Source organism: Streptomyces sp. NPDC050085 (assembly GCF_044460595.1).
Lineage (GTDB): Bacteria > Actinomycetota > Actinomycetes > Streptomycetales > Streptomycetaceae > Streptomyces.
The window spans coordinates 56,194-111,869 of record NZ_JBITJZ010000003.1 but is presented as its reverse complement, the minus strand read 5'-3'; the positions used below and the strand labels follow the sequence as shown (position 1 = coordinate 111,869).

The window sequence follows — 55,676 nt, the reverse complement described above, 5'->3', positions numbered from 1 at the left end:
CGGTCGGCGTGTACAGCTCGCCCTGGACCGTGCCGTCGGCGAGGAAGAGGACCCGGTCCGCGTAGGACGCGGCGACCGGGTCGTGCGTCACCATGATCACCGTCTGGCCGCGGTCGACCATCGCGCGCAGCAGCGTAAGCACTTCGCGGCTCGTCGTGGAGTCGAGGGCGCCGGTCGGCTCGTCGCCGAACAGCACCTCCGGCTTGGTGACCAGGGCGCGGGCGAGCGCCACGCGCTGCTGCTGGCCGCCCGACATCTCGCTGGGCCGGTGTCCGGCCCGCTCGCGCAGGCCCACCTTCTCCAGGACCTCGAGGACCTCGGCCCGCTTGGGGCGGCGGCCCGCGAGCCGCAGCGGCAGACCGACGTTCTGCTCCGCGGTCAGCGCGGGCAGCAGGTTGAAGGCCTGGAAGACGAAGCCGATGCGCTGCCGTCGCAGCAGCGTCAGCTTCTTCTCGCTCAGCCGGGTCAGATCGGTCTCCCCGAGGAAGACCTGACCCGAGGTCGGCCGGTCGAGCCCCGCGGTGCACTGCAGCAGGGTCGACTTGCCGGAGCCCGACGGGCCCATGACGGCGGTGAAGGTGCCCCGGGGGATGTCGAGGCCGACCTGGTCGAGGGCGGTGACTGCACTGTCGCCTGACCCGTAGGACCGGGTCACGGAGCGGAGCCGGACGGCTGCTTGATTCATGGTGTCCACTCAATCGGGCCCGCCCGACGGTGACATCGCAGCGGGACGGAGTCTTGTAGGTGGAGGTAGCTCCACCTTCCTGTGCACGATGGCTGCACCCGGCACCGAAAAGCAGGAGCGTCGGGCGGCAGGAACCTGCACCGGCAACGTCCTGCCCGCGCACCACCCGCCCGGGGCGCGGGAACCGACGGATCATGACGAGGACGGGGTCCGCCAGGGGCCGTGCCACGACAGGGTGAGGGTGGATTCGCATGGGCGTCGCAGGAACCGGGAGCGTCGCAGGAACCGGGAGCGCCACCGGCGCAGGTGTCAGGAGCCGCTGGTTCCGGCGCTACCCCACCGCGGACGGGGCCGTCCGCCTGCGGCTCGTCGGGTTTCCGCACGCGGGCGGCACCGCGACCCTCTTCCACGGCTGGGCGGCCCGGCTGCCGCGCGGCGTCGAACTGCTCGCCACCCAGTACCCGGGCCGCCAGGAGCGGCTCGCCGAACCCTGCGCCGAGTCCATGGACGAGCTGGCCGACCGCATCACCGACGCCCTCGAAGACGTCCTCGCACCCGAACCCGGCGTCCCCCTCGCCCTGTTCGGGCACAGCCTCGGCTCCGCCGTCGCCTACGAGGTGGCGCGCCGCCTCGACGAGCGGCACGGCATCGTCCCCGAGCGGGTCGTCGTCTCCGGGCGCGGCGCCCCCCACACCGAACGCGGCGGCACGCTGCACCTCCTCGACGACGACCGCCTGATCGCCTCCGCCCGGGGCCTGGGCGACCTGGGCTCCGCCGTCTACGACGATCCCGACCTGCGCCCGCTCCTGCTGCCCTCGCTGCGCGGCGACTTCCGCCTCATCGAGTCCTACCGGCCCACCGAACCGGCCCCGCTGCGCGCCCCGATCACCGCGGTCGGCGGCGCCGGCGACCCGGGCTGCTCCCTCGCCGACCTGCTGTCCTGGCGGCCGCTGACCACGTCCTCGTACGAGCACCAGGTCTTTCCCGGCGACCACTTCTACCTCGTACCGAAGGAGGCGGAACTCCTGACGTACCTCAACGCGCGGTGGTGAGCCCCGCGTTGGCCTGGGCGTTCCTGCTCCTGCGGTACGAGAGCAGCATCGGCAGGGAGCTGGTCAGCAGCAGTGCGGCGGACGCCGCGGCGAGCACGCCCGAGCCGCCCCACTTCTGCCAGGAGCCGCCCGCGAGAAGGCCGACCGCCACGCAACTGGGCGCCCACAGCAGGCTGCCGAGCAGCGACAGGGCGAGGTAGCGGGCCCAGGGCACGCCCGCCGCGCCGCACATCACGGGCACGAGCGTGCGCAGCGCCGCGTTGAACCGGCCGAGCAGCACGGCCCGTGCGCTGTACGTGCCGACGGTGTGCAGCGCCGCACGGTAGCTGCGCGAACCGGTCACCCGGGCCGGCAGGTTCGCGGCGAGCCGGGGCCCCCACCGCCGCCCCACCAGATGACCGACCACATTGCCCGCGAGCGCGCCGAGCACCGCCATCGCGATGGCCGCGGGCACCGAAAGGGCACCGTGGTGCGCGAGCACCCCGCTCGCCATCAGCGCGGTCTGCGAAGGGAGCAGCATGCCGAGCAGCGGCAGCGCGGGCTCCGCCATGGGAAGCAGGAAGACGATCAGCAGCGTCAGCCACGCGGGCACAGCCGCCAACTGTTCCTGGATCCAGGCCATTTCGGTCCCCTCGCCGTGCCGTAGCCCCGAGACCCGGGGCCTCCACAGCACATCGCGCGGGGGCGGGCGCGCACATCGCAGCTGGGACCAGTTCCCGCCGACAGTCAGCGCCCACCCCGATGGTGGACCTAGCTGGGTGGTCCGGGCCGGAAAGGTCTCATAACGTGCGGCCCATGCACTCCCCGACGATCTGGACCCGGCTGCACCTGCGCCGCTACGTGCTCAGCGGCTGGCCCTGGCGCGCGGCCCTGTACCTGCTCAGCAGCGTCCCGCTGGGCCTCGCCACCCTGCTCACCCTGGTGCTGCTCGCCGTCGCGGGCGGCGTGCTGACCGTGGTCGTCGTCGGCCTCCCGCTGCTCCTCGTGCTCGTCCTCACCGGGGTGCCGCTGGCCTCCCTCGAACGCCGCAGGCTGCTCCTGATCGACAGCGAGCCGCTCGCCGATCCGCACCGCGACCCCGACCGCACCGGGCTCACGGCCTGGCTGCGGACGCGGCTGCAGGAGCGCGCCACCTGGCGCGAGCTCGGCTACGCGGTGCTCTTCGGCTTCCTGCTGTGGCCCCTGGAAGCGCTCGTCGTGGGCTCGGTCCTCCTCGTCTGCGGCGGGCTGCTCGCGACGCCCGTGATGATGGCGGCCGACGGCGAGGAGGCCCGCGTCCTCAAGATGTGGATCGTGGACAGCTGGCCCGGAGCCCTCGGCGCGGCCCTCGCCGGAGCACTGCTGCTGCCCGTCTTCGCGTATCCGCTCGGTGCGATCGCCGCGGGCCGGGCCGCCCTGACCCGCTTCCTGCTGGCCTCGCCGACCGGCGAACTCAACTCCCGCATCAAGGAGTTGGGCCGCTCGCGCGTCCGCCTCGTGGACGCCTTCGAGGCCGAGCGGCGCCGGATCGAGCGGGATCTGCACGACGGGGCGCAGCAGCGGCTCGTCGCCCTGTCCATGACGCTCGGCCTGGCCCGGCTCGACGCGCCCGACGGGCCGCTCGCCCCGCTGCTCGCCAAGGCGCAGGACGAGGCGGCCACCGCCCTCGTCGAGATCAGGGAGCTCATCCGCGGCATCCACCCCCAAGTCCTCACCGACCGGGGCCTGGTGGCGGCCGTCGAGGACCTCGCGGACCGGTCGGCGGTCCCCGTGGACGTGGACCTCGAGCTGCCCCAGCGGCCCCCGGAGGCGATCGAGACGGCCGTGTACTTCGCCGTCAGCGAGGCCCTGGCCAACGTCGCCAAGCACAGCGGCGCGAGCCGCGCCGCCGTGCGCGGCCGCCTGGAGAAGGGGCAGTTGGTGGTGGAGGTCGAGGACGACGGCCACGGCGGCGCGGACACCGGCCGCGGCACGGGCCTGCAGGGTGTCACCGATCGTGTCTCGGTCCTGGACGGCCGCCTGCTAGTGTCCAGTCCGCCCGGCGGGCCCACCGTGTTCCGTCTGCAAGTCCCCTGCTCAACCGCCTGATCTCACCGCCTGATCGAGGAACTGGAACTGATGCTGCGCATCGTGCTGGCCGAGGACAGCGTTCTGCTGCGCGAAGGACTCGTCGGCCTCATGGAGCGTTTCGGCCACCAGGTGGTGGCCGCCGTCGGCACCGCGGACGAACTCACCGAGGCCGTCACCGCGCACACCCCCGACATCGTCGTGACCGACGTACGGATGCCGCCCGGCTTCTCCGACGAGGGACTGCGCGCCGCCATCGAGCTGCGCCGCCGCCGACCCGGGCTGCCGATCCTGGTGCTCAGCCAGTACGTCCAGCGGACCTACGCAGAGGACCTGCTCGACTCGTCCGACGGCACCGGCGTCGGCTATCTCCTGAAGGAACGCATCGGCCACGTCGAGGAGTTCATCGACGGCCTGCACCGGGTCGCCGAGGGCGGCACCGTCGTCGACCCCGAGGTGGTGCGCCAGTTGATCAGGCACCGCCGCGACCCGCTGGCCCGGCTCACGGCGCGCGAGCAGGAGGTGCTCGCGCTGATGGCGGAGGGCAAGTCGAACGCGTCGATCGCCGCGGCCATGGTGGTGAGCGAGGGCACGGTCAGCAAGCACTTCGGCTCCATCCTCACCAAGCTCGACCTGTCCCTCGACGACACGACCAACCGGCGCGTCCTCGCGGTCCTGGCTTATCTGCGGGGCTGAACCAACCGGCGTACTACGCGGTCAGCCAGCCGCGTTGGGCCGCGAGTGCGCCCAGCTGGAAGCGGCTGCGGGCGCCCAGCTTGGTCATCAGCTCGGCGGTGATCCGCCGGCTCGTGCGCACCGAGACCCCGAGCTTGCGGGCGATCACCTCGTCGGTGAGGCCGCCCGCCAGCAGGCCGAGCACCGCACTCTCCTCGTCGCTCAACTCCCGTGTCCCGCCCGGCGTCCGCTCCTGGCCGAACCGGGACGCCTGCCGCCACACCTGCTCGAACAGCGCCCGCAGCGCGGCCACCGGGCCCGGGCTCGACAGCAGGAACGCACCCCGGTCCGGCTGGTCCGGGTCCAGCGGCACCAGCGCCTTGCTCCGGTCCCAGATCAGCATCCTGAGCGGCAGCTGCGGCGCGGTCCTGACCTGCCCGCCCTGCTCGCTCAGCCACTGCGCGTACTCGGTGGTCGGCCGGTCGTTGCGGATGCTGTGCGCGTAGACGCACCGCACGTGCACGGACCGCTCCAGGAGCATCCGGTCGAGCGGCCGTGCCGCGTGCAGCCGGTCGGCGGGCTGCGCACCGCCGGGCAGCAGGGCCTCGGCCTCCTGGCGGCACTCCTGGCTGACCTTTTCGATGCAGGCCTGAATCGCGTCGGGGCCACTGGCGAGCTGCACCGATTCGATTTCTGCGCCACGGGCCGCTCCCCGGTATTCGGAGATGAGCTTTTCTGCCGCCGATTTACTCTCGGAGAGGGACAGCTGGAGTCGGAGCAATTCCCGCTCCTGGGACTGGACGAGTGATCTGAGGCCGAGTTCCGGATCGACCGCCCGGGTGCCGCCGCTGCGCTCCTGCGACGACTGCACGAGGGCCAGGCCCGTGAGCTCGTCGAGGGCGCCCGCGGCCCGGTCGAGCTCCCATCCGAGCTGCTCCGCCATGTCCTGCGCGCTCGCGCCCGGCTGCCTCAGCAGAGCACGGTAGGCGCGTTCCGCATCCACCCCGACGCCAATCTCCTTGAGCACGCTCGACCCCTCCTCGCTCGACTTCGAAGTGAGCATAGGACGCGGCTGTATCGACTCATTTTTCCCGGCCGGAGACGGAAAAAATCGAAGAGAAATAGCGGCGACAATTCGCTGGGGTACGGTTTGGTCCAGCTGAAGGGATCAGCGACGGAGGGGATTAGGGAACATGCAGAAGAAGACGGGTTTCGTCGTGTCGGTGCTCGGTGCGGTCGCGGTCAACATCGCGCTCCTGAGCGGCACGGCGGGCGCCGACGACCTGCCCTGGACGGGGCCGGACCCGGACGCCGCCGCGACGAGCGTGACGTCCCTGGTGAGCGAGACGCTGGCGACCCTCGGCGCCGACGACGACCTGCCCTGGACCAAGTAGCCCGGGCGGTACGGAAGTTCGGGCGGCCCGGCGTCAACGGGTGGCCAGGAGGTGCTCGAGCGGCACCGGCCGGCCCTCGGCGACGGCGCCGCCCGCCACCTCGATGAGCCGGGCGGTGCGCTCCTGCCACGAGGACGCCGACAGCAGGGTGAAGGCCTCATGGGCCCGCCGCAGCCGGTCCACCGCCGCGGGCTCGCCCCGCAGGGCCTCGGAGCAGGCCCGGTCGGTCTCGATCCGGGCCTGCAGGAACCGGTCGCCGACGTCCTTGGCGGCGGTGAACGCCTCGCGCAGCGTGGACTCGGAGGCCCCCGGCTGCCCCTGGCGCCACTGGGCCTCACCGAGGGCGCGCAGCGCGTACGCCTCGCCGAGCCGGTCGCCCTGGGCGCGGGTGAGCTCGATGACCTCGTGGCAGGTCCCGACCACCTCGCGCAGATCGCCGATCCGCAAGTACGCCTCGGCGAGCCGGTAGACGTTCTGCGCCCGGCTGCGCACCGAGCCGGTCTCGGCGCTCGCCGTGATGGCCTGGCGGGTCAGCGCGATCCCGGTGTCGTTGTTGCCGCGCTCCAGCTCGATCTGCGCCAGCAGGCCGAGCGCGTGCGCGGCGCTGACCGGGTCGTCGGTCGCCCGGAAGCGGGTGAGCGCGGCCCGGCAGTGCTCGGCCGCGCCGTCGAGGTCGCCGCGGAAGCGGGCGCACAGGGCGAGGTTGCGCAGCACCACGGCCCGCTCGTGCGGGTCGTCCGAGAGGTCGAGCAGTTCCATCGCGGAGGTCAGCAGGCCGTCGGCGTCCTGGTAGCGGCGCTGGTAGATGGCGAGTGAGCCGAGCGAGCGCAGCATGACGGTGGCGCCGAGGGTGTCGCCGGCGATCCTGGCGCTCTCCAGGGCGGTGTGCGAGGCCTGCTGCCAGTCCTCCTGGTAGTTGCGCATCTCGAAGAGCGGCACGGTGCGCGCGGTCAGCTCCCAGGCGTGGGCGGCCGCGCCGCGTCGCGCCGCGGCGGCCACCATGCTGAGGATGGCGTCGCGCTCGGACTCGAACCACTCCAGCGGATCGGCGAGCAGCTCCGCCACCGCGTCCTCCGGCAGATCATGGCCGAGCAGGGCCCGGTGGCGGGGCAAGTGCCCGGCACCGTAAAGGAGTTGATGTGCGCGGTCGGCGAGCGAGAGCAGGGTGCCGTACGTGCGCTCCAGGGCGTCCGCGCGCACCTGGTCGCCGTCCTCCTCGTGCGCGCGCTCCCGGGCGAACAGGCGCAGCAGCTCGTGGAAGCGGAACCGGGCGGGCGAGTGCGTCCGCGCCATGCCGACCTCCAACAGCTGGGCGTCCACCAGCTGTTCGAGCAGGTCCTCGGCCTTGGTGAGGTCCACGTCCAGCACGGCGGCGCCCGCCCACGCGGCGAAACCCGCCACCGGGAGCAGCGCGAGCCGCCGGAACAGCGCGGCCGCCTCGGGCGACAACTCCCGGTAGCTGAGCCAGAATCCGGCCCGCACGCCGCCGTCGGACGAGCTGAGCACGTCGAGCCGGCCCGCCCCGTCCTCCAGGCGCGCGGCCAGCCGGTGCAGCGACCGGTAGGGCCGCGGCGTGAGCCGGCCCGCCGCGATGCGCAGGGCCAGCGGCAGATGTCCGCACAGCTCCGCGAGGCGCGCCGCGGCCTCGGGCTCGGCGGCGACCCGGTCCCGCCCGATCACGGTGGCGAGCATCCGGTCGGCCTCGTGCGCCGTCATCACGTTCAGCTGGATCTGAACGGCCCCGTAATCGCTGATCAGTTCGTCCAGCGGATCCCGGCTGGTGATCAGTACGAGGCACTGGCCGCGCCCCGGCAGCAGCGGCTGTATCTGCGGGAACGAGCGCACGTCGTCCAGGACGATGAGCAGCTTCCGGTTCTTCAGCAGGGAGCGGTACAGCGCGGAGCGCTCCTGGAGCCCGGCCGGTATCTGCGCACTGGACACTCCGAGCCCGCGCAGTGCCTGGTCGAGGACGGACAGGGACGACAGCGGCCGGTTGGACTCGTGATAGCCGTGTACGTCGATGAAGAGCTGCCCGTCGGGGAAGCGGTCGGCGATGCGGTTCGCCCAGTGCACGACCAGGGCGCTCTTGCCGATGCCGCTCACCCCGGTGACGACGGCCACGGCGAGTGCGGAGCCGTCGGCGCTGCGGGACAGCAGCGCGTCGAGCGCCTCGGTCTCCGGCTCGCGCCCGGTGAACGTGGACAGCGCGAGCGGCAGTTGGGCGGGCGCCCCGCCGCCGGGCCCGGACTGCGGCGCGGCGGGCGCGACGAGTGCGGCGGGTGCGACAGGGGCCGGGGTCGGTGTCGGTGTCGGTCCCGGAGGTGGCGCGACCTCGGACTCGGTGAACGCCTCGGAGTCGTCGGCGCCCTGCAGGATCCGGCGGTGCATCTCCTGGAGCACGGGCCCCGGTTCGATGCCGAGCTCGTCGACGAGCGCCCGGCGTCCCTCGCGGTAGACCTGGAGCGCCTCGGCCCGCCGGCCGGCCAGGTGGTGGGCCTGCATCAGGTGCGCCCTGGCCTGCTCGCGCAGCGGGTTCTCCTTGACCAGCGCCGTGAGTTCCGCGCCGACCTTGTGGTGGTGGCCGAGCCCGAGCTGGAGCGCTGCGTACTCCTCGCACACATCGAGGCGGAATTCGGCCAGCTGGCCGGAAACATCATCGATGTGCGCGCCGGAGAGCCCGTCGAGTGCGGGCCCCCGCCACAGGGCGAGAGCGTGCTCGAACAACGCGGCGGCCTCCTCGGCCTGTTCGCTGTGAGCCGCCACCATTCGGGCTCTCGCCACCGACTGGTTCAGGTCCTTCAGGTCGATATAGCAGTGCGCGGAGTGAAGGATGTACCCAGGATGGCTGGTTTCGATCAATTCGGCGACCGAAGAGGTCTCTGCGGCCACGGAGGCCTCGCGGAAGATTCTTCGCAACGACGTAATGCAGATAGCGATTTGGTTCCGCGCGGTGGCCGGCGGGTCCCCCTGCCATACCGCCTCGGTGAGGCTGTCCACGGAGACGACCCGGTCGCTGGAGAGCAACAACGTGGCCAGAACCGACCGTTGACGTGCGCTGCTGATCCGGATCGGCCGGTCGGCGACGGCCGCCTCAAGAGGTCCGAGCAGTCTGAAGCAAACCCTGTCGCTCACAGTGAATTCACATCCCCGTCGGCCGTGCGATGCCTTCCCGCCCCGTTGTCCCCCAACGCGAAAGGACGCCTCGTATGTCTGCGGCCGAGGCGACTTCTCGCATTGCGGAAATGAAAGAACCGCACCTCTAATGATCATCAAAGGGTGCGCAAAGTCAACCGCGTTCACGGACTGCTGATGATCCACCCGCCCCTTTGCTCCTCAATTTGCTGTATTGGTCAACGACTTACCCGGTCGCGTGCTCGACTACGGTGGGAGCGCCGACGGGAGGGGTTGCGCGTGATCGGGGTCGAGGCGTCCAAGGCCGAGGAGTTCGAGGAGCTGCGGCCGCTGCTGTTCTCGATCGCCTACCGGATCCTGGGCAGTGTGGGCGAGGCCGAGGACGCGGTGCAGGAGACCTGGCTGCGCTACGACGCGGTGGCGACCCGCCCCGAGTCGGCCAAGGCGTACCTGTCGACCGCCGTGACCCGGATCTCGATCGACGTGCTGCGCTCCGCGCGGGTGCGGCGCGAGGCGTACACCGGGCCCTGGTTCCCCGAGCCGCTGCTGAGCGATCCGTACCAGGACCCTGAGCGGGCGGCGGAGCTCGCGGACTCCGTGTCGACGGCGGCGCTGCTGCTGCTCGAGCGGCTCAGCCCGCTGGAGCGCGCGGTGTTCGTGCTGCGGGAGGTGTTCGCGTTCGGGTTCGACGACGTGGCCGCGGCGGTCGGACGTTCGCAGGACTCGTGCCGCCAACTGCTCGTACGGGCGCGCCGGCACATGGCGGAGGGGCGGGCGCGGTACGACGCGGACCGGCAGGAACGGCAGAAGCTCGCGGACCGGTTCTTCGACGCGCTCAGGGACGGCGACGTGGGCGGCCTGCGCGAACTCCTCGCCGCCGACGTCCAGTTCGCCGGGGACGGCGGCGGCAAGGCCCCGGCCCTGGCCAGGACCCTGGTCGGCGCGGACGGCGTGGCCAAGATCCTCGGCACCGTCTTCCCCCAGATGTCCCGGATCGACATGTCGCTCGAGCCGTGCGAGCTCAACGGCGAGCCCGGCGCGATCGTCCGCGACCGGCAGGGCCGGGTGCTGCACACCATGAGCCTCGACGTCGCCGACGGCCGCATCCGGGCCGTCCGCATCGTCGTCAACCCCGACAAGCTCGGCCACCTCGGCCCGGTCGGCGACGCCTGGGCCACCGACCGCGAGCTGAAGGAGCTCCGCAGGGCAGCCCACGCGGACGGGGCCTGAGCGCCCGGGCATTCCCGGGCGCTGAGCCGAACGGCCGCCGCGGGGGTGTGGCGCGGGACGAGCGGTGGGATTGCTTGCCCATGCCCATGCCCATGCCGAAGCCGATGCCCCTGCCTCGTCGCGTACTCCCTCTGCTCCTCCTGGTCACCCTGCTGACCACCGGGTTCGCCGCGCCGCCCTGCCCCGACCCGGCCGCGGTCGCCCGCGCGAAGGAGCTGGCCACGCCCGGCATGAGCGGCGCCAACGACTGGGGCTGCCGGCCGTCGCGGCGCCATCCGCGCCCGGTGGTCCTCGTGCACGGCACGTTCGCGAACGGGACCGTGTGGGCGGACGCCGTGCCCCGGTTCACGCGGGCCGGGTACTGCGTCTTCGTCCTCGACTACGGAAAGACCGGCGCACCCGGCATGTACGGGATGGGGCCGATCGCCGACTCCGCGAAGGAACTCGCCGCGTTCGTCGACGGGGTGCGGGCCGCCACCGGCGCCGGACGCGTCGACATCGTGGGGCACTCGCAGGGCGGCATGATGCCCCGCCAGTACATGAGGTTCGAGGGCGGGGCACGCCGCGTGCACACCCTGGTGGGACTCGCCCCGTCCAACCGCGGCACCACCCTCGACCTGCGCGACGCCCTCGCCGACGAGCGGCCCGAACTGGCCGCGGCCGAGCAGACCCTGTTCGCCTTCGCCCCCTGCCAGGCCTGCACCGAACAGCTCGCCGGTTCGGACTTCCTCACGAAGCTCAACGCGGGCGGCCCGACCCTGCCCGGCGTCACCTACGCCGTCGCCGCCACCAAGTACGACTTCGTCGTGACGCCGTACAAGTCCCAGTTCCTGCCCGGGAGTTCACCCCGGGTCCACAACCAGCTCGTCCAGGACGCCTGCCTCTTCGACTTCGCCCTGCACAGCACCATCCAGAACGACCCGGTGGCGCTGCGCTTCGCCCTGAACGCGCTCGACCCCGCGCACGCCGAACCCTTGAGCTGTTCCGCGTGAAACATTTCCGGGGCCCCACCGCATCTAACAGGTGTAGGTGACGGCGGACGGAGGGGGAGAGCGCCGGGATGAGACGGTCGCTTGAAGGGGCGTTCCGGGAGTTCGCGGAGGCCAGGACGGGCCAGCTGTACCGGTCCGCGTGCCTGTTGACCAGCGGCGACACCCATCTCGCCGAGGATCTGGTGCAGGACACGCTCGGCCGGATGTACGTCGTGTGGGGGCGGCCCGCGGTGCGCCGCGGCAACCCCGCGGCATACGCGCAGACCGTACTGGTCCGCGCGTTCCTGGGCCACCAGCGCCGCCGCTCGGCGGGCGAACGGCCCTCGGACGCGATTCCGGAGGCGGCCGCCGCCGGGAGCGGGGACGCCTCGCTGCGCGTGACGCTCCTGGACGCGCTGCGCCGGCTGCCGCCGAAGGACCGGGCGGTCGTGGTGCTGCGCTACTGGGAGGACCGGTCGATCGAGGAGACCGCGGACGCCCTGCACGTCAGCTCGGCCGCCGTGCGCACCCGCAGCACCCGGGCCCTGGCCCGGCTGCGCGAGCAACTCGGCGGCAGCATCGGCGAGTTCGCCGCGCATTGACCAAGACAACGACAGGGGAGTGGTCGACGTGTCCGCAGCGGACGACGGTCGTGAGGGGTTCGAGGACGGGCTCGGGGTGGCGCTGCGCCGCACCGGGGAGGGTTTCACCGCCGAAGGAGGGCAGCTGGTCGACGTCGGAGTGCAGCGCGGCCGCCGCCGGCTGCGGCGCAGGCGGGCTGGTGCCGTCACCGGCAGCGTGGCGGCGCTCGCGATCGTCGGGCTCGGCGCGTCGTACGCCGCAGGCGCCTTCGGCTCGGACGCCAAGACCCTGAGCGGGGTCGCGGCGAAGCCGAGCGCGTCGCAGAGCAAGACACCGGGGGAGAAGGGGAAGCCGGGCAAGAAGGGCGCCCACGGCACCGGTCCCCAGCTCAGCAAGGAGAAGGTCATCGCCGTACTCGAAGGGCTGCTGCCCAAGGGGACGGTCAGCGAGGCGGACGGGCGGGGCACCGCCGACCAGCTCGGCCCGTCCGCGCGCCTCGTGTTCGACGACGGTCACGGCAAGAGCGCGATCGGCGTCAGCGTCGGCGCGGTCGACCCGGACGGCAGTGACGCCTCGGACCGCCTGCAGTGCCCCGACAAGCGGTTCATCCCGTACGACTCGTGCACCATGGACAGGCAGCCCGACGGCTCCGCGCTGCTGCTGATGCGCGGCTACGAATACCCGGACAAGCGCGTCGAGACCAAGCTGTGGCACGCCTTCCTGATGACGCCCGAGGGCTACACCGTCGACGCGAGCGAGTGGAACGCGGCGGCGGAGAAGGACGCCCCGATCTCCAGGCCCGAACCGGCCCTGAGCATCGCTCAGTTGAAGACCCTCGTCACGTCGGACAAGTGGCGGCCCGTGATGGAGGCGATCGGTGAGGCGGCGCCCGAGCCGCTCGCGCAGCCGCCGGCGCAGGGCACCGACGCGGAGTCGATCCAGAAGAAGCTCACGGCACTGCTGCCCGGCCGGGTGCACGTCACCGCCAAGGGCGGGCAGGACGCCGGATACGCGTACCTGGTCGTCGACGACGGCAAGGGCGAGACGCTCGTCCAGATCAACGTGCAGTCCGGCATGGGAGACGTCCGCAAGGACCTGTTCGGGCACGGCGCGCAGAAGCTGCCGGACGGCACGCTGGTGGTCACGCGCCAGGGGCCGGGCGACGACAAGGGCGGCGCGGGCATCGTGATGTGGACCGCGGACACGCTGCGCGAGGACGGGTTCCGGGTCGTGGTGTCCGCGTTCAACTCGGGCTCGCAGTCGACGGACGCCACCCGCTCGCAACCGGCCCTGACCATGGACGAGTTGAAGAAGATCGCCCTGTCGCAGACGTGGCAGCAGGGCTGACGCGAGCCGCTCACTTGGCGTCGGCGTAACACTCCACCGTCGCCACCGAGAACGGGAACCGCACCGGCGTCTCACCGAACGCGAGGCGCCCCGCGAGCAACGAGGCCTCCCGAATGGCCTCGGTGACGCGGGGCGCCTCGCTCTCGGGACAGTGCACGATCACCTCGTCGTGCTGGAAGAACACCAACTCGGCCGTCATCGCGGCCAGTTCGCGGCGGAGCGCGGCCAGCATCAGCAGGGCCCAGTCGGCGGCGCTGCCCTGGACCACGAAGTTCCGGGTGAAGCGGCCCCGGGCGCGGGAGTCCGAGGACGCGTACCCGTACACCGCGCCGCCGCCCGGTTCGTCCTGGGGCAGGCCCGCCTCCTCCGTGTCGGCGGCGCCCACCGCGGGCGGGCACGTCCGCCCGAGCCAGGTGCGCACCAGGCGCCCCTCCTCACCGGCCCGCGCCGCCTCGTCGACGTACGCGACCGCGGCCGGGAAGCGGCGGCGCAACAGCGCCAGGTTCTTCAGGCCGTCGCCGGAGGTCTGCCCGTATATGGCGCCGAGCACGGCGATCTTCGCCTGGTCGCGGTCGCCGGAGAAGGCCCGGTCCGACACCGACTGGTACAAATCACCGCTCTGCCCCGCGACCTCCATGAACGCCGGGTCGCGGGAGATCGCGGCCAGCACCCGCGGCTCCATCTGCGCGGCGTCCGCGACGACGAGCCGCCGGCCCGGGTCGGCGACCACGGCCCGCCGGATGACCTTCGGGATCTGCAGCGCACCGCCCCCGTTCGTCGTCCAGCGCCCGGTCACCGTGCCGCCCGGCAGGTACTCGGGTCTGAACCGCCCCTCCCGCACCCAGTCCTGCAGCCAGGACCAGCCGTGCGCGGTATAGATCCGGTACAGCTTCTTGTACGCGATCAGCGGCTTCACGGCGGGATGGTCGAGCGACTCGATCTCCCAGCGCCGGGTCGACGTCACCTTGATCCCGGCCCCGGCGAACGCCTTCACCACGTCCGCGGGCAGGTCGGGCCGCACGCGCCGCCCGAACGCCTCCGACACGTCATCGGCCAGCTCGGCGAGCCGCCGCGGCTCCCCGCCACCCCCGTACCGCTCGCCCAGCAGCTCGTGCAGCACGTCACGGTGCACGTCGGCCCGCCACGGCAGCCCCGCCGCGTGCATCTCTGCGGCGACCAGCATCCCCGCCGACTCCGCGGCGGTGAGCAGGTGCATCCGCTCGGGCAGCCCCGTCGCCCCATGTCTGCGCTGCTGATCCGCATAGACCTCGACGAGATCGGCCAGGGTGACGTCCACGGGCGGGCGCGGCTCGAACAGCGGGGACTGGGAGCCGGGTGCGGCGACGCGCGGCGGCGGGTCGGGCGGGACGAGCGTGTGTCTGAGGCGGGCCAGGGCCGCGGCCGCCGAGCGGGGTTCGCCGTGCCGCCCCTCGTGCCCGAGCAGCAGGTTCTCCGCCGCCTCGATGTCGTAACAGCGCTCGACCCGCACCCCCGCCGCGCGCAGCCGCGGGTACACCGCATGCGTTTCGCGCCACACCCAGCGGGTCACCTCGGGCCGGGAGCGGACCGCCTCGACGAGATCGGGCTCCCGGACGACCGGCCCCGCGGGCAGCCCGTCGCCGCCCAGCGGCACGACGTCGGCGCCGCCGGACTCGGTGGGGGCGAGCGCCCAGCGTCCGGTCACACGGCCGAGTGTCACACCCGCCACTGACAACGCCGGGGAACCGGCTCAGCGCGGCAGCGCCTCCACATAGGCCGAGACAGCCGCCCGCGGAGCCCGCCCCAACAGCTCCCGCAGCGCACCCCGCTCCGCGTCGCCGATTCCCGAGCCGTCCATGAACCCGCCCGCGATCGCCGAGTACGTCCCCACGAGCATCGGCACCTGGAACGGCAGTGCGCCGGACCCCGCGAGCCGCGCACGGGCCCCGGCGAGCGTCCCCGGCACATAGCGGGCACCGGCGGCCTCGGCCAACTCGCCGCCGCCCAGAGCCACTTCACCCACCAGCTCGTACGTCTTCCCCGTATGCGCCTGCGGATCGAGCGCCACCCGCACCGCCACCTCCGCGAGATCATCACGGGCCACCGCCGCAAGGCGCCCCGTCCCGAGCGGCGCGGTGATGGTGCCATCGGCGTCGGGCGCGGCGAGGAAGGAGAGCAGCTCGGCGTAGAGCCCGTTGCGCAGCACGGTCCAGCCGAGACCGGACTCCCGCAGCCGCCGCTCGGTCCACCGGTGGGCGAGGGCGTACGGCAGATGGTCCCCGTCGCCCGAAAGGCTCGTGTAAACAACATGCCGCACGCCGCTCTTCTCGGCCGCGTCGATCGCCGCCCCGTGCCGGGCGACGACCTCGTCGTCCTCGCCGTACCCGGCGGAGATCAGCAGCAGGGTGTCGACCCCGGCGAACCCCGCCGCCAGCGTCGCCGGCTCGTCGAAGTCGATCCGCCGTCGCCCGGCCCCGGCCGCACGCGTGCCGAGCACCACGTCGTCGCGGCCCTCGAGCCGCCCCGCGATCAGCTTGCCCAGTTCGCCGGAAGCGCCCGTGACCAGCAGCATGGAAGATCCCCCTCGGAATGCGTCGGTGTGCCTGCTGAGACCATCGTGGGGGCGCGGGCGGCTGCGCGTAAGCAGGCACTTTGATGTCGGTCGGGCACATCGCGGTAACCATCCCCCGCTCAGAGGTCCGTCGCCCCCGGACAACGGCGGCGGAGTTCGCTGAGGACGCCCTCTGGCCAGGCGTCGAAGTCGTACTCCAAGACGTACGAAGCAGAGTCCAGCACCATCTCGTTGACCTCCACGACGTCACCGTTCTCCTCGAACGCGACGCGGCAGACCAGGATCACCGGTGTACCGACGGCGAGCGGGAGTTCGGCGAGGCGGGCGTAGATACCACCGGGCCCGGAGTCGGAGTGCGTGACAGCGGTGCCTGCCACGAGGGCGGACGGCAGGTACGACGTGGAGAACAGCACAGGCTTGCCGTCGAGGACGAAGCGGCGTCTGCGGACGCAGACCGTCGTCCGGGTGCGGCATCCATGGGCACGGAGACCTGATCCGGAGCGGGCTCCTCGCCCACCGTCACTCGGTCGACCACCAGATCGCGTTCGTCTCCGAGGTCCGCAGACCACACCGAACGCCCTGCACCCCACCGCTCGTGGGCAAGACGCTGGACGCCACGACGTCGGATCGGCCTGAAGGCGCGTACGAAGACGCCCGCCCCTTTGCGGGCCTCCGTGAGCCCCTCACTCTGCAGGACCGACAACGCCTGGCGGACGGTCATGCGCGCCACGCCATGGGTGGCCATCAGCTCGTTCTCGCCCGGCAGCCGGTCCCCTGGCACTCGGCGCCCGTGAGCGGGACCGGCTTCACTGCACCGGGTGCGGGGCCGTGTGGCAAGCTGACCATGCCGGAGCGATCAACGTCCTGCGCAGAGCGAGTGACCCCGACATCACCCTGGACACCCCGCACTGGCGGGTGAAGCAGATCCTGCGGGAACGTACCGATCGCCGACGGTCCGGACTGCCGGACTGCCGGACCAGGACTTCAGCACTCGGTGGTCGTGCCGGTGCGGAGAGCGAAACATCCCGCCAAGCCCCCTGGCGGGCAAAGGCAAGGAAGCAGGCACATCGATGTCAGTCGGGCACACAGAGGTAACCACCCGGGCGACGACCACCCCCGAACCCGTGGTCACCTGCGAGGACCACGACGACTGCGGGATCCGTGACGTCCTGGACCGGCTCGGTGACAAGTGGTCGGTGCTGGTCGTCGTCGAACTCGCCTCGGGCGTACGGCGGTTCAGGGAGCTGCAGCGCGCCGTGACCGACATCTCGCAGCGCATGCTGACGCTGACGGTGCGCCGCCTGGAGCGGGACGGGCTGGTCACGCGCACCGTGTACGCGACGGTCCCGCCGCAGGTCGAGTACGAGCTGACCGAGATGGGCCACAGCCTCACCCACCTCATCAAGGGCCTCGCCGACTGGTCCCGCGACCACAAGCCCGCCATCACCGCGGCCCGCGCCGCCTGGGACGCGCAGTGAGCGACAGCACCGTCGAGCGCGCCTTCGCCGCCGCCCTGTACGAGACCGCGGACACCCGGAACATCGACCTGGGCGCCTCCCTGCTCGCCGCCGACCCGTCCGCCGACGCCGAACTCGACGCCAGGGGGCGGGAGTTCGTGCGCCGGGCGTGGGAGCGCGGCTGGCAGCCCGCCGATCTGCTCCGCATGGTCGTACGGGAGGACGGCCTCGACGACGCCCATCTGCGCCTCGCCGCCCGCCTCGTCCGTGCGGAGACCGCCCGCTACGACGGGCTCCCGCCGCGCTGGCCGGCCCAGCTCGCCGAAGCGCCGGACGGCGACGGACCGGCCCGCACGGACCGCTTCTCCGCCGCCACCGTCGCCCTGGAGCTGTACCGGTTGCTGCTCCGCCTCCCCGCGATCGAGCCGGTCGGCCCGGTGCCGGGGGAGACGGTCACCGCCCCGGTCGCCGGCGAGCCGCGCACGCTCGCCCGGATCCGCGCCCTGCTCGCCAAGGCGGAGGCGACCGGGTACCCGCCGGAGGCCGAGGCGCTCACCGCCAAGGCGCAGGAGCTGATGGCCCGCCACTCGGTCGACGAGGCGGTGCTGGCCTCCCGTACGCACGCGAAGGACACCCCGGGCGCGTGCCGGATCGGCGTGGACGCCCCGTACGAGACGGCGAAGGCGGTGCTGCTCGACGCGGTGGCGACCGCGAACCGCTGCCGGGCGGTGTGGAACAGCGCGTTCGGCTTCTCGACCGTCGTCGGCTTCGAGGCGGACCTGGAGGTCGTGGAGCTGCTGTACACGTCCTTGCTGGTGCAGGCCGACTCCGCGATGACGCGGGCCGAGGCGGAGCAGCGGGCGGGCGGCAGGAAGCGCACGAAGTCGTTCCGGCAGTCGTTCCTGGCCGCGTACGCCCATCGGATCGGTACGCGCCTCGGGGAGGTCGCCGGTCAAGTGGTCGGTGGGGAGGGCGAGTTGCTGCCGGTGCTCGCCGCGCGGGACGTGGCCGTGGCGGGCCGCGCCGAGGAGATGTTCCCCGAGACGGTGACGACCCGGATGAGGGGCGTCACCGACGGGGCGGGCTGGGACGAGGGTGCGTCCGCGGCGGACCGGGCCCGACTCGGTGACGCGTCTGCCGGGCAGGGGCCGCGCGGCCGTCTGCGACCCGGTGGGGGCTGATCGCGCAGCAGGGCGTGCATCTCAGGGGCGCGGGGAACTGCGCGACCAGCCACGACGGCGCAGCAGCCGCGACGAAAGAGAAGCCCCTACGGCGAGAAGGCGGGCCCCGTCACACGCGACCCGCGGCCCTCTCGATCCGGTCCAGCAGACGGTGGTGCCGCGCCGCGTGCGCAAAGTCCGGCACCACGGACGTGTCCTCGGCCAGGTCCCGCCGGATCTGCGCATAGGTCGCACCCACGTTGTACGCCACCGTGCCCCGCAGCGCGGCGAGCGCCGGGTCGAAGTACCGCTCGGGAACGGTGAGTTCGGCGAGCGCGGTGTCGGATCCGCGGGCCCCGGCGAGGGCGTACTCGCCCATCTGCAGGTGCCCGTGGTCGCCGGTGACGACGAGGTCACCGTCGGTGCCGTTGATCTCCCAGCGGAAGTTGGTGCCGCGCGAGGTGCCGCCCCGGTAGTGCACGGAGGCCACCGCCCCGGAGGAGAGCACCCCGCCGATCGCCAGCTGGTCGGCGACGTCGGGCCGGTGGACCGTGCCGGTGCTGGGGTCGAGGAGCTCCCGGCGGCGGGTGGCGGTGACCGCGCTGACCTCGTCGAAGTCGCCGAGCACCGAGATCAGCCCGTCCAGGGCGTGCCCGAACGGGATGGTGAGCATGTTCGCTCCGGAGGTGCGGTCCAGCAGATAGGCGCCGCCTTCGGGGAACTCGGCTCCCCAGCCGCGCCCCGACCCCACCAGGGTGGTGGAGAGCACCTCGCCGACGTACCCGTCCGCGACCAGGTCGCGCAGATGGCGCACCAGTGGGGCGGAGCGCGCCTGCAGCCCGGCGAAGGTGCGCAGCCGGCGTGCGGCGGCGAAGGAGGCCAGCTCCTCGGCCTCGGCGGGCCCGGTGCCGAGCGGCCACTCGGACAGCACCGTCTTCCCGGCGGCCAGGGCGGAGCGGATGATCTCCCGGTGGTCCGGCACCTTGACGGTGACGACGACCAGGTCGACGTCGTCCGCGGCGGCCAGTTCGGCGGCGCTCCCGTACGCCTGGTCGACCCCGTGCTTCTCGGCGGCGGCCTTGGCGGAATCGGCGCTGCTGGCGGACAGGGCCCGCACCTCGAAGCCGTCGAGCAGCCGCAGCGCGGGCAGATGGCCGATGGAGGCCCAGCCGCGCCGGGCGGAGAGGCCGACGATGCCGACGCCGATGGGGGGCTGCGGGGATGACGGCATGGCGTACTCCTTCGTAGAACGGGACGGGGAGGGCGAGCTAGACTGTTCGACGAACAGCGAACACCGGGAGTGTACGCACAACGTCGAACACTCGGCAAGATCGAAAAGAGCAGGAGGGGCATTCATGGCCACAGAGGCGGACACGGCGGCGACGAGCCACCGGCCGATGCCGGCCCACATCCACCCCGCGGACGTGTCCCTGGAGACCGCGCTGCTCGCCCTCGCCGACCCGGTGCGCCGCACCCTCGTACGGGACCTGGCGGGGTCCCCCGACTTCTCGCGCACCTGCGGCACCTTCGACGTGCCGGTCACCAAGGCGACGCTGAGCAGGCACTTCTCCGTGCTGCGCGAGTCGGGCCTGCTGGAGCAGCGGGACTCGGGAGCGAAGCGGTTCAACCGGCTGCGGCGCGCGGAGTTCGACGAGCGCTTCCCGGGGCTCCTCGACCTGGTGCTCCGCGAGTGCGCGGCGGGCCGACCGAAATCGGATGCCTGATCGCTCTTGGGGTTAATGCCCGTATTCTGGCGAGGTGAGCTGGTTCCGGGCGCTGAAGGACACCACCCGCTCGGGCCTGAAGGTCGAGCGGAAGCGCCTGGAACCCCTGATCGCCCTGCGCGGGGCCGCGGGCCTCGCGATCGTCGTGTCGATCAGCCTCACCCTGTTCGGTCCCGCGGTGGCGGCGGGCTCCGCGTTCGGCGCGTACCAGGCGGCCATCGCCACGTTCCAGCGCAGCTGGCGCCCGCGCCCCGAGCTCGCCCTGGCCTCCGGCGCGAGCCTCGGCGTCTCGACGTTCATCGGCTACCTCACCGGCTCGCACCTCTTCCTGTTCCTGCCGCTGCTCGCGCTGTGGACCTTCCTGGCGGGCCTGGCCTGGGCCGCGGGCCCGACGATCGGCATCATCGCCTCGTCGAACGTCGCGATGATGCTCGTCACGATCACCCTGCCGACCACGATCCTCGAGGCCGCGGGCCACGCCGCGATGATGGCCTTCGGCGGCGTGGTCCAGGCGGCCCTGGTGATCCTCTTTCCCGTACGCCGATGGGGAGCCCAGCGCGACGCGCTCGCCGACGCGCTCGCCGCCGAGGCCGACTACGCGCGCCGCCTGCGGCACGACCCGGTCGCCCCGTTCGACCCGCAGCCGCTGATGCTGGCCCGCAGCGCCGCCGCGCTCACCCCGCGCCAGGCCCGCACGCGCCCCGCCCAACTGCACGGCGCCCGCGGCCTCGCCGAGCGCATCCGGCCCGTCCTCGCCTCCCTCGCCGACCCGGCCGTCGGCGTCCCCGAGGACGGGCCCGAGCGCGCCCGGGTCCGCGAACTGCTCGCCGCCGCCGGCTCGATCCTGGACGCCGCGGCCCGGGCGATCCGCCACGGCACCCCGGTCGACATCCCCGCGGGCGCGATCGCGGCGTTCCGCACCCCGGACACGGGCGCGATCCTCTCGGGGCCGCCCCACCGGGCGGCGACGCGGCTCGGCTCCCTGCTGCGGGACGTGGTCGAGACGGCGGGCGGCGTCGAGCCCGCGCACACCGGCCCCCTCGCCCCGCTGTACGCCACCGCCGACTGGGCCCACGGCCTGCGCCACCGGTCCCGGCCCGGCACGGGCGGCCAGTCGGGTCTCCAGCGCCCGAGCCTGCTGCGCCTCCTCCCGGTCGTCGTCAGAGCCGTCCGCAAAGAGGCCCGCCCCGGCTCCCCGGTCCTGCGCCACGCCACCCGCGTCTGCGCGGTCGCCGTATCGGGCTACCTCATCGGCAACGCCCTCCCGCTCGGCCACGGTTACTGGGCCCCGATGTCGGCCGTCATGGTGATGCGCCCCGACTTCTCCCAGACGTACTCCCGTGCCGTCGCCCGGTTCGGCGGCACCCTCGTCGGCGTCGTCCTCGCCACCGCAGTCGTCCAACTCGCCAACCCCGGAACGGAGTTGTCCGCCGCCCTCGCCGTCCTGTGCGCGGGCCTGATGTACCTGCTGATGCGCACGGGCCAGCTCGCCGCCCAGGCCTGCGTCGCCTCGTACGTCGTCTTCCTGCTCGGCATGGGCGGCCAGACCTGGGACCAGACGGTGCCCGAGCGCGTCGTACTGACCCTCGTCGGCGGCCTGCTCGCCATGCTGTCCTACGCGCTCTACCCGGCCTGGGAGACCCCGCGCCTGCGCACGAAGCTGGCCGACTGGCTCGTCGCGCTCGGCGAGTACGCGACCGCGGTCGTCGGCCACTACGCCCGGCCCGCGGGCCCCGCCTGCCCCGACGTCCGCGCGGCCCTGCTCAGGGCGCGGGACGCGCACATCGCCTGGGAGGAGGCCGCGGCCCGCGCGAAGACCGAGCCCGTACGCCACCGGGGCCTGTCCCGCGCCGCCGCCGACGACGCCGCGCACGCCCTGCACCGCCTGGGCCGCGTGGCGATGCTGATGGAGGCCCATCTGCCCGAGCGCGACGCCACCCCGGTCCCCGCCGCGGCCGCCCTCGCCGACGCCCTGCGCTCCGCGACCCGCGACGGCGCCAGGGCCGTGCGCGAACGCCGGGTCCCCGACTGGAAGCCGGTCCGCGAGGCGCTGGACGCCTGGGACGGCGAGGGCGTGCCCGACCGGGTGGTGCGCCGGGGCGCGGGCATGCTCCTGGACACGCTCGGGGAACTCTCGGACGCGCTCGACACCGACGAACCGCCGATGACGGTGAAGTCACCGGAAAAGGCGGATGGGCCGCGCCCCTCGTAGGAGCGCGGCCCATCGGCGTACGGACGGCCCGTCGGCGTATGCCCGTCGGCGTACGGCGGAGGATCAGCCGGTCGGCAGCCCCGACGGCAGCCCGGTCGGCAGCCCCGTCGGCAGGTTCCCGTCCTTCGACTTGGTGAAGGTGTCCGTGGTCCCGGCGTCCCAGGAGACCTTCATCGTCGTGCCGTCGTTGGACTCGACCGCGCCCATGGTGCGGTCGTTGTTCCCGTCCGCGCACGTGAGGGTCAGCATCGGCTTCCCGGTGTCGGCCAGGGTCCCGGTGCACAGGTGCCCGGCCGAGCTCAGCGACGCCTGCTTGCCGCCGATGACGAGCACGACCGGCTGCCCGGACGTGGTCGCGCTCCAGATGCCCTCGGTGTCCTTGACGGACCCGGCCGAGCCGGAGTCGCCGGACCCCGAGGACGCGGACCCGTCGGGCGCCTGGGACGAGCCGGACGACCCGCTGTCGGACGCCTTGTCCTTGCCGCCGTCGTCGCTGCTGCAGCCGCTCACGGCGAGCGCCGCCACGACGGCAGCGGCCCCCGCGATGGCCCGAATGTTCCTGATGCGCACAACATCCCCCTACGTCACTGCTGTTGCTGCTGAATCGCCGCAGCAAGTTACCAGCCGTCACCGGCAGGACCTGTGGACACCCGGCGCGAATCCGGCGTGCGCTTGCTCACGTTCGGAAGGCCCGTCGCCCTATTGAAAACGACAGCCATTTTCATATAATGGCTGCATCGACTTCCGAGAGGAGCGCTGACCGTCATGAAGAACGGAATCCACCCCGCGTACGCCCCCGTCGTCTTCCGGGACCGGGCCGCGAACCACGCCTTCCTCACCCGCTCGACCCTGCCGGCCGGGCGGACCACCGAGACGATCGAGTGGGAGGACGGGCGCACGTACCCCGTCTTCGACGTGGAGATCTCGAACGTGAGCCACCCCTTCTACACCGGCAACCAGCGGGTCCTGGACACCGCGGGCCGGGTGGAGCGCTTCGAGCGCCGCTACGGGAGGCGGTCGCAGGCGTGAGCCGAACCCCCGTCATGATCGACGGCGGCCCGCACGCGGATGCGCGTGCGGGCCGCCGTCGACGAACGGGTCGAAAGTTGAAAGGGGACGCGCCCTAGAACGGGAACCGCGACCTGCCGTGCTGCACGGAGATCCACTTCTGCGTGGTGAAGGCCTCCACCGTCGCCTCCCCGTTCAGGCGGCCGATCCCCGAGCGCTTCTCGCCGCCGAAGGCGACCAGCGGCTCGTCGTGCACGGTGCCGTCGTTGACGTGGATCATGCCCGTGTCGATCTGCTGGGCGAACGCCACGCCCCGCTCCACGTCGCCCGTGTGCACGGCCCCGCTCAGCCCGTACGGGGTGTCGTTGGCGATCCGCACGCCCTCCTCGTCCCCGTCGAACGGGATGAGCAGGGCGACGGGCCCGAAGATCTCCTGGCGCAGCACGGGCGAGTCGGCGGGCAGCCCGGTCAGCACGACCGGCTCGACCAGGTTCCCCTCGACGCCGCCGCGTACGAGCGCGGTCGCGCCCTCGGCGATCGCCTGCTCCACGACGCCCGAAATGGCGTCCGCCTGCGCCGAGTTGATGACCGGGCCGATGACGGTCTCCGGGTCGCGCGGGTCGCCCGACTTCAGGGTCTTCACCTTGGCGACGAACTTCTCCGTGAACTCCTTCTCGACCTTGCGGTCGACGAGGATCCGGTTCGCGGCCATGCAGACCTGGCCCTGGTGGACGTAGCGGCTGAAGACGGCCGCGTCGACCGCGTAGTCGATGTCGGCGTCGTCGAGCACGGTCAGCGCGCTGTTGCCGCCGAGTTCGAGCACGGCCTGCTTGAACTGCGAGGCGCACACCGTCGCGACGTGCTGCCCGACCTTGTCGGAGCCGGTGAAGGAGATGACCTTCGGCACGGGGTGCGTCAGGAGCGCGTCACCGATCTCGGCGATGTCCGTGATGACGACGTTCAGCAGACCGGCCGGCAGGCCCGCGTCCTCGAAGATCTTCGCGACCAGGGAGCCACCGCAGATCGGTGTGTTCTGGTGCGGCTTGAGCACGACGCCGTTGCCCAACGCCAGTGCCGGGGCAACGGACTTGAGGGAGAGCAGGAACGGGAAGTTGAAGGGGGAGATGACGCCCACGACACCGACCGGCACCCGGTAGACCCGGTTCTCCTTGCCGTCCACGGGGGAGGGGATGACCCGGCCCTGCGGGCGAAGGGCCAGCTGGATCGACTCGCGCAGGAACTCCTTGGCCAGGTGCAGCTCGAAGCCCGCCTTGACGCGCGTGCCGCCGAGCTCGTCGATGATCGCCTCGGCTATCTCGCCCTCGCGCTCCTCGATGAGGCGCAGGGCCCGCTCGAAGACGAGGCGCCGGGTGTACGCGTTGGTCGCCGCCCACTCCTTCTGCGCGCGCTCGGCGGCCCGGTACGCCTCGTCGACCTCGTCGGCCGAGGCGACGGTGATGGAGGCGAGCTTCTCCCCGTTGTACGGGTTGAAGTCGATGATGTCCCAAGAGCCGCGCCCGGAGCGCCACGTGCCGTCGATGTACTGCCGGTCCAGTTCCGTGAAGTACGCGTGCGAGGACTGTGACGTCATGGGGAGATCCCTTGCTGAAGCGCCGGACACCTGATGAGACGTCATCGTACGACCGATCCCGGTCAGTTGAGACACGAGATCGATCAACTGCCGTTGTATCTACGCGAATTCGCTCAGGATCCGCCGCAGCAGCACCAGACTCTCCTGCGGCGAGGGGCATTCGTCCTGCAGTTGCGCCATCGCCTTCTCGTACTGGGTGACGTCCTCGCGCTTGTCGAGATACAGGGCACTGGTGAGCTGTTCCAGGAACACGACGTCGGAAAGGTCCGACTCGGGGAACGAGAGCAGCGTGAACGTGCCGGACTCGCCGGAGTGCCAGCCGTGGCTGAACGGCATGACCTGCAGCGTCAGATGGGGCAGCTCGGCCACCTCGATCAGATGCTCCAGCTGCCCGCGCATCACCTCGCGCGAGCCGTGCTCGCGGCGCAACGCCCCCTCGTCCAGGACGAGTTGGATGTCCGGCGCCCGCTCGGCCACCAGCAGCTTCTGCCGCTCGAGCCGCAGCGCCACCCGCCGTTCGACGTCCTCCCGCGAGGCGCCCCGCATGCCGCGCTCGACGACCGCGTGCGCATACGCCTCGGTCTGCAGCAGACCGTGCACGAACTGGGCCTCGTACCCGCGGATGACCGACGCGGCGCCCTCCAGGCCGACGTACGTCTGGAACCAGCCGGGCAGGACGTCGTTGTAACTGTGCCACCAGCCCGCGACGTTGGCCTCCTTCACGAGTGAGAGCAGCGCACCGCGCTCGGCCTCGTCGCTGACCCCGTACAGGGTCAGCAGGTCCTCGACGTCCCTCGCCTTGAAGCTCACCCGTCCCAACTCCAAGCGGCTGATCTTCGATTCGGAGGCGCGGATCGAGTAGCCGGCGGCCTCTCTCGTGATGCCGCGCGATTCCCGCAGGCGCCGCAGTTGCGAGCCCAACAGAATGCGCCGCACCACAGATCCGCTCGTCTCCCCAGCGGCCACGTCTCGCCCTCCCCATCGGTTCAGGGGCCGAAGTCTGCCACTAAAACGCTCCTGCCCGTACTCGTTCGGTTACAGAAACGGAAAGATCACGAAAGAGCTCCGCAAGAAGTCGTAGGAAGAAATGAGCAAGAAGTGGTACGGGAACGACCAAGTCCGGCGCGTGCACGTGCATCTGCCCTTGCATCCGATGTACGCATTCGGAACGATGGTCGCCACCACCGCTCGCTATGCACTGCGAATCTCGGGGAGTGCCTCGCATGGGGACGAACGGATCGACCATGCTCGAGCCTTTCGACGCGTTAAGGCAGAGCCTGCCTCCACTCGACCCCTCTGCCGTCTCCAGCGCCGCCTCCTGCGCCCTGCCCGCCCGCTACGAAGCGGTGCGCAGCGCACGGGAGTTCGCCCGCAGGACGCTCGCCGACTGGGACGTGCCGGAGCGCTTCGACGACATCTGCCTGGTCGTGTCGGAGCTGGTCACCAACGCCCTGCGGCACGCGCTGCCCGCGGATACGCCCTACGACCAGGACCCGCCGGTGCGGCTGCACTTGATGCGCTGGGCCTCGCGGGTGGTGTGCGCGGTGCGCGACCCCAGCAACGACAGCCCGGTGGCCGGGGACGGCGAGGACGTCGTGGACGACTTCTCGGCGGAGTCCGGACGCGGCCTGTTCCTCGTCGACTCGTTCAGCGACAGCTGGGGCTGGCATCCGCTGGCCGGTGCGCTGAGCGGGAAAGTGGTCTGGGCCCTGTTCAGACTGTGAAGCCGGGCCCGTCCCAACGTACGGACGGGTAGGGCGAGTTGAGCCCAGAAGTCTACGCGCGTTCAAGCGCTCGGGCGTCAGGCGCCCGCTATCAGGTGGTCGAACTCGCCGTCCTTCACGCCGAGCAGCATGGCCTCTATCTCGGCCGGCGTGTAGACGAGGGCGGGCCCGTCGGGAAAGTTCGAGTTGCGTACGGCGACCCGGCCCCCGGGCAGTTTGGCGAACTCCACGCAGGATCCCTGGGAGTTGCTGTGCCTGCTCTTCTGCCAGACCACTCCGTGCAGTTCCGTGGCCGCCATGCCGTTGTACACGTGGTGCACGGTTCGCTCCCGGTGGTGCTGTAAGTGCCGCAACTGTGAACTGGTCCTGTGACTGGTGTGAATGCAGAGGTCAACTGCCCCAACTGTCCAGGATCATAGCTGCGTTCATATGCCGCTGCATGGGCAGATGCACGTGCACGCGGGGTGGTCCCGCGGTTACAGCTCAGCAGCTGAAGAAGGAGACGCGTTCCGCGGCCTTTCGGCTCCCGTCCGAGCGCGTCCGCGTATGGCGGTCAGGATCTGACCTACATGCCCCGTAGCTTCATCCGTGTCGGAACGAGCCGATGGCACAGACGAGAGGCGGCCCCCATGGTCATGCACGTGAACCCCGAAGCCCGCGGCGACGAGCGCGGGGCGCTGCTCGCCTTCATCGCCGAGCAGCGGGGCGGCGTCCGCCGGGCCCTGCTCGGTCTCACCGACGAGCAGGCGACCTCGAGGCCGAGCGCCAGCGAGCTCTCCCTCGCGGGTCTGCTCAAGCACGTGGCCGAGGTCGAGCAGGGCTGGATCGCACGCGCCCAGCAGATCGCCCCTGACACCCAGCGCACCGAGGCGGACTGGGGCGACAGCTTCCGGCTCGTCGGCGACGAGTCGGTCAAGGAAGTCCTCGACTACTACGACGACGTCGCCCGCCGCACCGAGGAGTTCTTCCGGGCGGCGCCGAGCCTCGACGACACGTTCCCGCTGCCGCCCGACCCGTGGTTCTTCGGCTGCCCCGCGGTCTCGGTGCGCTGGCTCGGCCTGCACCTGATCCGCGAGACGGCCCGGCACGCGGGCCACGCGGACATCATCCGCGAGTCCCTGGACGGCAAGACCGCCTTCGAGCTGGTCGCACTCGCCCAGCAGCAGTGAGCGCCGCGCCCCGAGGTCCTACGCTGGGTCCCATGTCAGCGATCCGCCTCCTGGTCCTCGGGGCCGTGCGCCAGCACGGCAGCGCGCACGGCTACCAAGTACGCAACGACCTGGAGTACTGGGGCGCCCACGAGTGGTCGAACGCCAAGCCCGGCTCGATCTACCACGCCCTGAAGCAGATGGCGAAGCAAGGGCTGCTGCTCGCGCACGAGATCGCCCCGTCGACGGCCGGCGGCCCGCCGCGCACCGAGTACGAGCTCACGCAGCGGGGCACCGAGGAGTACCTGACCCTGCTCCGTGAGTCCCTGACCTCGTACGACCAGCGGCCCGACATCCTCACGGCCGCGCTCGGCTTCATGGTGGACCTGCCGCGCGAGGAGGCCCTCGGGCTGCTGAAGGAGCGGGTGCGCCGGATCGAGCAGTGGCGCTCCTCCGTCACCGGGTACTACACGCCCGAGGAAGGCCCGGGGCAGCTCGGCCACATCGGCGAGATCATGAACTACTGGGTCCACTCCGCCGACACGGGCGCCGAGTGGACCCAGGGCCTGATCGCCCGCATCGAGGCCGGCGCGTACACCTTCGCGGGCGAGGGCGACCCCTTCGTCGGAATCCTCGCGGACGGGCAGGAGAACCCGTACGCGCCTCAGTGATGGAACCCGGTGGCCGCGTCCCGGTCCCGGGTGAACGGGTGCGGCTGGCGCCGCAGTTCGGGCAGCAGCCGCGTCATGTCCTCCACCAACAGCTCCGCGAGGTCCGACGAGAAGCCGTTGCGGCACACCACCCGGAGCACCGCCAGGTCCTCGCGATGCGCGGGGAAGGTGTACGCGGGCACGAGCCAGCCCCGCTCCCGCAGCCGCCGCGACACGTCGAACACGTCGTACGCCGACACGTCCGGCGCCGTCGTGAACGCGAAGACCGGCAACTCGTCCCCCCGGGTGAGGAGTTGGAAGTCGCCGAGCGCCTCGATGCGTTCGGCGAGCCCGCGGGCCACGTTCCGCGTGGCCTGCTGCACGGCCCGGTAGCCGTCGCGGCCGAGCCGCAGGAACGTGTAGTACTGCGCGACGACCTGGGCCCCGGGGCGCGAGAAGTTCAGGGCGAAGGTCGGCATGTCGCCGCCCAAGTAGTTGACGCGGAAGACGAGTTCCTCCGGCAGCGCGTCCGCCGTGCGCCACAGCGCCCAGCCGACCCCGGGGTACACAAGGCCGTACTTGTGCCCCGACGTGTTGATCGAGGCGACCCGCGGCAGCCGGAAGTCCCACACCAGATCCGGGTCGAGGAACGGCGCCACCATCGCCCCCGACGCCCCGTCCACGTGCACGGGGATGTCGAGCCCGGTCCGCTCCTGCAGGGCGTCAAGTGCCGCGCACAGCTCGGCGATCGGCTCGTAGGACCCGTCGAAGGTGGAGCCGAGGATGCCGACGACCCCGATCGTGTTCTCGTCGCACAGCTCGGCCGCGGCCGCCGGGTCCAGATGGAACCGGTCGCCCTCCATCGGCACCTGCCGTGCCTCCACCTCCCAGAAGTTGCAGAACTTCTCCCAGCAGACCTGCACGTTCACGCCCATGACGAGATTGGGCCGGGCGTCGCGCGACGGATACCGGTCGGCGTTCTTCTGCGCCCAGCGCCGCTTGAGCGCCATCCCCGCGAGCATGCACGCCTCGCTGGACCCGGTCGTCGAACAGCCCACGGCGGCCGCCGGATCGGGCGCGTTCCACAGGTCGGCGAGCATCGCCACGCAGCGCTTCTCCAGCTCGGCGGTGCGCGGGTACTCGTCCTTGTCGATCATGTTCTTGTCCCGGCACTCCGCCATGAGGACACCGGCCTGCGGCTCCATCCACGTCGTGACGAACGTGGCCAGGTTGAGCCGTGAATTGCCGTCCAGCATCAGCTCGTCGTGGACGAGTTGGTACGCCGTCGAGGGCGCGAGCGGCCCGCCCGGCAGCCGGTGCTTGGGCGGGGCGTGCGTCATGCCGGCCGTCGGATTGGCCTCGCCGTAGAAGGGGTTGACGGCGAGGGGCCGCTCGTCGGGCTTGTCGGACGGACTCTGGTGCAGCGGCGGCATGGGTGTGACTCCTTTGCGTAACTCCCCCATGGCTCAAGGGGATTCAGGTCGCGATCAGCGCAACGGCGTGCCGTCCTCCGACAGTTGCATCTGCGGCCGCCCGGTCACCAGCAGCCATGCGGGCAGTGACGCGATGCACATCAGGGCGAGGATCGCGGGCGAGGAGACGAGCACCGCGGCCGTGAACAGGCTGACCCAGCCCTGCCGGGTGATCGCGAGCAGCATGCCGAGGACCCCGGCGGCGATGCCCACCGACACGTTCACGCCGGGGACGAGCGCATGCGCGCACAGCCCGAACGCGGCGCCGATGAACACGGCGGGGAAGATCCGCCCGCCCCGGAACCCACAGGACGCGGCGACCAGCAGCGCGGCCAGCTTCACGACGGTCATCACGGCGAACCGCCCGGCCGACCAGCCGTCCGGGTCCGCGGCCAGCTCGCCCACCTCGTGCAGCCCCTTGAAGAGCGTCAGGTGCCCGCCGAGCGCACCGAGCAGCCCGAGCACGAGCCCGCCCAGCGGCAGCATCAGCATCGGGTGCTTCAGGCCCCAGAAGGCCCGGTGCACGTACGGGAAGAGGTACACGGCGGCCATGCCGAGCACGGCGGCCGCGCACGCCACGACGATCGCGGAGAGCAGGTCGGCCCAGCCGGGCCGCCCGAACGACGGCAGGCCCAGGTCGAAGGAGGGCGAGGCGACCAGCGTCGTCGTCAGCGCGCCCGCGGAGGCGGCGAGCAGCGGCGCGAAGAGGTTGTCCCAGAGCGAGCCCCTGATCGGCATCGGCCGGCCGGCGAGCGCCTCGGAGACGACGAGCGCGGCCGCGACCGGCGTGCCGAACAGGGCGCCGAGCGTCGCGGCCGAGGCGAGCGAGACCCACAGCGTGCCCGGCGCCTTCGGCAGCAGCTTCGTACCGAGCCAGAACGCCACCGCGACGTTGGTGGCGATGATCGGGTTCTCCGGGCCGAGGCTCGGGCCGCCCGCGAGCATCAGGGCCGTCGCGACGACCAGGCCCGGCAGCACGTACGGCGCGAGCGGCTTCTCCCCGCCGAGGCCGAGCGTCGCCGGGTCGGGCCCGGCGTGCCCGGGCGCCTTCCAGACCACGAGGCCGACCAGTACGCCCGTGGCGGTCAGCATCACGATCATCCACAGGGACGAGTACCCGCCGATCCCGAGCGCGTCCGGCAGATCGCCCCACAGCACGTCCTGCAGCTTCTCGGCGACGCCGCTGACCGCGAGGAACAGCAGGCTGCAGCCGATGCCCACGGCGAGCGCGGGCACGACCAGCGGCAGCAGCGTGCGGGCGGACACCGCGGGGGGCGTCGCGGCGTCGTCGGCGGGAGTGCTCACGGCGTCACCCTAAGCGGACATACGCCACATAACACCCGGAGGGCTCGAGCCGAACCGGCTTGCACCTCACGCCACGTGAGGACCCAAGCTGAACCCATGAGCGCGACGAACTACTCGGTGGGCCAGGTCGCCGGATACGCCGGCGTCACGGTGCGCACCCTGCACCACTACGACGAGATCGGCCTGCTCGTCCCGAGCGAGCGCAACCACGCGGGCCACCGCCGCTACAGCGAGCACGACCTGGACCGGCTCCAGCAGGTCCTCTTCTACCGGGAGCTCGGCTTCCCGCTGGACGAGGTCCAGACCCTGCTCGACGACCCGTCGACGGACCCGCGCGCCCACCTGCGGCGCCAGCACGAGGTGCTGATCGCCCGCATCGAGAAGCTGCAGAAGATGGCCGAGGCCGTCGAGAACGCCATGGAGGCACAGAAAATGGGAATCCAGCTCACCCCCGAGGAGCGCTTCGAGGTCTTCGGCGACAAGGACCCCGAGCAGTACCAGCAGGAGGCCGAGGAGCGCTGGGGCGGCACCGAGGCGTACGCCGAGTCGCAGCGGCGCGCGGCCACGTACACCAAGGAGGACTGGCAGCGCATCCAGGCCGAGGTCGACGACTGGGGCACGCGCTACGCCGCCCTCGTCGCGTCCGGTGCCCCGGCCGAGGGCGAGGCCGCCATGGACCTGGCCGAGGAGCACCGGCTGCACACGACGCGCTGGTACTTCGACGTCTCGTACGAGATGCACGTCTGCTTCGGCGACATGTACGTGGCCGACGAGCGCTTCAAGGCGTTCTACGACGCCATGGGCGAGGGCGTCGCCGAGCACCTGCGCGACGCGATCCACGCGAACGCGGTCCGGCACACCCCGTGAGCCCGGCTCACACCATGGGCTCCTGGGCGATCACGACGGCGGTCCCGTACGCGCACACCTCCGCGGCCCCGTCCATCGCCTCGGTCACGTCGAAGCGGAACATGAGCACGGCGTTGGCGCCCCGCGCCTTCGCCTGCTCCACCAGCCGCTCCATGGCCTGATTCCGCGTCTCGACCAGCGTCTTCGTGAGCCCCTTGAGCTCGCCGCCGATCATCGACTTCAGACCGGCGCCGATCTGACTGCCGAGGTGCCGGGACCGGACGGTCAGCCCGAACACCTCCCCGATGACCTGCTGCACCCGGTACCCGGGGACGTCGTTCGTGGTGACGACGAGCACATCCGCCTGCGGATTCTGGCCGCCGCCGAAGTCTTCGATACCCATACCGACAGGTTTGCCACAGTTGACGCACAGTGCATCCTGGGAGAGCCACTGGAACCTGGCACGGCCGGGCGGCGTTGATAACTTTGCACCGCCCTTGCTCAAGCTTCTCTAGCCCCCTCAGGAGTCCGGACCCGTGATGACGCTTGCTCTCGGACCAAGCTGGCTGGACCCGGACCACCTGCTGAACACGTACAGCATCTGGGGCCTGCTGCTGATCGTGTTCGCCGAGTCGGGCCTGCTGATCGGCTTCTTCCTGCCGGGCGACTCGCTGCTGTTCACCTGCGGCCTGCTGATCACCGCGGGCACCCTGGACTTCCCGCTGTGGGGGGCGATCGCCCTGATCTGCGTCGCCGCGATCCTCGGCGACCAGGCGGGGTACGTCTTCGGCAAGAAGGTCGGTCCCTCGCTGTTCAAGCGCCCGGACTCCAAGATCTTCAAGCAGGAGAACGTGACGAAGGCGCACGAGTTCTTCGAGAAGTACGGCCCCAAGTCCCTGGTCCTGGCCCGCTTCGTGCCGATCGTGCGCACGTTCACGCCGATCATCGCGGGCGTCTCCGGCATGCGGTACCGCTCGTTCATCACGTTCAACGTGATCGGCGGCGTCCTGTGGGGCGCGGGCGTGACCCTGCTCGGCTCCTGGCTGGGCAACATCGAGTTCGTGCACAAGAACATCGAGGCGATCCTGATCCTGATCGTCCTCGTCTCGGTGGTGCCGATCGCGATCGAGTTCCTGCGGGCCCGCAGCAAGGCGAAGAAGGCCGAGCCGGCCGAGACCGGCGCCCCTTCACAGACCCCGGGCCAGCGCGGCCGCCACGCGAAGCGGTAGGAGTAGGAGCCTGCCGGGCCGCTAGAAACCCCGGGTCCGCTTGGCCGCGCGGCGGCCGGACGCCCCGGGGGAGCGGATGAACAGGCGGGAGATCTCGCTTCCCAGGTTCACCCCGATCGCGATCGCCATGGCCAGCGCGGCCGCCTTGGACAGCGAGGCGAGGCCCTTGTTCATGTCGTTCTGGGCGATCGCGAGCAGCCCGAAGTACGTCGCCGAACCGGGCAGCAGCGGGCCGATCGCCGCCGTGACGTAGGGCAGCGCCGACGCGAAGCGGTACCGCGAGAACAGCTGGCCGAAGAGGCCGACGAGCCCGGCCGCGGCCGCCGTGGAGGCCACCGGCGAGATCTCTCCGGCGTAGTGCATGGCCCCGTAGACCACCCAGGCCACACCCCCGTTGAGGGTCACGGCCAGCACGGTCGACCGCTCCTGCTGCAGCAGCACGGCGAACGCGAGCGACAGCGCCATCGACGAGACGATCTGCCAGTACGGCCGGTCCTGCGACACCAGCGCCGCCTCGGGGTTGAGGCTGGCGTGCAGCTGCACACCGACGTACAGCATGATCAGCACGCCCACGACGATGCCGACGAAGAAGTACATGACTTCCAGGAGCCGGGCCGCCGCCGTGATGTAGAAGCCGGTCAGACCGTCCTGCACACCGGCCACGAGCGCCCGCCCGGGCAGCAGCGCGAACAGACCACCGGTGATCACCGCGGAAGCCCGTACGTCCACATGGGCGAGCGTGAGCAGCAGCCCTATCCCCGCGGGCGGCATCGCGGCGACCGTGAACTGGTAGAACTCCGGGAACCCGCGCCCCGCGCACAGCCACGCGAGCCGGTCGCCCAGCATCGCGCCGATCGCCGCCGCGACGAACACGACGAGGTCACCGCCGACGAGGATCGAGGCGGCACCGGCGAGCAGCCCGTTCGCCGCGGTGAGCGCCCAGCCGGGATAGGGGTGCCGGTTGCGCCGGATCTCGGCGAGCGTGCGGTACGCCTCCTCCAGCGTGACGCCCCCGGCCTCGTCGTACTCGTCGCTGATGTCGTCGACGAGCCGGAACACGGCCGCGAGCCGCGTGTAGTCCGTACCGCGGCGCCGCACGGTCCGCGAGGCCGTCACCGGATCGTCCACGAGCGACGGCTGGAACGTGATCGACAGCAGCGTGAAGGTGACGGTCGGCTCGCACCGGTCGAGCCCGTAGGACCGGCACACGGCGAACATCGCCGCCTCCACGTCCTCGGCGCCCTCGCCCCCGGCGAGCAGCAACTCCCCGATGCGCAGCGTCAGGTCGAGCACGCGCGGCACGGCGGGCCCGGCGTCGTCCTCCTTGTGCACCTTCTCCGGCGCGGGCCGCTCGGCCACCGGCAGCCGCAGCATGGTCCGCATCCGGTCCTGCCAGGGCGCCTCCTTGGTCAGCTTGACCATGGGGATGCCGTGCGGCGGGGTGAACGCGGGCGACTGCCGGGCGCTGTACGTCCTCGGCGGCGTGAACGCCGAGCCCTCGGAGTCCGCGGGCTCGGCGGGCGGCGCACTGAACCCGTCGGGAAGGGCGAACTCCGAGGTGGTCGACGACTCCTCGTCCGCCACCGGAGCCGGCGCCACGACCCCCACGGGCTGCGTGAACGCGCTGCGCGCCTCGTCGGACTGAGGCTTCCGGTCCTCCGCCTCGGACTCCCGCTCCGTCACCTCTGCCGATCCTCGCCCTTCGCACGACTGGGGTTCGCGACTGCCTCTGGTACGCCTCTACCTCTCGTAGGCCTCAGTATGCGCACGAATACGCGAACAGGCCGCGCGACCCATGGTGGGGATCCCGCGGCCTGTTCATGAACTCCGGGGCTGTCAGTGACCGCCCTGGTCCTGCGCGCGCTTGTAGGAACGCTCGATCTCGGCCTCGGCCTCGGTGCGTCCCACCCAGTCGGCGCCCTCGACGGACTTGCCGGGCTCCAGGTCCTTGTAGACCTCGAAGAAGTGCTGGATCTCCAGGCGGTCGAACTCGGAGACGTGGTGGATGTCGCGCAGGTGCTCCATCCGCGGGTCCGTCGCCGGGACGCACAGCAGCTTGTCGTCGCCGCCGGCCTCGTCCGTCATCCGGAACATGCCGATCGCGCGGCACTTGATGAGGCAGCCCGGGAACGTCGGCTCGTCCAGGATGACCAGCGCGTCCAGCGGGTCGCCGTCCTCACCGAGCGTGTTCTCGACGAACCCGTAGTCCGTCGGGTAGGCGGTCGAGGTGAACAGACGACGGTCGAGGCGGATGCGACCGGACTCGTGGTCGACCTCGTACTTGTTCCGCGATCCCTTCGGGATCTCGATCGTGACGTCGAACTCCACCGGTGGCTCCTCCATGATCAACACATACGACTGGTGGTTAAGTGTCCCTCACGCAGGTGTGTGATCGCGAAAGGGGCTGGTCCGCGGTGCCGGAGCTGAAGGCTTCGCAGCTCGTTACGGGCGTTGCGAAGACCAAGACCAGGCAGTTCACGGTGGGCGCGACGGCGGTGGGTCTCGCCTTCGCGGCTGTCGTGGCGGCCACGGCCGGTCCCTGGGACTCTTCGGGTCAGCGTAAGGCCGAGTCGGACCGGGCCGCGTCCCAGGAGGGCGGGGGTGGCGCAGATCACGGCCGTACGACGCCCCGCGCACCCTCCGCGGCACCGAGCGCCCCGGCCGTCCTCGCGGCCCCCGGTTCCTCCGTCCCCGGCCCGACCCGGAGCGCTCTGGCGGACGTACTGGACCCGCTCCTGAAGGACTCCGCGCTCGGCACGCACCGCACCGCCGCGGTCGTCGACGCCGTCACCGGAAAGAGGCTCTACGGAAAGTCCTCGGGTGACGCCCTGACACCCGCGTCCACGACCAAGCTCGCCACCGCCGTGGCCGCCCTGACCGCGGCGGGCCCCGACCACCGCATCGCCACCCGCACGGCCCTCGAGAAGGACGCCGGCGGCTCACGGGAACTCGTACTCATCGGCGGCGGCGACCCCACCCTGACGGCCCGCGAGAAGAATCCTTACGGTGCCGCCAGCCTGCGCACTCTCGCCGACGAGACCGCGAAGTCCCTCAAGGCCGCGGGCACCACCGAGGTCACGCTCTCCTACGACGCCTCGCTGTACTCCGGGACGCCCTGGCACCCCATCGGCCCCAACGAGAACCTCGCCCAGGTCACCGCCCTGATGGCCGACGAGGGCCGCACCGACGGCTCGAACAGCGGCCCGGCCCCGCGCACCGGCGACCCGGCGGCCGCGGCGGCGCAGAAGTTCGCGGGCCTGCTGCACGACCGCGGCATCAGGACCAAGGGCGACCCGGGGCCGAGCAAGGCCTCCGGGCAGGCCGAGGACGTCGCGAAGGTCGAGTCGCCGCCGCTGTCCGCCCTCGTCGAGCGCATGCTGACCAACAGCGACAACGACATCGCCGAGGCCCTCGCCCGGCAGACCGCCGTCGCCGCCGGCGAGAGCCACGACTTCGACGGCGCGGGCCAGGCCGTCAAGAAGCAGCTGGCCAAGCTCCGACTCCCGCTCTCCGGCGCCCACTTCGCCGACGGCAGCGGCCTCGACCGCGCCGACAAGGTCTCCGCCGACCTGCTCACCGGACTGCTCGCCAAGGCCGCCGCCACCACCCACCCCGAACTGCGCTCCGTCCTCACCGGGCTGCCCGTCGCCGGCTTCACCGGCACCCTCAGCGACCGCTACGGGGACGCGGCCGACGCCTCCGGCACCGGCCTCGTCCGCGCCAAGACCGGCACCCTCACCGGCGTGAACACCCTGGCCGGCACGGTCGTCGACGCCGACGGCCGCCTCCTCGCCTTCGCGTTCATGACGCAGGGCGCCCCCGGACCCCAGTCGGCCCAGGCGGGCCTGGACCGGCTCGCCTCGGCCGTGGCCAACTGCGGCTGCCGCTGAGAGTCAGGGTCCGGTCAGGGTTCAACCCCCTCCGCGTACCCAAAGGGTCACGTACCGTTGACGCATGACGAGCTTCGGCAGTGCGGCTTCGGCAGGAATGGTCGACTGGAACCTCGCGGTGGCGACGGCGACCCGACTCGTGAGGCCCGGCCCGGAGGTGAGCCGGGACGAGGCGCGCGCCGTCGTCGCGGAGCTGCGCCGGCACGCCAAGGCGTCCGAGGAGCACGTGCGCGCGTACACGCGCATGGCGACGGACTTCGACGGGGCGCACGACACCCCCGTCCTCGTCGTCGACCGTCCCGGCTGGGTGAAGGCCAACGTCGCGGGCTTCCGCGAGATCCTCAAGCCGCTGCTCGAGAAGATGGAGGAGCGCCGCGGCGGAGGGCCCGGCGGCGCCGTGCTCGGCGCGGTCGGCGGCAAGGTCACCGGCGTCGAACTCGGCATGCTGCTGTCCTTCCTGTCCTCCCGCGTCCTCGGCCAGTACGAGACCTTCGCCCCCGCCACCCGCGACCTGCCGGCCGCGCCGAACGGCGGCGGCAGGCTGCTGCTCGTAGCGCCGAACATCGTGCACGTCGAGCGTGAACTCGACGTGGATCCCCATGACTTCAGGCTCTGGGTCTGCCTGCACGAGGAGACGCACCGCACCCAGTTCACGGCCGTGCCCTGGCTGCGCGACCACCTCGAGGGCGAAATCCAGTCGTTCCTCGCGGAGACCGAGGTCGACCCGACGACGTTCCTCGAGCGCATCCGCGAGGCCGCCCAGTCGCTGGCCGGCGGACGCCCCGAGGGCGACGTCGAGGAGGGTGCCGACGGTGGCCGCTCGCTCGTCGAGCTCGTCCAGTCCCCGGCGCAGCGCGAGATCCTGGCCCGGCTCACCGCCGTCATGTCCCTGCTCGAAGGCCACGCGGACTACGTGATGGACGGCGTGGGCCCCGCCGTCGTGCCCTCGGTGGGGGAGATCCGCGAGAAGTTCAAGGAGCGCAGGCAGAAGGGCGCCTCCCGGCTCGACCTGGCGCTGCGCAAGCTCCTCGGCCTCGACGCCAAACTGCGCCAGTACCGCGACGGCGAGAAGTTCGTCCGCGCGGTCGTCGACCAGGTCGGCATGGACGGCTTCAACCGCGTGTGGACCTCGCCCAACACGCTCCCGACGAAGGCGGAGATCGCCAAACCGGCGGACTGGGTCGCGCGGGTGCACAACAAGACGGACGGCGCTCACGACGCTCCGTGAGGCACGCCCAAAATTGCTCAGGATCACCCATCCGAGGGACCGTAGGCCGTGGGTAGGCGTGCAATGCTCAGGGAACAGCTCGTCTCTGTCACCATCGACACACTCTGCGTGACCGAAGTCACCGAGTCACCGTTGAGCGACTCAGCCGTTCTAGTTGATTCCTAGTTGGCGCCCCATCCCCCCAGACAACGGAATGAAGGGAACCGGACATGGGTCCCCATCCTGCGGTCGCGGCGATACGCCTGGCGGTCCGCCGCGTCCTCCACGACATCCTCAATGAACACCCCGCAGGCCCCGCGAGTCCCGGACCATTGGTGCTCGTCGCCTGCTCCGGCGGCGCCGACTCCATGGCGCTCGCCTCGGCCCTCGCCTTCGAAGCCCCCAAACTCGGCATCCGCGCCGGTGGCATCACCGTCGACCACGGTCTGCAGCCCGGCTCCGACACCCGCGCCGAGGACGTCGTGCTGCGCCTGACCGCCCTCGGCCTGACCCCCGCCGAGTCCGTCGCCGTCCGGGTCGGCCGCGAAGGAGGGCCCGAAGCCGCCGCGCGCGACGCCCGCTACGCCGCCCTGGACGATGCCGCCGAGCGCCACGGCGCCGCCGCCGTCCTGCTCGGCCACACCCGCGACGACCAGGCGGAGACCGTCCTGCTCGGCCTCGCCCGCGGCTCCGGCATCCGCTCCCTGTCGGGCATGGCGCCCGTCTCCGGGGGACCGGGGGCCGTCCGCCGTTACCGCCGCCCCTTCCTCAAGCTCGACCGGCAGACCGCCCGCAAGGCCTGCCTCGTCCAGCACCTGCCCGTGTGGGACGACCCGCACAACACCGACCCGGCCTATACGAGGTCGAGGCTGCGCCACGAGGGCCTGCCCGCCCTGGAGAAGGCGCTCGGCAAAGGAGTCGTCGAGGCCCTCGCCCGTACGGCCCAGCTGTCCCGGGACGACGCCGACGCCCTGGACACCTGGGCCCAGCAGGCCGCCGATTCCGTGCGGGACGCGGCCGGGCTCCTCGAATGCGCCAAGCTCTACGCGCTGCCGCCCGCCGTGCGCCGCCGCATCCTGCGCAAGGCCGCCATCGAGGCCGGCGCTCCCGCGGGCGCCCTCTTCGCCCGCCACATCGAAGAGGTCGACCGCCTGATCACCGGCTGGCGCGGCCAGGGGGAGATCAATCTCCCGGGCAAAGTCGTCGCCCAGCGGCAGGGTGGCAGACTGGTCATCCGGCAAGGCTGACTCGACGGCTCACGTCGCGGCGGCCGGTGGGACGACCGAAAGTGATGCGGGTGGACGCGAAAGACATGGGCACCGACCTTCAGTCGGTGCTCATCACCAAGGAAGAGATCGACGCGAAGCTGGCCGAGCTGGCCGCGAAGGTCGACGTGGAGTACGCGGGCAAGGACCTGCTGATCGTCGGGGTGCTCAAGGGCGCCGTGATGGTCATGGCGGACCTGGCGCGTGCCCTGTCCACCCCCGTCACGATGGACTGGATGGCGGTGTCCTCGTACGGCGCGGGCACCCAGTCCTCCGGCGTCGTGCGGATCCTCAAGGACCTCGACACCGACATCAAGGGCAAGCACGTCCTGATCGTCGAGGACATCATCGACTCCGGACTGACGCTGTCCTGGCTGCTCACCAACCTCGGCTCGCGCGAGCCCGCCTCCCTCGAGGTGTGCACGCTGCTGCGCAAGCCCGAGGCGGCCAAGGTGTCCATCGACGTGAAGTGGGTCGGCTTCGACATTCCGAACGAGTTCGTCGTCGGATACGGCCTGGACTACGCGGAGAAGTACCGGAACCTGCCGTTCGTCGGCACGCTCGCCCCGCACGTCTACGGCGGCTGAGCGCCCGTCAGGCAGGTTCGCAGCGGCGGGAACCCTCCGGGATGTCCCGCCGTTGGAGCATGCGAAGGCGCGTTTGTCGGTCGTCCCGTGCGGCGTCGGGTGACAATGCTGGGGTACCGTCCGAAGAACAGTTCTTCAAACAGCTTCAAACAGCCTTATCAAACTCACTATGGCAGGAGGGACGGGGCGTCATCGCTCCGTATGGATGGACGTGAAGCGATACTTCCGTGGGCCGGTCATGTGGATCGTGCTGGCCGTCCTTGCCGTGGTCGTGTTGATGCAGGTCGTCGGTTCGTCCGGCGGCTACAAGACGGTGGACACCGGCCAGGTCATTCAGGCCATCGACGACAACAAGGTGCAGTCGGCCAAGCTGACGACCGGCGATGAGAACACCATCAAGGTGGAGCTCAAGGACGGTCAGAAGGTCGACGGCGCGAGCAAGATTCAGGCGAGCTACATCGGCGACCAGGGCGTCGAAGTGGCCAAGGACCTGCAGGCCAAGTTCGAGGACAAGCAGATCCCCGACGGGTACACCGTTTCCCCGTCGAAGCAGAACCCCTTCGTGGGCATCCTGCTGTCGCTGCTGCCCTTCGTCCTCATCGTGGTCGTCTTCCTGTTCCTGATGAACCAGATGCAGGGCGGCGGCTCCCGAGTCATGCAGTTCGGGAAGTCCAAGGCCAAGCTCATCACCAAGGACACCCCGAAGACGACGTTCGCCGACGTCGCCGGTTCGGACGAGGCCGTCGAGGAGCTCCACGAGATCAAGGAGTTCCTGCAGGAGCCGGCCAAGTTCCAGGCCGTCGGCGCCAAGATTCCCAAGGGCGTGCTGCTGTACGGCCCGCCCGGTACGGGCAAGACGCTGCTCGCGCGTGCCGTCGCGGGCGAGGCGGGCGTCCCGTTCTACTCGATCTCCGGTTCCGACTTCGTCGAGATGTTCGTCGGTGTCGGTGCCTCCCGAGTCCGTGACCTCTTCGAGCAGGCCAAGGCGAACGCGCCGGCGATCGTCTTCGTCGACGAGATCGACGCGGTCGGCCGGCACCGTGGCGCAGGCCTCGGCGGCGGTCACGACGAGCGCGAGCAGACGCTCAACCAGCTGCTCGTCGAGATGGACGGCTTCGACGTGAAGGGCGGCGTCATCCTGATCGCCGCCACGAACCGGCCGGACATCCTCGACCCGGCGCTGCTGCGCCCGGGCCGCTTCGACCGGCAGATCGCGGTCGACCGCCCGGACATGCAGGGCCGTCTGGAGATCCTCAAGGTCCACCAGAAGGGCAAGCCGGTCGCGCCCGACGTCGACCTCTCCGCCGTCGCTCGCCGTACGCCCGGCTTCACGGGTGCCGATCTGTCGAACGTGCTGAACGAGGCGGCGCTGCTGACCGCCCGCTCGGACCGCAAGCTGATCGACAACCTGATGCTGGACGAGGCGATCGACCGTGTGGTCGCGGGCCCGCAGAAGCGGACCCGGATCATGTCGGACAAGGAGAAGAAGATCACCGCGTACCACGAGGGCGGGCACGCCCTGGTCGCGGCGGCTTCGCCGAACTCCGACCCGGTCCACAAGATCACGATCCTGTCCCGCGGCCGTGCGCTCGGGTACACGATGGTGCTCCCGGACGAGGACAAGTACTCCACCACGCGCAACGAGATGCTGGACCAGCTCGCGTACATGCTGGGCGGCCGCGCGGCCGAGGAGCTCGTCTTCCACGACCCGACGACCGGCGCTGCGAACGACATCGAGAAGGCCACCGGTACGGCCCGCGCGATGGTCACGCAGTACGGCATGACCGAGCGTCTCGGTGCCATCAAGTTCGGTGGCGACAACACCGAGCCGTTCCTGGGCCGCGAGATGGGTCACCAGCGCGACTACTCGGAAGAGGTCGCCGCGCTGGTCGACGAAGAGGTCAAGAAGCTCATCGAGACCGCGCACAACGAGGCGTGGGAGATCCTGGTCGAGAACCGCGACGTCCTGGACAACCTGGTCCTCGCGCTGCTCGAGAAGGAGACGCTGAACAAGGAGCAGATCGCCGAGATCTTCGCCCCGATCGTGAAGCGCCCGGCCCGCCCCGCGTGGACCGGCTCCTCCCGCCGCACCCCCTCGACCCGCCCGCCGGTGCTCTCCCCCAAGGAGCTCTCACTGACGAACGGGGCGAACGGATCGTCGGCCGCCATCGAGACCACCACCCCGGTGGACACGGTGAAGGACGAGCGCCCCGAGAGCTGACCCGGTCCCCGGAGGATCTCCTCCGACCCGGAATGCAAGCCGCGTCCCCCACGCTTTACGGTGTGGGGGACGCGGCTTTTTGCGCTGCCGCGCCGGTTCATACGAGGGAGAACACCAGATGACCGACCCGGTGACGCTGGACGGCGAGGGCCCGATCGGCGAGTTCGACGAGAAGCGGGCCGAGGACGCCGTGCGCGAGCTGCTCATCGCGGTCGGCGAGGACCCGGACCGCGAGGGCCTGCGGGAGACGCCGGCGCGGGTCGCGCGCGCGTACAGGGAGATATTCGCCGGGCTGTGGCAGAAGCCCGAGGACGTCCTGACGACGACGTTCGACCTGGGCCACGACGAGATGGTGCTGGTCAAGGACATCGAGGTGCAGAGCTCGTGCGAGCACCACCTGGTGCCGTTCGTGGGCGTCGCGCACGTCGGCTACATCCCGTCCACCGACGGCAAGATCACGGGCCTGTCGAAGCTGGCCCGTCTCGTCGACGTCTACGCCCGCCGCCCGCAGGTCCAGGAGCGTCTGACGACCCAGATCGCGGACTCCCTGATGGAGATCCTGGAGCCGCGCGGCGTCATCGTGGTCGTCGAGTGCGAGCACATGTGCATGACGATGCGGGGCGTGCGCAAGCCGGGAGCGAAGACCATCACGTCAGCGGTGCGCGGGCAGCTGCGGGATCCGGCCACCCGGGCCGAGGCGATGAGCCTGATCATCGGGCGCTGAGGCGCTGAGGCGCTGAGCCCCTGCGGCGCCGGCCGGATCAGGCCGCCGGCGCCGTGCCCTCCGTGTCGTCGTCCTCCGGGAGCTTGCAGACGCGCTCCAGGAACAGTGCGGCCGCTATCACCGCGATCCCGGCGAGGACCGAGAAGCCCGCGTAGATCGCCTGGTCGCGGCGGGCCGGGATGTCCAGGGACTCCAGGAGGAACGCGCCGGTGCCGCCGTACATGCCCGCCACCAGCGCGGCGACCAGGGCGCTCGCCTGACCGAAGACGAGGGCGCGGGCGGCCATCATCGGGTCGACTCCCTTGGCCCCCGGTCGGCGCTCGCGCTGGGCGCGCAGCCGGGAGCGCAGCGAGAGCGCCGTCGCGAGCAGGACGACGGCGATCACGGCGAGCACGATGGGCGCGGCCAGCGGCACCCGCGGCAGCGTGCCGACCGAGTCCCACAGGCGGGCGCCGGCCCAGGACAGCACTCCCGCGACCAAGAAGAGGCCGAGCAGAGTCCTGATGCGCAGTTGCTTCATCCCCGTTGATCGCCCCTCTTGTGCCCCTCGTGTATCCACGGCCTGCCCGCTAGACCTTAACGACTACTCGGGCAGTCGGAGTTCCAGGTCGACGCGCGGTGCGACACCGGCGCGGGTGACGGAGTCCAGGAGCTGGGCGACGGCGCCGCGGCCGGGCAGCTGGGCCTCGGGCTCCACGTCGTGCCAGGGCGCCAGGACGAACGCGCGCTCGTGGGCCCGCGGGTGCGGCAGCGTGAGGACCGGGTCGTCCGAGACGACATCGGCGTACGCCACGATGTCGACGTCGATGGTGCGCGGGCCCCAGCGCTCGTCCCGTACGCGGTCGAAGGCCTCCTCGACGGCGTGGGCGCGCTCCAGGAGGGAAGAGGGCGGCAGCGTCGTCTTCAGGACCACCACCGCGTTGAAGTACGAGGGCTGGCTGCCCGGGTCGACGCCCCACGGCTCCGTCTCGTAGACGGGAGAGACGGCTTTGACGCGGACGCCGGGGGTGTCCTCCAGGGCGTCGATGGCGCCCTGCAGGGTCTCCAGGCGGTTGCCCAGGTTCGAGCCGAGGGCGATCACGGCGCGCTTGGGGTTGGAGAGCGTGGTGTCGGCGGCGTCCACCTGCTCCACCACGGAGGACGGCACCGGCTGGACGGTCGGGTCGAACTGAGTCTTGTTCATACTCGGCTCCGGGTGATGGTGACGGTCACGTCGTCGAAGGGCACGGTGATCGGGGCGTCCGGCTTGTGGACGCAGACCTCGACCTCCTGCACCCCCTCGTGCTTCAGGCACGCCTGGGCGATGCGCTCCGCGAGCGTCTCGATGAGGTCGACCGGCTCGCCCTCGACGACGGCCACGACCTCCTCCGCCACGATGCCGTAGTGCACGGTCTTCGCCAGGTCGTCGTCGGCCGCCGCCGCTCGGGTGTCAAGGCCGAGTACCAGGTCCACGATGAAGGTCTGGCCTTCCTCGCGCTCCTTGGGGAAGACGCCATGGTGCCCGCGGGCCTTGAGGCCGCGCAGCGCGACACGATCCACGCGAATCACTCCTGCAGTCGTCGGTAGTGGCCGGTCCCGTCGATGTGCGGTCGACGCGATGGCCTCCATCGAATCTACCTGCGAGCACTGACATCCCCCGCCCGTGGGGGCTATGGACAGACGGGCTCGCGGCTGGTAGCCGCCCATACCCAGGTGGCCGGGAAACCAACCCGGGGCCGGGATTTCGGACCCTTTCAGGGGCGCCTACCCACTCAGGAGGGTGAGCCGTCGTCGTCGGCGTTGCCCATCTCACCCAGTTCGTCGGAGTCGTCGTCCGACTCCGCGAGGACGGGGGAGGCGTGGTGCGACCAGAGCTTCCAGCCGTCGCGGGTGCGCCGGAACACGTTGGTGGCGACCACGCGCTGCCCCACCAGCGGGCCGAGCTCCTCGCCCTCGTCGGGGGCGGGGCCGCCGCTGAGGATGTTCTCCGTGCAGGTCACCAGGGCGGTGTCGGCGACGACGCTGATGTGCACGTCGGTCAGGAAGAACTGGATGTACTCGGTGTTCGCCATGATCAGCGCGTAGCTGCGGAGCACTTCGCCGCGGCCCGTCAGCACCGGCCAGCCCGGGTGCACGCAGCTGATCGAGGTGTCCTCGGCGTCGTCCGGGTCCGCGTCCTCGGCGTACGCGACGTCCTCGGGCGCCAGCCACAGCGAGGTGAGTTCCTCGAAGTCGCCGCGCTCCATGGCCTCGTAGAAGGCGCGGTTGGCGTCGTCGACGGCCTGGGTGTCGGTACTGGTCACAGGGCTCCCTCGACCGCGCGAGCGACGCGGACGGCGTCGGCGGTGGCCCGCACCTCGTGGACGCGCACGGCCCAGGCACCGGCGTGCGCGGCGATCGCGGAGACCGCGGCGGTGGCGGCGTCGCGCTCGCGTGCGGGCGGCGGGGCGCCCTCCTCGCCGGCCAGTACGTGTCCGAGGAACCGCTTGCGGGAGGCCGCGACCAGGATCGGGTGGCCGAGGGCGCGCAGCCGGTCGAGGTGGGCGAGGAGGGAGAGGTCGTGCTCGGCCTCCTTGGAGAAGCCGAGACCGGGGTCGACGACGATGTGCTCGGGGGCGATGCCGCCCGCGATCACGGCCTCCACGCGCGCGTGCAGCTCGCTGACGACTTCGGAGACGACGTCCTCGTAGGTGCCGCGAACGGTGGCGCCCTCCAGGAAGCCCCGCCAGTGCATCACCACGAACGGGGCGCCCGCGGCGGCGACGACCGGGACCATCTGCGGGTCGGCGAGGCCGCCGCTCACGTCGTTGACCAGTACCGCGCCCGCGGCCAGGGCCTGCTCGGCGACGCTGGCGCGCATGGTGTCGACGGAGACCGTGACGCCTTCGGCGGCGAGTCCGCGTACGACGGGGACGACGCGCTTGAGCTCCTCGTCCTCGTCGACGCGGGTGGCGCCGGGGCGGGTGGACTCGCCGCCGACGTCCACCAGGTCCGCGCCCTGTTCGACAAGGTCGAGGCCGTGCTTGACGGCACGGGTGGTGTCGAACCAGCGGCCGCCGTCCGAGAAGGAGTCGGGCGTCACATTGACGACCCCCATGACCGCGCAGCGGTCCCAGACGGGGAGGTGGGCTACGTGGCCGCGGTGGACCTGCGACGTGCTCATGGCTTCCAGCCTAGGGCCGGATCGGGGTGAGCAGTGACGGGAGTCAGGCGGCCCGGACCTCACGCTCCTGGTGGTCGTGGGTGCAGGGGCGCGGCTGCGGGGCGCGGTGGCGCAGTACGCGCGGCATCCGCATGTTCACGAAGCCCTCCGCCTGCATGGCGGCCCAGCCGATCCTGGGGAGGTCCTTCGTGGAGCGGTAGACCACGAAGCGGGGCTCCCAGCTGGGGCGGAACTTGGCGTTGAACTTGTAGAGCGACTCGATCTGGAACCAGCGCGAGAGGAACACGAGGAGACCGCGCCAGGCGCGAAGCACCGGGCCCGCGCCGATCTTCTCGCCGCGGGCGAGCGCCGAACGGAACATCGCGAAGTTGAGCGAGACGCGAGTGATGCCCAGCCTCGGGGCGGCCTGGAGGGAGGCCACGATGAGCAGTTCGTTCATCCCCGGGTCGGCGCTGCGGTCGCGGCGCATCAGGTCGAGGGAGACGCCGTCGGTGCCCCAGGGGACGAAGTGGAGGACGGCCTTGAGGTCTCCGTAGGGACCCGGTTCGCCCTCGTCGCTCTTGTGCGCCGTCGCGATCAAACACGCGCCGTCCGCCTCGTCCCCGATGCGGCCGAGCGCCATGGAGAAGCCGCGCTCGGTGTCGGTGCCGCGCCAGTCCTCGGCGGCGCGGCGGATGCGGGCCAGCTCGCCGGGGGCGAGGTCACGGATGCGCCGGACCCGCGTCTCGTAGCCATTGCGCTCGATCCTTTTGACCATCTGGCGCACGTTGCGCATCGCCCGCCCGGTCAGGGAGAAATCCGCGACGCTCACCACCGCCTCGTCGCCCAGCTCGAGGGCGTCCAGGCCGGTCTCGCGGGTCCACACCTCGCCGCCCGTCTCGGAGCAGCCCATGACGGCCGGCGTCCAGGAGTGGGCCCGGGCCTCGTCCATGAAGCGCTCGATGGCGCCGGGCCAGGCCTCCACGTCGCCGATGGGGTCGCCGCTGGCGAGCATCACGCCGGAGACGACGCGGTAGCAGACGGCCGCCTTGCCGCTGGGCGAGAACACCACGCCCTTGTCGCGGCGGAGTGCGAAGTGCCCGAGGGAGTCACGGGAGCCGTGCTTCTCCAGGAGGGCGCGCAGTTTGGCCTCGTCGTCCTGGGTGAGGCGGGCCGCCGGGTGCTCGGGGCGGAACGCGAAGTAGATCGTGGTGAGAGCCGTGACCATGCCGAGGGCGCCGAGCGAGAAGGCCACCGTGTTCGACGTGCGGCCCGCGTAGTCGAGCGGGCCGTCGATGCCGAACAGGCCGTACAGGACGTGCGCCAGGCGGTCGGACAGGCTCGGGTCGCCGACGAGGCGGTGCGGGTGCGCGCTGACGATGACGAGGCCGAGCAGGATCGAACCGGCGCCCATCAGTACGAAGTTGGCCAGCGCCCGCCAGCGGCTGCGCGGGTCGGGCAGCGCGTCGAACTGGTCCCGGTGCCGGGCCAGGAGCCAGAGCAGGGCCAGCGGGATGAGGACGCCGAGCAGCGAGTGCCGGTACCCGAACTGGGCGCAGGCGCCGAGCGGCAGCAGCACCACGGCGGCCCGCCAGGCCCGCCGCTTGTGGCGCCGCAGCCCGTGCGCGAGCAGGAGCAGCAGGACGCCGCTGCTGAGCGCGAGGGCCGCGGCGAACGGCCCGAACGTGCCCGGCAGCACCTCGGCGATCGTGTGCATCCTGCTGTGCCTGAAGCGCGGGAAGACTCCGGCCGCGATGTCCAGGAGCCCGACCAGGATGCAGGCCCGGGCGATCAGGGTCGGCACGGCCTGGGGACGGGGGCCGCGCATCACACGCCTCATCCGGCTCGGAACCCCTCGCGAGTTTTCCGCATCTATCCTGACGAACATCGCATTCCCGTAGTTCTGCGAGAAACGTGAACGCGGTGCCAAACCTGGCATCCGCGACTTGCGACCTCTAGGACGAGGGGAGGGGGAGGCGGGTTCACTCTCCGCAGGAAATTCGCCGCAAAGGGTGCGGCAAGGGCGGGGAAAGCTGCCCCGGCGTCCCGTGGGCGGCCGTCAACTCGTAGGTAGGAAGCGACCCATGGGTCTCACGAGCCATAAAGTGCTGGCACTCGCGGTGCTGCTCGCCGTGGTGCTGTTCGTCGGCACCGTGCTGCTGTGGCCACGTCTGGCGAATCGTTCCTGGAAGTCGGTCACCGGCCGCGTGGGACTGCTGCTCGCCACCCAACTGATGATCTTCGCGGCGGTGGGACTCGCCGCCAACCAGTCCTTCGGCTTCTACGCGACCTGGGCCGACCTCTTCGGACAGGAGCAGGGCCAGGGCGTGGTGACCGACCACGACCTGGCGACCTCCCGCGGGCCCGTGCGCGTGGTGTCCACCCAGGCCGTCGCCGTCACCGGAGGGTCGCGGCCGACCATCGGCGGGCAGATCCAGAAGGTCGACATCGTCGGCCGTACGTCGCACATCGCCGCGCCCGCGTACGTCTACCTGCCGCCGGAGTACTTCCAGCCGCAGTACGCCCACCGCACCTTCCCCGCGTCCGTCGTCCTGACCGGCTACCCCGGCACCGCGGAGGCGCTCATCAAGGGCCTGCACTACCCGCAGACCGCTCACGGCCTGGCCCGTCAGGGCAAGATGCAGCCGATGATCCTGGTGATGATGCGGCCGAGCGTGGCGCCGCCGCGCGACACCGAGTGCGTCGACGTGCCGGGCGGCCCGCAGACCGAGTCGTTCTTCGCCAAGGACCTGCCCGCCGAGCTCGGCTCCCACTACCGGACCGCGAAGAGGTGGGGCGTCGTCGGCGACTCGACGGGCGGCTACTGCGCCCTGAAGCTGGCCATGCACCACCCCGGTGTCTACGGAGCGGGCGCCGGACTGTCCGCGTACTACAAGGCGGCCGAGGACCCGACGACGGGCGACCTCTTCCACGGGGACGCCGCCTTGAAGAACCGCGCGAACCTGATGTGGAGCCTGGAGCACCGGCCGGCGCCCGACACGTCCCTCCTGGTGACCAGCAGCAAGCACGGCGAGTGGAACTACTCGCGCACCGTGAAGTTCATCAAGAAGGTGAAGTCGCCCACGCGCGTGTCGTCGATCATCCTCAACAGCGGTGGGCACAACTTCAATACGTGGAAGCGCGAGATACCGGCGACGCTGCAATGGCTCAGCCAGCGGCTCAGCGACAAGTAGCCACAAGCCACAACCAGGGCCTGCTAGGGCCTACTTGGGTCGACTAGAGATCAGTTGGGCTACCAGGGCTACTTGACGAGGGGCGCCACCGTCTCCAGCTCGACCTCCGCGCGCGGGATGTCCCGTGCGTCCGCGGCCGTCGAGCGGCGCAGCGCCTCGTGCAGCCGTGCCGGGGTCAGTACGCCCAGGAAGCGGCCCTCCGAGCGCTCGTCGATGACCGCGATCCAGCCCGCGTCGTGCTGCAGCATCGTCGCGAACGCCTGCTTCAGGGAGGCGCCGACCGGCAGCCAGGCCTCCATGCGGCGGGCGTGATCGCGTACGGTGTCGCCCTTCTTCGCCGCTACGCGCGCGTGCTCGGCGGAGATCCAGCCGTGCAGGTTGTTGTCGTTGTCCAGGACGACGGCCCAGCGGGCGTCGAGCTCCGCGGGCAGCGGGTCGTCGAGGTGCACGACGGGCGGCTGCTCCAGGTCGCCCTCCTCGATCGGGGTGACCGAGAGGCGCTTGAGGCCGCGGTCCGCGCCGACGAAATCGGCCACGTAGTCGGTGGCGGGGGCGCCGAGGACGGCGGAGGGGGTGTCGTACTGCTCGATGCGGCCCTGTCCGTAGACGGCGATCCGGTCGCCGAGGCGGACGGCCTCCTCGATGTCGTGCGTGACGAACAGCACGGTCTTGCCGAGGGTCTGCTGAAGGCGCAGGAACTCGGTCTGCAGGTGGTCGCGCACCACCGGGTCGACCGCGCCGAACGGTTCGTCCATCAGCAGCACCGGCGGATCGGCAGCCAACGCCCTTGCCACGCCCACCCGTTGGCGCTGGCCGCCCGAGAGCTGCTCGGGGTAGCGCTCGCCGAACGTCTTCGGGTCCAGGCCCACCAGGTCCAGCAACTCGGCCGCGCGCTCACGGGCCTTGGCGCGCTTGACGCCGAGCAGGTGCGGCACCGTCGCGGTGTTGTCCAGGACCGTCTTGTGCGGGAAGAGGCCCACCTGCTGGATGACGTATCCGATGCGCCGCCGCAGTTGGACCGGGTCGATGGTGGATATGTCGTCGCCGTCGAGGAGTATCCGGCCCCCGGTGGGTTCGATGAGCCGGTTGACCATTTTCATCGTGGTGGTCTTGCCGCAGCCCGACGGGCCGACGAGCGTGACCAGTTCGCCCTCGTTCACCTCGAAGGACAGGTCGTCGACGGCAGTGGTGCCGTCCGCGTACCGCTTGCTGACGTGCTCGAACCGGATCATGGGACCCCATTCTGCCGGGCGGCCACCGCGAAGGGGACGCCCGGGCAAGGCAGTCATGTGAAGGGAATGTTGCGGCGAGGGGGCGGGTATCGGCCATTGTCAGTGGTGCCCGCTAGGGTCGGCGACAGTCAAAAACGTGCGTGCACGAGTGCGGACGGCTGACATACGTTCGGGGATACGGGGGAGGCGGGCGAGGTGAGCGAGCAGAACTGCCTGGTGGCGAATGACTGGGTGTGCGGGGAGTATCTGCGCACCCGCAGCCAGGAATTGGTCGACGCGTCGGTCCAGCATGTGGGAATCACCGTCGCCTCGGTGGCGATAGGTGTCCTGATCGCCTTCCCGCTCGCGCTGCTCGCCCACCGCAAGCGCGCTTTCGCGGGGCCGGTGCTCGGCGTGACGACCGTGTTCTACTCGATTCCCTCGCTCGCGATGTTCTCGCTGCTTCTGCCCCTTTTCGGGCTTTCGATCTCGCTGGTGATCACCGGCCTCGTGCTGTATTCGCTGACGATTCTCGTGCGCAACATATTGGCGGGTCTGCAGTCCGTGCCCGAAGAGGCCACGGAGGCCGCGCGCGGTATGGGGTACGGGTCGCTGCGGCTGCTGTGGGAGGTCGAACTGCCGTTGGCACTCCCGGCGTTGCTGGCCGGTGTCCGGATCGCCACGGTGTCCACGGTGGCGCTGACGACGGTCGGCGCGATCGTCGACTACGGCGGCCTCGGCACGCTGATCCTCGACGGCCTCCGCAGCGACTTCAAGGCCCAGGTGCTCACCGCCTCGGTGCTGTGCGTGGTGCTCGCGATCGCCGCGGACCTGCTGCTGCTCGGCCTGCAGCGGTGGCTGACGCCGTGGACGCGCCTGGCGCCCGCGCGCCCGCGTGGACCCCGAATACGCAAGGCCACGGCGCCTGTTGAGCCGGAGAAGGTGGGATGAACGCGATATCGGGGGCCTACGACTGGCTGACCACGGGGGCCAACTGGCAGGGCGAGAAGGGGGTGTGGCACCGCCTGGCCGAGCACCTGTACTTCAGCGGTGTCGCGCTCGGCGTCGCCTGTCTGATCGCACTGCCGCTCGCCTTGTGGCTCGGGCACCTCGGCAAGGGCGGCACCCTCGCGATCAACCTCTCGAACGTGGGGCGTGCGGTGCCGACGCTGGCCGTCCTCGTGCTGCTCACGCTCACCCCGCTCGGCCGCCACGGCGACCTGCCGACGCTGATCGCGCTGGTGCTGTTCGCGGTACCGCCGCTGCTCACCAATGCGTACGTGGGCATGCGCGAGGTCGACCGGTCGGTGGTGGAGGCGGCGCGCGGCATGGGCATGAGCGGGCGCCAGGTGTTCACCCGGGTCGAACTGCCGCTGGCGTACCCGCTGTTGATGACGGGCCTGCGCTCGGCGGCGGTGCAGGTGATCGCGACGGCGACGCTGGCGGCGATGGCCGGCGAGGGCGGGCTCGGACGCATCATCACCGCGGGGTTCAGCTTGCAGAACACGCCGCAGGTGGTCGCCGGTGCGCTGCTCGTGGCGGCGCTCGCGCTGCTCGTGGAGGGCGTGTTCGTGGCGGTGGGGCGGGCGCTCGACCCCATGCGGGGCCGGGCGTGACACGGATTTGTCGGGACTTTGGCAGCGGGACTTCCGCCGGTGCCACCAGAGCATCGAGCCACCAGAGCATCAAGCCACCAGAGCATCGAGCCACAGGGCAACTAGGAGAGCGATGAACAGCACGACGCACGGCAAGGCGCGCCGCATGGCCCTGGCGGCCGTGGCGGTGGGAGCACTGACCGCGGCCCTCACCGCGTGCGGTGGCGACAGCCTCGAGGGCAAGGACGACGGCGGCAGCAGCGCGGGCGGCGGCAAGAAGGGCAAGGTCGTCGTCGGCGCCGCGAGTTTCACCGAGGCGAAGGTGCTCGGTGAGCTGTACCGGCAGATATTGGACGACGCCGGTTACGACGCGTCGGTCAAGACCGTCGAGAACCGTGAGATCTACGAGCCCCAGCTCGCCAAGGGCGCCATCGACGTGGTGCCCGAATACGCGGCGACGCTCGCCGAATTCCTGAACCTGAAGAAGAACGGCACGGATGCGAAGCCCGTCGCGTCCAGCGATGTCACGGCCACGGTCGCCGCGCTGCGCAAGCTGGCGGAGCCGGAGGGGCTGAAGGTTCTGGACGCGGGCGGGGCCGTCGACCAGAACGCTTTCGCGGTGAGCGAGTCCTTCGCCAAGAAGCACAACCTCAAGACGCTTTCCGATCTCGGCAAGTCGGGCCAGAAGGTCAAGATCGCGGCCGGTGACGAATGCGAGGCAAGGCCGTTCTGCGCACCGGGTCTGAAGAAGACGTACGGGATCGACGTCACCGGAATCGACCCCAAGGGCGTCGGTACCACGCAGTCCAAGCAGGCCGTGAAGAACGGACAGGACCAGCTGGTCCTGACGACCACGACCGACGCGACGCTGAAGAACTTCGGTCTCGTCCTTCTTGAGGACGACAAGAAGCTGCAGAACGCGGACAACATCATTCCGGTTGTGAATGCCAAGGACGCCGGCGACCAGGGGATAGCGGACGTTCTGGGGAAGCTGACGAAGGCGCTCACGACGGACGATCTCGTCGAGTTGAACCGCAAGGTCGACGCCGAGCGGCAGAAGGAAGCGGATGTCGCCAAGGACTACCTGGAGTCCAAGGGCCTCATCGGTAAGTGATCTTCATGTCGCGAGATCGCCGGAGACGTCACTGGTGAGACCGCCGGAGGCATCGCCGGTGACGCCGCGGGCGGGATTGCGGTGAGGGAGCGGTGACCGTCGGTGCGGAAGGACAGCGGAAGGGCAGCAGAAGGTCGGCAGAAGGGCAGCAGAAGGTCGGCAGAAGGGCAGTGGGCGCGTAAGTGGTCGTCTTCTGCCCGGAGTTCGGTGTTTCTGTGACGCCTGTGCCCGGAATTTGCCGGGCGGGGCTTCGCGATTCGCCTACGCGCGGTAAGTTTCTGGCCATGCCACGTGGACGTCACCGCCATTCCCCACCCCTGCACCGCCTGCTGCCCCCCTCGGTGATCGCCGGCGTGCCCCTCGTCTGCGCGGGCGGCGTCTGGCTGGCCGACGATCCGCTCGTGCTGCGCGGTGTCACGGCGGCCGCCGCGGCCGCCGCCGTGATCGGGGCGTTCGTGATGCGCCGCTGGGACCGGCTCGCGGGCAAGCAGGTCGCCGAGCTGACCCGGGGTGCCGCGAGCGAGCGCTGGCGGCACGAGGAGGCCGTGGCCGAACTGGAGGGCGACCTCGAGGAGTCGAGGGAGCTGCGCACCAAGCTCGAGGGCAGGCTGCGGACGAAGCGGGCCGAACTGGCGGCGCTGCGCAACGAGCACGCGGCACTGCTGCGGCGGTACGCGAACGCGGAGACGGAGCGGGCCAGCGCCCTGGAGGGTCGCCGCCGCCTCGCGATAGAGGCCGCGGCGCCGGCCAGGGCGCTGCCGCCCGCGCCGACGCCCCCGGGGCCGGGCGGCGGGGTCACCCCGACGCTCTACCTGCGGGCGAACGCGGCACTCGACCGGCTCGCCCGCCCGGCATCCGCAGCTCCCGCTGCCCCCAAGGCCGCTGCCGCCCCGGCGGAGGAGGCCGATTCGCAGGGGAAGTCCCGTGCGGCGTCCGGCCACTTCACCGTGCCGGCCGCCGCGACGGTGGTGCCCGCGGCGCCTGCGCGCAAGGTGCTCCAGGGCGGGTTCGACTTCTTCGGCACGCACGGCTCCGCCGAGAGCTCCGCCGCGGCGCCGGATGACCTGGCCCAGGAAGATCTGGCCCAGCGGGACCTGGCCCAGCGGGACCTGGCCCAGCAGGACCTGGCGGATGTCGTCGGCGAAGAGGTGCTCGCCGAGCGGGACGCCGAGGACCAGGACGCTCAGGGCAAGGAAGTCATCGATCTCACCGCTCACGACGAGACGGAGCAGATCGACGTGGGCGGGCTGAGGTCGGCGCTGCAGGCCTGACCCCTGCCGCCCGACGCCTGCGCCCGGCGCCTGCGCCTGCCGCCCGACGCCTGTCGCCCGACCCCCTGCCCCGCTCCCGGGTTCAGGGGGTTTTGCTCTCAGGGGGTTTTGCTCATCCATCGATCGGGCCGAGCGTCCCTGCGCCCCGTCCGCGACCGGTCGGCCTGCGCCCGCAACAGTTCCGTCGCCTCCTGTACGTCCCTCAGGCGGGCGGTCACCGTCTTGTTGGCCCCCGTGTCGAGGTGCAGCCCCGCGACCCGCCAGACGCGCTCCCAGGGGCCCTGAGTGAGGCGCACGCTCTGCACCTTGGCGTGCGGGACCAGCGAGACATGGCGCTGCAACAGGCCCTGGCGCGCGGCGAAGACGGTCTCCGTGACCGAGACGCCGTACCCCCGCCACCAGACCGGCACGCACCAACGGCCGCGCCGCGGCGCCGGGGTGAAGTCGGCCGGCTTGGGCACCGCGACGCCCGGCAGGATCCGCGCGATGACGTCCTCGGCGTGCTCGCGCGCGGCCACCGGGACCAGGACGCTGTTCGCGGACCCCGCGACGTGCAGCTCCACGCGGACCCAGCCGCGGCGCCGCCACAGCAGCGGCTCGACGACCCGCACGGTCTGCACCCGGCCGGGCGGCACCGTCTCGTGCACCCGGTCGAGGAGTCCGTGGTCGATGCGGATCCCGTCGGGGGACTCGCCGATCGTCCAGTCGTACTCCTTGATGAACCGGCCCGCGCTGTTGGTGAACGCCCCGCCGACCAGCGGCACTCCGACCGCGATCACTGTCCACAGGTTGTGGGTGGCGAACCACAGGAAGGCCGGGACGCCGATCGCGGCCAGCAGCAGCGCCCAGGGCGCGCCCGTCAGCATCAGTGCCACCGCGAGCATGCGCGGGGGCGTGTGCAGCAGCCGCTGCGCCGGCGCCTCGCCCACTTCGTGGACGGACTCGGGGGCGAACCCGGCCGCGCGGGCGAGGAGTTCGGCACGCAGGTCGCGTGCTTCCTTCTCTCCCAGATAGGCGAGTTCGTCCTTCTTGTCGGTGCCTACTACGTCGAGTTTCAGCTTGGCCACGCCTACGAAGCGCGCAAG

Annotated in this window: 52 protein-coding genes and 2 pseudogenes (2 of these 54 only partly in view); 29 read left to right on the top strand and 25 right to left on the bottom strand. The window is 71.3% G+C overall.

The window, feature by feature from the left end; all coding sequences use genetic code 11:
• Positions 1–685, bottom strand: partial view of an ABC transporter ATP-binding protein gene (locus ACIBUY_RS13005; RefSeq protein WP_365567645.1) — the 5' portion only. Its footprint begins 74 nt before the window's first position; the window shows 685 of its 759 coding nt (coding positions 1–685); the start codon lies at positions 683–685; its stop codon lies off the left edge, out of view.
• Between the two features lie 251 nt (positions 686–936).
• Here ACIBUY_RS13005 and ACIBUY_RS13000 point away from each other — a divergent pair, with 251 nt between their 5' ends.
• A complete protein-coding gene (locus ACIBUY_RS13000; RefSeq protein WP_399152570.1) occupies positions 937–1,737 on the top strand; it encodes a thioesterase II family protein in 801 nt (266 codons plus the stop codon).
• On the opposite strand, the gene ACIBUY_RS12995 is transcribed toward ACIBUY_RS13000, so the two are convergent.
• Complete coding sequence (locus ACIBUY_RS12995; RefSeq protein WP_365567639.1) at positions 1,721–2,359, bottom strand: DedA family protein; 639 nt, start codon at positions 2,357–2,359, stop codon at positions 1,721–1,723. The genes ACIBUY_RS13000 and ACIBUY_RS12995 overlap by 17 nt on opposite strands.
• A gap of 173 nt (positions 2,360–2,532) precedes the next feature.
• Here ACIBUY_RS12995 and ACIBUY_RS12990 point away from each other — a divergent pair, with 173 nt between their 5' ends.
• Together ACIBUY_RS12990 and ACIBUY_RS12985 are read left to right on the top strand one after the other, a co-directional pair.
• Positions 2,533–3,804 carry a sensor domain-containing protein gene (locus ACIBUY_RS12990; RefSeq protein WP_365567636.1) on the top strand — a complete coding sequence of 424 codons (1,272 nt, stop codon included), beginning with the start codon at positions 2,533–2,535 and terminating at the stop codon, positions 3,802–3,804.
• A gap of 30 nt (positions 3,805–3,834) precedes the next feature.
• Positions 3,835–4,479 carry a response regulator transcription factor gene (locus tag ACIBUY_RS12985; RefSeq protein ID WP_365567633.1) on the top strand — a complete coding sequence of 215 codons (645 nt, stop codon included), beginning with the start codon at positions 3,835–3,837 and terminating at the stop codon, positions 4,477–4,479.
• A gap of 13 nt (positions 4,480–4,492) precedes the next feature.
• Here the strand turns inward: ACIBUY_RS12985 and ACIBUY_RS12980 are convergent, their stop codons facing one another.
• Positions 4,493–5,485 carry a LuxR C-terminal-related transcriptional regulator gene (locus tag ACIBUY_RS12980; RefSeq protein ID WP_365567631.1) on the bottom strand — a complete coding sequence of 331 codons (993 nt, stop codon included), beginning with the start codon at positions 5,483–5,485 and terminating at the stop codon, positions 4,493–4,495.
• Positions 5,486–5,651: 166 nt separating this feature from the next.
• On the opposite strand from ACIBUY_RS12980, the gene ACIBUY_RS12975 reads away from it, so the two are divergent.
• The gene (locus ACIBUY_RS12975; protein WP_399152569.1) at positions 5,652–5,852 is read left to right on the top strand and encodes a hypothetical protein; all 201 of its coding nucleotides are present in this window, start codon (positions 5,652–5,654) and stop codon (positions 5,850–5,852) included.
• A 33-nt stretch (positions 5,853–5,885) separates the two neighbouring features.
• On the opposite strand, the gene ACIBUY_RS12970 is transcribed toward ACIBUY_RS12975, so the two are convergent.
• Positions 5,886–9,122, bottom strand: a complete 3,237-nt coding sequence (locus ACIBUY_RS12970) for an AfsR/SARP family transcriptional regulator (protein ID WP_399152867.1) — start codon at positions 9,120–9,122, stop codon at positions 5,886–5,888.
• Between the two features lie 141 nt (positions 9,123–9,263).
• Between ACIBUY_RS12970 and ACIBUY_RS12965 the strand changes: the two genes are divergently transcribed.
• The 4 genes from ACIBUY_RS12965 (at position 9,264) to ACIBUY_RS12950 (ending at position 13,114) form a co-directional block, all read left to right on the top strand.
• Positions 9,264–10,214 (top strand): RNA polymerase sigma-70 factor, encoded by a 951-nt coding sequence (locus ACIBUY_RS12965; RefSeq protein ID WP_399152568.1) that lies wholly within the window; start codon positions 9,264–9,266, stop codon positions 10,212–10,214.
• Positions 10,215–10,318: 104 nt separating this feature from the next.
• Positions 10,319–11,206 (top strand): lipase family alpha/beta hydrolase, encoded by an 888-nt coding sequence (locus tag ACIBUY_RS12960; RefSeq protein WP_399152567.1) that lies wholly within the window; start codon positions 10,319–10,321, stop codon positions 11,204–11,206.
• Between the two features lie 68 nt (positions 11,207–11,274).
• On the top strand, positions 11,275–11,787 hold the full coding sequence (locus ACIBUY_RS12955; RefSeq protein WP_399152566.1) for a SigE family RNA polymerase sigma factor: 513 nt from the start codon (positions 11,275–11,277) through the stop codon (positions 11,785–11,787).
• A gap of 28 nt (positions 11,788–11,815) precedes the next feature.
• Positions 11,816–13,114 (top strand): hypothetical protein, encoded by a 1,299-nt coding sequence (locus ACIBUY_RS12950; protein ID WP_399152565.1) that lies wholly within the window; start codon positions 11,816–11,818, stop codon positions 13,112–13,114.
• Between the two features lie 10 nt (positions 13,115–13,124).
• Here ACIBUY_RS12950 and ACIBUY_RS12945 read toward each other — a convergent pair whose 3' ends face one another.
• From ACIBUY_RS12945 to ACIBUY_RS12935, 3 genes and pseudogenes are all read right to left on the bottom strand, one after another.
• Positions 13,125–14,798, bottom strand: a complete 1,674-nt coding sequence (locus ACIBUY_RS12945) for a bifunctional 3'-5' exonuclease/DNA polymerase (RefSeq protein ID WP_399152564.1) — start codon at positions 14,796–14,798, stop codon at positions 13,125–13,127.
• A 45-nt stretch (positions 14,799–14,843) separates the two neighbouring features.
• Positions 14,844–15,665 carry an NAD(P)H-binding protein gene (locus tag ACIBUY_RS12940; protein WP_399152563.1) on the bottom strand — a complete coding sequence of 274 codons (822 nt, stop codon included), beginning with the start codon at positions 15,663–15,665 and terminating at the stop codon, positions 14,844–14,846.
• Between the two features lie 119 nt (positions 15,666–15,784).
• Positions 15,785–16,455, bottom strand: a pseudogene (locus ACIBUY_RS12935) (GntR family transcriptional regulator); the annotation flags it as partial.
• 280 nt (positions 16,456–16,735) lie between these two features.
• Here ACIBUY_RS12935 and ACIBUY_RS12930 point away from each other — a divergent pair.
• Positions 16,736–17,143, top strand: a complete 408-nt coding sequence (locus ACIBUY_RS12930; RefSeq protein WP_399152562.1) for a winged helix-turn-helix transcriptional regulator — start codon at positions 16,736–16,738, stop codon at positions 17,141–17,143.
• Positions 17,140–18,303, top strand: a complete 1,164-nt coding sequence (locus tag ACIBUY_RS12925; RefSeq protein WP_399152561.1) for a DUF2786 domain-containing protein — start codon at positions 17,140–17,142, stop codon at positions 18,301–18,303. Before ACIBUY_RS12930 ends, ACIBUY_RS12925 begins: the two co-directional genes overlap by 4 nt.
• A 109-nt stretch (positions 18,304–18,412) precedes the next feature.
• Here the strand turns inward: ACIBUY_RS12925 and ACIBUY_RS12920 are convergent, their stop codons facing one another.
• Positions 18,413–19,513: a Gfo/Idh/MocA family protein gene (locus ACIBUY_RS12920; protein WP_399152560.1), complete on the bottom strand. Its 1,101-nt coding sequence runs from the start codon at positions 19,511–19,513 to the stop codon at positions 18,413–18,415.
• A 124-nt stretch (positions 19,514–19,637) separates the two neighbouring features.
• Here ACIBUY_RS12920 and ACIBUY_RS12915 point away from each other — a divergent pair, with 124 nt between their 5' ends.
• Positions 19,638–20,006, top strand: coding sequence for an ArsR/SmtB family transcription factor (locus ACIBUY_RS12915; RefSeq protein ID WP_399152559.1), 369 nt, complete (start codon positions 19,638–19,640; stop codon positions 20,004–20,006).
• Positions 20,007–20,040: 34 nt separating this feature from the next.
• Entirely contained in the window at positions 20,041–22,218 is a 2,178-nt protein-coding gene (locus ACIBUY_RS12910; RefSeq protein WP_399152558.1) for an FUSC family protein, read from the top strand.
• A gap of 63 nt (positions 22,219–22,281) precedes the next feature.
• Here the strand turns inward: ACIBUY_RS12910 and ACIBUY_RS12905 are convergent, their stop codons facing one another.
• Positions 22,282–22,788 (bottom strand): hypothetical protein, encoded by a 507-nt coding sequence (locus ACIBUY_RS12905; RefSeq protein ID WP_365567605.1) that lies wholly within the window; start codon positions 22,786–22,788, stop codon positions 22,282–22,284.
• 195 nt (positions 22,789–22,983) lie between these two features.
• Between ACIBUY_RS12905 and ACIBUY_RS12900 the strand changes: the two genes are divergently transcribed.
• The gene (locus tag ACIBUY_RS12900; protein WP_365567603.1) at positions 22,984–23,247 is read left to right on the top strand and encodes a type B 50S ribosomal protein L31; all 264 of its coding nucleotides are present in this window, start codon (positions 22,984–22,986) and stop codon (positions 23,245–23,247) included.
• Positions 23,248–23,341: 94 nt separating this feature from the next.
• Here ACIBUY_RS12900 and ACIBUY_RS12895 read toward each other — a convergent pair whose 3' ends face one another.
• Both ACIBUY_RS12895 and ACIBUY_RS12890 read right to left on the bottom strand, forming a co-directional pair.
• Complete coding sequence (locus ACIBUY_RS12895; RefSeq protein WP_399152557.1) at positions 23,342–24,817, bottom strand: aldehyde dehydrogenase family protein; 1,476 nt, start codon at positions 24,815–24,817, stop codon at positions 23,342–23,344.
• Between the two features lie 99 nt (positions 24,818–24,916).
• Complete coding sequence (locus tag ACIBUY_RS12890; protein WP_365567599.1) at positions 24,917–25,783, bottom strand: helix-turn-helix transcriptional regulator; 867 nt, start codon at positions 25,781–25,783, stop codon at positions 24,917–24,919.
• A 257-nt stretch (positions 25,784–26,040) separates the two neighbouring features.
• Here ACIBUY_RS12890 and ACIBUY_RS12885 point away from each other — a divergent pair, with 257 nt between their 5' ends.
• Positions 26,041–26,541, top strand: a complete 501-nt coding sequence (locus ACIBUY_RS12885; RefSeq protein ID WP_399152556.1) for an ATP-binding protein — start codon at positions 26,041–26,043, stop codon at positions 26,539–26,541.
• A 77-nt stretch (positions 26,542–26,618) separates the two neighbouring features.
• Here ACIBUY_RS12885 and ACIBUY_RS12880 read toward each other — a convergent pair whose 3' ends face one another.
• Positions 26,619–26,861, bottom strand: a complete 243-nt coding sequence (locus ACIBUY_RS12880) for a DUF397 domain-containing protein (protein WP_207822594.1) — start codon at positions 26,859–26,861, stop codon at positions 26,619–26,621.
• A gap of 309 nt (positions 26,862–27,170) precedes the next feature.
• On the opposite strand from ACIBUY_RS12880, the gene ACIBUY_RS12875 reads away from it, so the two are divergent.
• Positions 27,171–27,710: a DinB family protein gene (locus tag ACIBUY_RS12875; protein ID WP_365567595.1), complete on the top strand. Its 540-nt coding sequence runs from the start codon at positions 27,171–27,173 to the stop codon at positions 27,708–27,710.
• A gap of 32 nt (positions 27,711–27,742) precedes the next feature.
• Positions 27,743–28,360 (top strand): PadR family transcriptional regulator, encoded by a 618-nt coding sequence (locus ACIBUY_RS12870; protein WP_365567593.1) that lies wholly within the window; start codon positions 27,743–27,745, stop codon positions 28,358–28,360.
• On the opposite strand, the gene ACIBUY_RS12865 is transcribed toward ACIBUY_RS12870, so the two are convergent.
• Both ACIBUY_RS12865 and ACIBUY_RS12860 read right to left on the bottom strand, forming a co-directional pair.
• A complete protein-coding gene (locus ACIBUY_RS12865; protein WP_399152555.1) occupies positions 28,354–29,772 on the bottom strand; it encodes a glutamate decarboxylase in 1,419 nt (472 codons plus the stop codon). The genes ACIBUY_RS12870 and ACIBUY_RS12865 overlap by 7 nt on opposite strands.
• A gap of 54 nt (positions 29,773–29,826) precedes the next feature.
• Positions 29,827–31,116 (bottom strand): ion channel protein, encoded by a 1,290-nt coding sequence (locus ACIBUY_RS12860; protein ID WP_399152554.1) that lies wholly within the window; start codon positions 31,114–31,116, stop codon positions 29,827–29,829.
• A 96-nt stretch (positions 31,117–31,212) separates the two neighbouring features.
• Here ACIBUY_RS12860 and ACIBUY_RS12855 point away from each other — a divergent pair, with 96 nt between their 5' ends.
• Entirely contained in the window at positions 31,213–31,983 is a 771-nt protein-coding gene (locus ACIBUY_RS12855; RefSeq protein ID WP_365567587.1) for a MerR family transcriptional regulator, read from the top strand.
• Between the two features lie 7 nt (positions 31,984–31,990).
• Here the strand turns inward: ACIBUY_RS12855 and ACIBUY_RS12850 are convergent, their stop codons facing one another.
• Positions 31,991–32,365 (bottom strand): YbjQ family protein, encoded by a 375-nt coding sequence (locus ACIBUY_RS12850; RefSeq protein ID WP_365567585.1) that lies wholly within the window; start codon positions 32,363–32,365, stop codon positions 31,991–31,993.
• A gap of 133 nt (positions 32,366–32,498) precedes the next feature.
• On the opposite strand from ACIBUY_RS12850, the pseudogene ACIBUY_RS12845 reads away from it, so the two are divergent.
• Positions 32,499–33,155 (top strand): annotated as a pseudogene (locus ACIBUY_RS12845) (DedA family protein); the annotation flags it as partial.
• Positions 33,156–33,212: 57 nt separating this feature from the next.
• On the opposite strand, the gene ACIBUY_RS12840 reads toward ACIBUY_RS12845, so the two are convergent.
• Together ACIBUY_RS12840 and ACIBUY_RS12835 are read right to left on the bottom strand one after the other, a co-directional pair.
• Complete coding sequence (locus ACIBUY_RS12840; protein WP_365567583.1) at positions 33,213–34,874, bottom strand: threonine/serine exporter family protein; 1,662 nt, start codon at positions 34,872–34,874, stop codon at positions 33,213–33,215.
• A gap of 153 nt (positions 34,875–35,027) precedes the next feature.
• Positions 35,028–35,519 carry an inorganic diphosphatase gene (locus ACIBUY_RS12835; RefSeq protein ID WP_164303342.1) on the bottom strand — a complete coding sequence of 164 codons (492 nt, stop codon included), beginning with the start codon at positions 35,517–35,519 and terminating at the stop codon, positions 35,028–35,030.
• 86 nt (positions 35,520–35,605) lie between these two features.
• Between ACIBUY_RS12835 and dacB the strand changes: the two genes are divergently transcribed.
• From dacB to folE, 6 genes are all read left to right on the top strand, one after another.
• Complete coding sequence (gene dacB, locus ACIBUY_RS12830; RefSeq protein ID WP_399152553.1) at positions 35,606–37,081, top strand: D-alanyl-D-alanine carboxypeptidase/D-alanyl-D-alanine-endopeptidase; 1,476 nt, start codon at positions 35,606–35,608, stop codon at positions 37,079–37,081.
• Positions 37,082–37,145: 64 nt separating this feature from the next.
• On the top strand, positions 37,146–38,309 hold the full coding sequence (locus tag ACIBUY_RS12825; protein WP_399152552.1) for a zinc-dependent metalloprotease: 1,164 nt from the start codon (positions 37,146–37,148) through the stop codon (positions 38,307–38,309).
• A gap of 209 nt (positions 38,310–38,518) precedes the next feature.
• A complete protein-coding gene (tilS, locus tag ACIBUY_RS12820; protein ID WP_365567577.1) occupies positions 38,519–39,535 on the top strand; it encodes a tRNA lysidine(34) synthetase TilS in 1,017 nt (338 codons plus the stop codon).
• A gap of 65 nt (positions 39,536–39,600) precedes the next feature.
• A complete protein-coding gene (gene hpt / locus ACIBUY_RS12815) occupies positions 39,601–40,140 on the top strand; it encodes a hypoxanthine phosphoribosyltransferase (protein WP_365567575.1) in 540 nt (179 codons plus the stop codon).
• A 205-nt stretch (positions 40,141–40,345) separates the two neighbouring features.
• Positions 40,346–42,361: an ATP-dependent zinc metalloprotease FtsH gene (gene ftsH, locus ACIBUY_RS12810; RefSeq protein ID WP_365567573.1), complete on the top strand. Its 2,016-nt coding sequence runs from the start codon at positions 40,346–40,348 to the stop codon at positions 42,359–42,361.
• Between the two features lie 118 nt (positions 42,362–42,479).
• Positions 42,480–43,085: a GTP cyclohydrolase I FolE gene (gene folE, locus ACIBUY_RS12805; RefSeq protein WP_365567571.1), complete on the top strand. Its 606-nt coding sequence runs from the start codon at positions 42,480–42,482 to the stop codon at positions 43,083–43,085.
• Positions 43,086–43,122: 37 nt separating this feature from the next.
• Here folE and ACIBUY_RS12800 read toward each other — a convergent pair whose 3' ends face one another.
• The 6 genes from ACIBUY_RS12800 to ACIBUY_RS12775 all read right to left on the bottom strand — a co-directional run bounded on the left by ACIBUY_RS12800 (position 43,123) and on the right by ACIBUY_RS12775 (position 48,094).
• On the bottom strand, positions 43,123–43,605 hold the full coding sequence (locus ACIBUY_RS12800; protein ID WP_365567569.1) for a DUF3180 domain-containing protein: 483 nt from the start codon (positions 43,603–43,605) through the stop codon (positions 43,123–43,125).
• A 63-nt stretch (positions 43,606–43,668) separates the two neighbouring features.
• A complete protein-coding gene (folK, locus tag ACIBUY_RS12795; RefSeq protein ID WP_365567567.1) occupies positions 43,669–44,268 on the bottom strand; it encodes a 2-amino-4-hydroxy-6-hydroxymethyldihydropteridine diphosphokinase in 600 nt (199 codons plus the stop codon).
• Positions 44,265–44,624, bottom strand: coding sequence for a dihydroneopterin aldolase (gene folB, locus ACIBUY_RS12790; protein WP_018531932.1), 360 nt, complete (start codon positions 44,622–44,624; stop codon positions 44,265–44,267). Before folB ends, folK begins: the two co-directional genes overlap by 4 nt.
• 212 nt (positions 44,625–44,836) lie before the next feature.
• Positions 44,837–45,367: a nuclear transport factor 2 family protein gene (locus ACIBUY_RS12785; protein WP_365567565.1), complete on the bottom strand. Its 531-nt coding sequence runs from the start codon at positions 45,365–45,367 to the stop codon at positions 44,837–44,839.
• Complete coding sequence (folP, locus tag ACIBUY_RS12780) at positions 45,364–46,227, bottom strand: dihydropteroate synthase (RefSeq protein ID WP_365567563.1); 864 nt, start codon at positions 46,225–46,227, stop codon at positions 45,364–45,366. Before folP ends, ACIBUY_RS12785 begins: the two co-directional genes overlap by 4 nt.
• 43 nt (positions 46,228–46,270) lie before the next feature.
• Positions 46,271–48,094 carry a phosphatidylglycerol lysyltransferase domain-containing protein gene (locus ACIBUY_RS12775; protein WP_365567561.1) on the bottom strand — a complete coding sequence of 608 codons (1,824 nt, stop codon included), beginning with the start codon at positions 48,092–48,094 and terminating at the stop codon, positions 46,271–46,273.
• 196 nt (positions 48,095–48,290) lie between these two features.
• On the opposite strand from ACIBUY_RS12775, the gene ACIBUY_RS12770 reads away from it, so the two are divergent.
• Positions 48,291–49,400, top strand: a complete 1,110-nt coding sequence (locus ACIBUY_RS12770; RefSeq protein WP_365567559.1) for an alpha/beta hydrolase-fold protein — start codon at positions 48,291–48,293, stop codon at positions 49,398–49,400.
• 68 nt (positions 49,401–49,468) lie between these two features.
• Here ACIBUY_RS12770 and ACIBUY_RS12765 read toward each other — a convergent pair whose 3' ends face one another.
• Entirely contained in the window at positions 49,469–50,632 is a 1,164-nt protein-coding gene (locus ACIBUY_RS12765; RefSeq protein WP_399152551.1) for an ABC transporter ATP-binding protein, read from the bottom strand.
• Positions 50,633–50,827: 195 nt separating this feature from the next.
• Between ACIBUY_RS12765 and ACIBUY_RS12760 the strand changes: the two genes are divergently transcribed.
• From ACIBUY_RS12760 to ACIBUY_RS12745, 4 genes are all read left to right on the top strand, one after another.
• Complete coding sequence (locus ACIBUY_RS12760; protein ID WP_365567555.1) at positions 50,828–51,562, top strand: ABC transporter permease; 735 nt, start codon at positions 50,828–50,830, stop codon at positions 51,560–51,562.
• Positions 51,559–52,227, top strand: coding sequence for an ABC transporter permease (locus ACIBUY_RS12755; protein WP_365567553.1), 669 nt, complete (start codon positions 51,559–51,561; stop codon positions 52,225–52,227). Before ACIBUY_RS12760 ends, ACIBUY_RS12755 begins: the two co-directional genes overlap by 4 nt.
• Before the next feature lie 112 nt (positions 52,228–52,339).
• Positions 52,340–53,320 carry an ABC transporter substrate-binding protein gene (locus ACIBUY_RS12750; RefSeq protein ID WP_365567551.1) on the top strand — a complete coding sequence of 327 codons (981 nt, stop codon included), beginning with the start codon at positions 52,340–52,342 and terminating at the stop codon, positions 53,318–53,320.
• A gap of 284 nt (positions 53,321–53,604) precedes the next feature.
• Entirely contained in the window at positions 53,605–54,591 is a 987-nt protein-coding gene (locus ACIBUY_RS12745) for a hypothetical protein (protein ID WP_399152550.1), read from the top strand.
• A gap of 98 nt (positions 54,592–54,689) precedes the next feature.
• Here the strand turns inward: ACIBUY_RS12745 and ACIBUY_RS12740 are convergent, their stop codons facing one another.
• Positions 54,690–55,676, bottom strand: partial view of a PH domain-containing protein gene (locus tag ACIBUY_RS12740; protein WP_399152549.1) — the 3' portion only. The gene runs 384 nt beyond the window's last position; 987 of the gene's 1,371 nt are visible here — the last part of the coding sequence; the start codon falls outside the window, past its right edge; it ends in the stop codon at positions 54,690–54,692.

Coding starts and splice junctions, on each gene's coding strand:
- ACIBUY_RS13000 (WP_399152570.1), top strand. CDS start 937: ATGGGCGTCGCAGGAACCGGGAGCGTCGCAGGAACCGGGAGCGCCACC.
- ACIBUY_RS12995 (WP_365567639.1), bottom strand. CDS start 2,359: ATGGCCTGGATCCAGGAACAGTTGGCGGCTGTGCCCGCGTGGCTGACG.
- ACIBUY_RS12990 (WP_365567636.1), top strand. CDS start 2,533: ATGCACTCCCCGACGATCTGGACCCGGCTGCACCTGCGCCGCTACGTG.
- ACIBUY_RS12985 (WP_365567633.1), top strand. CDS start 3,835: ATGCTGCGCATCGTGCTGGCCGAGGACAGCGTTCTGCTGCGCGAAGGA.
- ACIBUY_RS12975 (WP_399152569.1), top strand. CDS start 5,652: ATGCAGAAGAAGACGGGTTTCGTCGTGTCGGTGCTCGGTGCGGTCGCG.
- ACIBUY_RS12970 (WP_399152867.1), bottom strand. CDS start 9,122: ATGATCATTAGAGGTGCGGTTCTTTCATTTCCGCAATGCGAGAAGTCG.
- ACIBUY_RS12960 (WP_399152567.1), top strand. CDS start 10,319: ATGCCCCTGCCTCGTCGCGTACTCCCTCTGCTCCTCCTGGTCACCCTG.
- ACIBUY_RS12955 (WP_399152566.1), top strand. CDS start 11,275: ATGAGACGGTCGCTTGAAGGGGCGTTCCGGGAGTTCGCGGAGGCCAGG.
- ACIBUY_RS12940 (WP_399152563.1), bottom strand. CDS start 15,665: ATGCTGCTGGTCACGGGCGCTTCCGGCGAACTGGGCAAGCTGATCGCG.
- ACIBUY_RS12930 (WP_399152562.1), top strand. CDS start 16,736: ATGTCAGTCGGGCACACAGAGGTAACCACCCGGGCGACGACCACCCCC.
- ACIBUY_RS12920 (WP_399152560.1), bottom strand. CDS start 19,513: ATGCCGTCATCCCCGCAGCCCCCCATCGGCGTCGGCATCGTCGGCCTC.
- ACIBUY_RS12915 (WP_399152559.1), top strand. CDS start 19,638: ATGGCCACAGAGGCGGACACGGCGGCGACGAGCCACCGGCCGATGCCG.
- ACIBUY_RS12900 (WP_365567603.1), top strand. CDS start 22,984: ATGAAGAACGGAATCCACCCCGCGTACGCCCCCGTCGTCTTCCGGGAC.
- ACIBUY_RS12895 (WP_399152557.1), bottom strand. CDS start 24,817: ATGACGTCACAGTCCTCGCACGCGTACTTCACGGAACTGGACCGGCAG.
- ACIBUY_RS12885 (WP_399152556.1), top strand. CDS start 26,041: ATGGGGACGAACGGATCGACCATGCTCGAGCCTTTCGACGCGTTAAGG.
- ACIBUY_RS12875 (WP_365567595.1), top strand. CDS start 27,171: ATGGTCATGCACGTGAACCCCGAAGCCCGCGGCGACGAGCGCGGGGCG.
- ACIBUY_RS12870 (WP_365567593.1), top strand. CDS start 27,743: ATGTCAGCGATCCGCCTCCTGGTCCTCGGGGCCGTGCGCCAGCACGGC.
- ACIBUY_RS12865 (WP_399152555.1), bottom strand. CDS start 29,772: ATGCCGCCGCTGCACCAGAGTCCGTCCGACAAGCCCGACGAGCGGCCC.
- ACIBUY_RS12855 (WP_365567587.1), top strand. CDS start 31,213: ATGAGCGCGACGAACTACTCGGTGGGCCAGGTCGCCGGATACGCCGGC.
- ACIBUY_RS12850 (WP_365567585.1), bottom strand. CDS start 32,365: ATGGGTATCGAAGACTTCGGCGGCGGCCAGAATCCGCAGGCGGATGTG.
- ACIBUY_RS12825 (WP_399152552.1), top strand. CDS start 37,146: ATGACGAGCTTCGGCAGTGCGGCTTCGGCAGGAATGGTCGACTGGAAC.
- tilS (WP_365567577.1), top strand. CDS start 38,519: ATGGGTCCCCATCCTGCGGTCGCGGCGATACGCCTGGCGGTCCGCCGC.
- hpt (WP_365567575.1), top strand. CDS start 39,601: ATGGGCACCGACCTTCAGTCGGTGCTCATCACCAAGGAAGAGATCGAC.
- ftsH (WP_365567573.1), top strand. CDS start 40,346: ATGGACGTGAAGCGATACTTCCGTGGGCCGGTCATGTGGATCGTGCTG.
- folE (WP_365567571.1), top strand. CDS start 42,480: ATGACCGACCCGGTGACGCTGGACGGCGAGGGCCCGATCGGCGAGTTC.
- ACIBUY_RS12800 (WP_365567569.1), bottom strand. CDS start 43,605: ATGAAGCAACTGCGCATCAGGACTCTGCTCGGCCTCTTCTTGGTCGCG.
- folK (WP_365567567.1), bottom strand. CDS start 44,268: ATGAACAAGACTCAGTTCGACCCGACCGTCCAGCCGGTGCCGTCCTCC.
- folP (WP_365567563.1), bottom strand. CDS start 46,227: ATGAGCACGTCGCAGGTCCACCGCGGCCACGTAGCCCACCTCCCCGTC.
- ACIBUY_RS12775 (WP_365567561.1), bottom strand. CDS start 48,094: ATGTTCGTCAGGATAGATGCGGAAAACTCGCGAGGGGTTCCGAGCCGG.
- ACIBUY_RS12770 (WP_365567559.1), top strand. CDS start 48,291: ATGGGTCTCACGAGCCATAAAGTGCTGGCACTCGCGGTGCTGCTCGCC.
- ACIBUY_RS12765 (WP_399152551.1), bottom strand. CDS start 50,632: ATGATCCGGTTCGAGCACGTCAGCAAGCGGTACGCGGACGGCACCACT.
- ACIBUY_RS12755 (WP_365567553.1), top strand. CDS start 51,559: ATGAACGCGATATCGGGGGCCTACGACTGGCTGACCACGGGGGCCAAC.
- ACIBUY_RS12750 (WP_365567551.1), top strand. CDS start 52,340: ATGAACAGCACGACGCACGGCAAGGCGCGCCGCATGGCCCTGGCGGCC.
- ACIBUY_RS12745 (WP_399152550.1), top strand. CDS start 53,605: ATGCCACGTGGACGTCACCGCCATTCCCCACCCCTGCACCGCCTGCTG.